Source organism: Bacteroides sp. 1_1_30 (assembly GCF_020982715.1).
In the GTDB taxonomy this organism is placed as follows: domain Bacteria; phylum Bacteroidota; class Bacteroidia; order Bacteroidales; family Bacteroidaceae; genus Bacteroides; species Bacteroides xylanisolvens.
On record NZ_JAJKHN010000023.1, the window covers coordinates 1 to 57671 of the forward strand.

48 protein-coding genes and 1 pseudogene (1 of these 49 running past the window's edge) are annotated in these 57671 nt (G+C 41.0%); 26 read left to right on the forward strand and 23 right to left on the reverse strand.

The window, feature by feature from the left end; genetic code table 11:
* The 3 genes and pseudogenes from LPH68_RS08625 to LPH68_RS08635 form a co-directional block, all read left to right on the forward strand.
* A pseudogene (locus LPH68_RS08625) lies at positions 1-207 on the forward strand (hypothetical protein); the annotation flags it as partial.
* The gene (locus LPH68_RS08630) at positions 204-602 is read left to right on the forward strand and encodes a ribonuclease H (protein ID WP_048698100.1); all 399 of its coding nucleotides are present in this window, start codon (positions 204-206) and stop codon (positions 600-602) included. The pseudogene LPH68_RS08625 and the gene LPH68_RS08630, both read left to right, overlap by 4 nt.
* Before the next feature lie 7 nt (positions 603-609).
* Positions 610-813, forward strand: a complete 204-nt coding sequence (locus LPH68_RS08635) for a hypothetical protein (protein WP_048698103.1) — start codon at positions 610-612, stop codon at positions 811-813.
* A 412-nt stretch (positions 814-1225) separates the two neighbouring features.
* Here LPH68_RS08635 and LPH68_RS08640 read toward each other — a convergent pair whose 3' ends face one another.
* The 5 genes from LPH68_RS08640 to LPH68_RS08660 form a co-directional block, all read right to left on the reverse strand.
* Positions 1226-3211, reverse strand: coding sequence for a hypothetical protein (locus LPH68_RS08640; RefSeq protein ID WP_117684640.1), 1986 nt, complete (start codon positions 3209-3211; stop codon positions 1226-1228).
* A gap of 22 nt (positions 3212-3233) precedes the next feature.
* A complete protein-coding gene (locus LPH68_RS08645) occupies positions 3234-4232 on the reverse strand; it encodes a FimB/Mfa2 family fimbrial subunit (protein WP_004315016.1) in 999 nt (332 codons plus the stop codon).
* 106 nt (positions 4233-4338) lie between these two features.
* Positions 4339-6096: an Mfa1 family fimbria major subunit gene (locus LPH68_RS08650; RefSeq protein WP_151922944.1), complete on the reverse strand. Its 1758-nt coding sequence runs from the start codon at positions 6094-6096 to the stop codon at positions 4339-4341.
* A gap of 42 nt (positions 6097-6138) precedes the next feature.
* On the reverse strand, positions 6139-7302 hold the full coding sequence (locus tag LPH68_RS08655) for a DUF3868 domain-containing protein (protein WP_121960133.1): 1164 nt from the start codon (positions 7300-7302) through the stop codon (positions 6139-6141).
* Between the two features lie 8 nt (positions 7303-7310).
* A complete protein-coding gene (locus LPH68_RS08660) occupies positions 7311-7904 on the reverse strand; it encodes a DUF3575 domain-containing protein (RefSeq protein ID WP_004315013.1) in 594 nt (197 codons plus the stop codon).
* 267 nt (positions 7905-8171) lie between these two features.
* Between LPH68_RS08660 and LPH68_RS08665 the strand changes: the two genes are divergently transcribed.
* A complete protein-coding gene (locus LPH68_RS08665; RefSeq protein ID WP_121960132.1) occupies positions 8172-9056 on the forward strand; it encodes a helix-turn-helix transcriptional regulator in 885 nt (294 codons plus the stop codon).
* Between the two features lie 215 nt (positions 9057-9271).
* Here LPH68_RS08665 and LPH68_RS08670 read toward each other — a convergent pair whose 3' ends face one another.
* Positions 9272-10492 (reverse strand): site-specific integrase, encoded by a 1221-nt coding sequence (locus LPH68_RS08670; RefSeq protein ID WP_121960147.1) that lies wholly within the window; start codon positions 10490-10492, stop codon positions 9272-9274.
* 563 nt (positions 10493-11055) lie between these two features.
* Here LPH68_RS08670 and LPH68_RS08675 point away from each other — a divergent pair.
* The 4 genes from LPH68_RS08675 (at position 11056) to LPH68_RS08690 (ending at position 13429) form a co-directional block, all read left to right on the forward strand.
* On the forward strand, positions 11056-11532 hold the full coding sequence (locus LPH68_RS08675) for a hypothetical protein (RefSeq protein WP_151922943.1): 477 nt from the start codon (positions 11056-11058) through the stop codon (positions 11530-11532).
* 150 nt (positions 11533-11682) lie between these two features.
* Complete coding sequence (locus tag LPH68_RS08680) at positions 11683-11940, forward strand: DUF1653 domain-containing protein (RefSeq protein ID WP_151922942.1); 258 nt, start codon at positions 11683-11685, stop codon at positions 11938-11940.
* Positions 11900-12733, forward strand: a complete 834-nt coding sequence (locus LPH68_RS08685; RefSeq protein ID WP_008645020.1) for a hypothetical protein — start codon at positions 11900-11902, stop codon at positions 12731-12733. The genes LPH68_RS08680 and LPH68_RS08685 overlap by 41 nt, the downstream gene beginning before the upstream one ends.
* A 6-nt stretch (positions 12734-12739) precedes the next feature.
* Positions 12740-13429 (forward strand): hypothetical protein, encoded by a 690-nt coding sequence (locus LPH68_RS08690; RefSeq protein ID WP_151922941.1) that lies wholly within the window; start codon positions 12740-12742, stop codon positions 13427-13429.
* A 12-nt stretch (positions 13430-13441) separates the two neighbouring features.
* Here the strand turns inward: LPH68_RS08690 and LPH68_RS08695 are convergent, their stop codons facing one another.
* Positions 13442-15748: a DUF2357 domain-containing protein gene (locus tag LPH68_RS08695; RefSeq protein ID WP_151922940.1), complete on the reverse strand. Its 2307-nt coding sequence runs from the start codon at positions 15746-15748 to the stop codon at positions 13442-13444.
* Between the two features lie 3 nt (positions 15749-15751).
* Complete coding sequence (locus LPH68_RS08700) at positions 15752-17638, reverse strand: McrB family protein (protein ID WP_151922939.1); 1887 nt, start codon at positions 17636-17638, stop codon at positions 15752-15754.
* 372 nt (positions 17639-18010) lie between these two features.
* On the opposite strand from LPH68_RS08700, the gene LPH68_RS08705 reads away from it, so the two are divergent.
* Positions 18011-18697: a hypothetical protein gene (locus LPH68_RS08705; RefSeq protein WP_151922938.1), complete on the forward strand. Its 687-nt coding sequence runs from the start codon at positions 18011-18013 to the stop codon at positions 18695-18697.
* Positions 18698-18802: 105 nt separating this feature from the next.
* Here LPH68_RS08705 and LPH68_RS08710 read toward each other — a convergent pair whose 3' ends face one another.
* Positions 18803-19510, reverse strand: a complete 708-nt coding sequence (locus LPH68_RS08710; protein ID WP_087323282.1) for a TIGR02757 family protein — start codon at positions 19508-19510, stop codon at positions 18803-18805.
* A gap of 42 nt (positions 19511-19552) precedes the next feature.
* Positions 19553-20845, reverse strand: a complete 1293-nt coding sequence (locus LPH68_RS08715; RefSeq protein ID WP_151922937.1) for an MATE family efflux transporter — start codon at positions 20843-20845, stop codon at positions 19553-19555.
* A 439-nt stretch (positions 20846-21284) separates the two neighbouring features.
* Between LPH68_RS08715 and LPH68_RS08720 the strand changes: the two genes are divergently transcribed.
* Positions 21285-22598 carry an aspartokinase gene (locus LPH68_RS08720; protein ID WP_151922936.1) on the forward strand — a complete coding sequence of 438 codons (1314 nt, stop codon included), beginning with the start codon at positions 21285-21287 and terminating at the stop codon, positions 22596-22598.
* A 52-nt stretch (positions 22599-22650) separates the two neighbouring features.
* Positions 22651-23466, forward strand: a complete 816-nt coding sequence (proC, locus tag LPH68_RS08725) for a pyrroline-5-carboxylate reductase (RefSeq protein ID WP_004307010.1) — start codon at positions 22651-22653, stop codon at positions 23464-23466.
* Between the two features lie 92 nt (positions 23467-23558).
* Here the strand turns inward: proC and LPH68_RS08730 are convergent, their stop codons facing one another.
* Positions 23559-24899 (reverse strand): sigma-54 dependent transcriptional regulator, encoded by a 1341-nt coding sequence (locus LPH68_RS08730; protein ID WP_151922935.1) that lies wholly within the window; start codon positions 24897-24899, stop codon positions 23559-23561.
* 129 nt (positions 24900-25028) lie between these two features.
* Here LPH68_RS08730 and LPH68_RS08735 point away from each other — a divergent pair, with 129 nt between their 5' ends.
* The 4 genes from LPH68_RS08735 to LPH68_RS08750 all read left to right on the forward strand — a co-directional run bounded on the left by LPH68_RS08735 (position 25029) and on the right by LPH68_RS08750 (position 29441).
* The gene (locus tag LPH68_RS08735) at positions 25029-27554 is read left to right on the forward strand and encodes an FAD-dependent oxidoreductase (RefSeq protein ID WP_151922934.1); all 2526 of its coding nucleotides are present in this window, start codon (positions 25029-25031) and stop codon (positions 27552-27554) included.
* A 31-nt stretch (positions 27555-27585) separates the two neighbouring features.
* Complete coding sequence (locus LPH68_RS08740) at positions 27586-27936, forward strand: winged helix DNA-binding protein (RefSeq protein ID WP_004314299.1); 351 nt, start codon at positions 27586-27588, stop codon at positions 27934-27936.
* A 227-nt stretch (positions 27937-28163) separates the two neighbouring features.
* Positions 28164-28799, forward strand: a complete 636-nt coding sequence (locus LPH68_RS08745; protein WP_004314298.1) for a DUF4136 domain-containing protein — start codon at positions 28164-28166, stop codon at positions 28797-28799.
* A gap of 15 nt (positions 28800-28814) precedes the next feature.
* On the forward strand, positions 28815-29441 hold the full coding sequence (locus tag LPH68_RS08750) for an outer membrane beta-barrel protein (protein WP_008019936.1): 627 nt from the start codon (positions 28815-28817) through the stop codon (positions 29439-29441).
* 88 nt (positions 29442-29529) lie between these two features.
* On the opposite strand, the gene LPH68_RS08755 is transcribed toward LPH68_RS08750, so the two are convergent.
* From LPH68_RS08755 to LPH68_RS08765, 3 genes are read right to left on the reverse strand one after another with little or no spacing between them, the layout of a single operon-like run.
* On the reverse strand, positions 29530-32541 hold the full coding sequence (locus tag LPH68_RS08755) for a glycoside hydrolase family 3 N-terminal domain-containing protein (RefSeq protein WP_004315011.1): 3012 nt from the start codon (positions 32539-32541) through the stop codon (positions 29530-29532).
* Positions 32538-33377 carry a bifunctional UDP-sugar hydrolase/5'-nucleotidase gene (locus tag LPH68_RS08760; protein WP_004315010.1) on the reverse strand — a complete coding sequence of 280 codons (840 nt, stop codon included), beginning with the start codon at positions 33375-33377 and terminating at the stop codon, positions 32538-32540. Before LPH68_RS08760 ends, LPH68_RS08755 begins: the two co-directional genes overlap by 4 nt.
* Positions 33378-33402: 25 nt before the next feature.
* Positions 33403-34188, reverse strand: coding sequence for a 5'-nucleotidase C-terminal domain-containing protein (locus LPH68_RS08765; RefSeq protein WP_004315009.1), 786 nt, complete (start codon positions 34186-34188; stop codon positions 33403-33405).
* A 155-nt stretch (positions 34189-34343) separates the two neighbouring features.
* On the opposite strand from LPH68_RS08765, the gene rplS reads away from it, so the two are divergent.
* Positions 34344-34697: a 50S ribosomal protein L19 gene (gene rplS, locus LPH68_RS08770; RefSeq protein WP_004315008.1), complete on the forward strand. Its 354-nt coding sequence runs from the start codon at positions 34344-34346 to the stop codon at positions 34695-34697.
* Between the two features lie 316 nt (positions 34698-35013).
* Here rplS and LPH68_RS08775 read toward each other — a convergent pair whose 3' ends face one another.
* Positions 35014-35994: an ROK family protein gene (locus LPH68_RS08775; RefSeq protein ID WP_004315007.1), complete on the reverse strand. Its 981-nt coding sequence runs from the start codon at positions 35992-35994 to the stop codon at positions 35014-35016.
* A gap of 179 nt (positions 35995-36173) precedes the next feature.
* On the opposite strand from LPH68_RS08775, the gene LPH68_RS08780 reads away from it, so the two are divergent.
* The 7 genes from LPH68_RS08780 to LPH68_RS08810 all read left to right on the forward strand — a co-directional run bounded on the left by LPH68_RS08780 (position 36174) and on the right by LPH68_RS08810 (position 44515).
* Positions 36174-36890: an ABC transporter ATP-binding protein gene (locus tag LPH68_RS08780; RefSeq protein WP_004315006.1), complete on the forward strand. Its 717-nt coding sequence runs from the start codon at positions 36174-36176 to the stop codon at positions 36888-36890.
* Between the two features lie 83 nt (positions 36891-36973).
* Positions 36974-38233 (forward strand): ABC transporter permease, encoded by a 1260-nt coding sequence (locus tag LPH68_RS08785; protein ID WP_004315005.1) that lies wholly within the window; start codon positions 36974-36976, stop codon positions 38231-38233.
* A 4-nt stretch (positions 38234-38237) separates the two neighbouring features.
* Positions 38238-39479, forward strand: a complete 1242-nt coding sequence (locus LPH68_RS08790; RefSeq protein WP_004315004.1) for an ABC transporter permease — start codon at positions 38238-38240, stop codon at positions 39477-39479.
* A gap of 56 nt (positions 39480-39535) precedes the next feature.
* Entirely contained in the window at positions 39536-40636 is a 1101-nt protein-coding gene (locus LPH68_RS08795) for an efflux RND transporter periplasmic adaptor subunit (RefSeq protein ID WP_008644983.1), read from the forward strand.
* A gap of 9 nt (positions 40637-40645) precedes the next feature.
* On the forward strand, positions 40646-41983 hold the full coding sequence (locus tag LPH68_RS08800) for a TolC family protein (RefSeq protein WP_008644982.1): 1338 nt from the start codon (positions 40646-40648) through the stop codon (positions 41981-41983).
* Positions 41984-42067: 84 nt separating this feature from the next.
* Positions 42068-43096 (forward strand): peptide-methionine (R)-S-oxide reductase MsrB, encoded by a 1029-nt coding sequence (msrB, locus tag LPH68_RS08805; RefSeq protein ID WP_008644981.1) that lies wholly within the window; start codon positions 42068-42070, stop codon positions 43094-43096.
* A 111-nt stretch (positions 43097-43207) separates the two neighbouring features.
* Positions 43208-44515 (forward strand): IS5 family transposase, encoded by a 1308-nt coding sequence (locus tag LPH68_RS08810; protein WP_008771523.1) that lies wholly within the window; start codon positions 43208-43210, stop codon positions 44513-44515.
* Between the two features lie 154 nt (positions 44516-44669).
* On the opposite strand, the gene LPH68_RS08815 is transcribed toward LPH68_RS08810, so the two are convergent.
* Positions 44670-45185, reverse strand: a complete 516-nt coding sequence (locus LPH68_RS08815; protein ID WP_009040190.1) for a DUF3836 domain-containing protein — start codon at positions 45183-45185, stop codon at positions 44670-44672.
* A gap of 314 nt (positions 45186-45499) precedes the next feature.
* Between LPH68_RS08815 and LPH68_RS08820 the strand changes: the two genes are divergently transcribed.
* On the forward strand, positions 45500-47458 hold the full coding sequence (locus LPH68_RS08820; RefSeq protein ID WP_151923767.1) for a biosynthetic peptidoglycan transglycosylase: 1959 nt from the start codon (positions 45500-45502) through the stop codon (positions 47456-47458).
* Positions 47459-47485: 27 nt separating this feature from the next.
* Here the strand turns inward: LPH68_RS08820 and LPH68_RS08825 are convergent, their stop codons facing one another.
* The 3 genes from LPH68_RS08825 to LPH68_RS08835 all read right to left on the reverse strand — a co-directional run bounded on the left by LPH68_RS08825 (position 47486) and on the right by LPH68_RS08835 (position 50455).
* Entirely contained in the window at positions 47486-48721 is a 1236-nt protein-coding gene (locus tag LPH68_RS08825) for a hypothetical protein (RefSeq protein ID WP_004314990.1), read from the reverse strand.
* A gap of 86 nt (positions 48722-48807) precedes the next feature.
* Positions 48808-49500: a DUF4476 domain-containing protein gene (locus tag LPH68_RS08830; RefSeq protein WP_004314989.1), complete on the reverse strand. Its 693-nt coding sequence runs from the start codon at positions 49498-49500 to the stop codon at positions 48808-48810.
* A gap of 115 nt (positions 49501-49615) precedes the next feature.
* Positions 49616-50455 carry a S1 RNA-binding domain-containing protein gene (locus tag LPH68_RS08835; protein WP_004314988.1) on the reverse strand — a complete coding sequence of 280 codons (840 nt, stop codon included), beginning with the start codon at positions 50453-50455 and terminating at the stop codon, positions 49616-49618.
* Positions 50456-50642: 187 nt separating this feature from the next.
* Between LPH68_RS08835 and LPH68_RS08840 the strand changes: the two genes are divergently transcribed.
* Complete coding sequence (locus LPH68_RS08840) at positions 50643-51644, forward strand: malate dehydrogenase (protein WP_008026201.1); 1002 nt, start codon at positions 50643-50645, stop codon at positions 51642-51644.
* A 71-nt stretch (positions 51645-51715) separates the two neighbouring features.
* Here LPH68_RS08840 and LPH68_RS08845 read toward each other — a convergent pair whose 3' ends face one another.
* The 3 genes from LPH68_RS08845 to LPH68_RS26615 form a co-directional block, all read right to left on the reverse strand.
* Positions 51716-52156 (reverse strand): Fur family transcriptional regulator, encoded by a 441-nt coding sequence (locus tag LPH68_RS08845; protein ID WP_004314986.1) that lies wholly within the window; start codon positions 52154-52156, stop codon positions 51716-51718.
* A gap of 7 nt (positions 52157-52163) precedes the next feature.
* Positions 52164-54110 (reverse strand): heavy metal translocating P-type ATPase, encoded by a 1947-nt coding sequence (locus tag LPH68_RS08850; protein ID WP_192923119.1) that lies wholly within the window; start codon positions 54108-54110, stop codon positions 52164-52166.
* Positions 54111-54234: 124 nt separating this feature from the next.
* Positions 54235-54366, reverse strand: a complete 132-nt coding sequence (locus tag LPH68_RS26615) for a hypothetical protein (RefSeq protein WP_008026195.1) — start codon at positions 54364-54366, stop codon at positions 54235-54237.
* A 1000-nt stretch (positions 54367-55366) separates the two neighbouring features.
* On the opposite strand from LPH68_RS26615, the gene LPH68_RS08855 reads away from it, so the two are divergent.
* Complete coding sequence (locus LPH68_RS08855) at positions 55367-56689, forward strand: ATP-binding protein (RefSeq protein ID WP_151923764.1); 1323 nt, start codon at positions 55367-55369, stop codon at positions 56687-56689.
* Positions 56690-56761: 72 nt separating this feature from the next.
* Here the strand turns inward: LPH68_RS08855 and LPH68_RS08860 are convergent, their stop codons facing one another.
* Positions 56762-57671 carry the final stretch of a 4-hydroxy-3-methylbut-2-en-1-yl diphosphate synthase gene (locus LPH68_RS08860; RefSeq protein ID WP_151923763.1) on the reverse strand. Its footprint extends 935 nt past the window's final position, so the window shows 910 of its 1845 coding nt (coding positions 936-1845); its start codon lies off the right edge, out of view; the stop codon is at positions 56762-56764.

Consider the following 57671-nt stretch of genomic DNA (forward strand, 5'->3'; position numbering starts at 1 on the left):
AAGATTTTCTTCGATCCCAAGGACGGAAAGAGTGCTATGAGCCGTACAATAGACGGTGTATTGGAAATTCTCAAAGGACGCAAGGATATCAGGCATCAGGAGAGTGTAATCAACGATTATCTGAACCAAGCACAGGCTTTAGTACGACGCATGGAATCTGACGGATTCATCTATACGAAAAACGGACATTCGGGAAGAAGCAAATGAAAGGAAAACCAAAGGTAGGCATAGCGACCGATGGAACCCATAAGGCAAAAGAGAGATTGACACGCTTCCGGGCTGTCGATCTCTCTTCCGGAATGGAACTCTTTTCGGAATCAATTGGCAACTGGACAAACAATATCGGGGAGTTTCTCGGTATTGTGACAGCTGTCAAGTATATTTTAGAGCATCCGGGAACTCCGCGAACAATCTACTCGGACAGCATTACGGCCATCATATGGTATCGTAACAAACAGACGGTCTCTTCACGCAGATGCCCGGCATTGCAGAAAGCGGAAATATTCCTCAAAGTGATGGAGGCAAGAATCAAGGACATCGAAGTGCTGTACTGGGACAATCGCCTGTGGGGTGAGATTCCGGCCGACTTCCAAAACAAATAAAATCAATATGGCAAAATTAAAATCACAGTCACAGAAATATGTCGAGTTGAAGGAGGAAGACTACCTACTGCTTATCGAGAATACTATCAAGATGGAAGCCCTGAAGATTGCCGGTATCGAAAAGATGCCCATATACAAGGCAATGGAACATATTCTTGAACACGAGTACATCGATCTGCTCGTCAAACCCGTTTCAAGGAGATATTCCTGACTCTTTAAGTGGACAATAATACACTCCACAAGCAAAATCAATGTTTATCAGTGTCAAATAATAGTATATAATAACTATTAATGTAAATCAATGCAAATCAGGAAATTAAGAAAGTGGAACATGTACGGAATTATCTATACCGTACATGCGCCACTTTGCTCTATACACTTTTTGATTTCCTTGATTGATAAAAAAAGCCCTTTTCCAATGCTTTACAATCCGACTTTTTTATATACTTTTGTCTTCAGTATCAGTTGGTTATTGAACCCCGCTATGTATGCTTATAAGTATAGATTAGCTTTTTTAAGCGAAACTAACCGTTGGTTATCAATCAATTATCAAACAAAAAAAGTTTGCCTCGTGAGGACTAATTGAATATATTTCTTTTTTACTATCATATCTATCATTTTTCTTATCCAACAGGGGGATAACGTAATTTCACACAACGCACCGTATGTCTCCCATTTCGCAATTCATCCGTCGTGGCACTTCCGTCCGGATCGCTCATTGTTGCTACAATGAAAGTACCATCCTCATTCTTTCCCCAATAACTGTCCGAAAAGAAATTATTGGGAAGCCCGTTGGTTCCGGCATTCAGGAAAACATAATTCATTTCTTTTCCTGTAGGCAATCTCCATCCACTGCCTAAATTTGCACATATAGAGGACGCATTTTCCTTCGTGACATTCGTTACATCTGAACTTGAGACTATAAAATCTGAAAGTTCAGGAGGACGAACATCAAGTGTACAGTTATAGCGATATTTTTTATTCTCTTTATAATCGTCTATGAGATTTCCCGATCCGTAACTTACATATGCCTTTCTGCCATTTGTATCATGTTCCTCTATGCACCATGCTTCAGCAGAATTAATCGCCCAATTTTCACGTATGGTAGCTAATCTCCAGCATCCTTTCCCTCTTGTTGCATCATTCTCATTTACTCCTTCAGGATAATATGCTCTACATCCAGTTTCCCGGGTGGCTCTTTTATAAAACTCATCATTATAAATACCCGTACGTATCCAGTTAGCCTCTTCCCAATATCCCATGGCTTCAGCCCAAGTAACAAGGTTATTTCCGACACGAATTGTTTCAGATCTATAAAGTTGCAGATTAAGTTCAACAGATGCGGTACCCGATTTTAATGTAGTTACATATATAATATCATTACCAGTATTCCAATTTCCACGTCTGAACCCGACGCGACCGCTTTTCTTTGTCGCGTCATCATATTCTATTGTCATCTGCAGTTGATTACCGATTGTCACCTCATCGGGAAGTTTCACTTCAACCGGAGCGTTACAAGCAAAACGCACATACGAGTAAAAGCGTAAAGACTTTACTTCGACCGTCTTTTTGTTGACTGCAAGAAAACTAGCTCCCGTTATTTCAATCGGAACATTGACTTCCGACCATCCGGAAACGTTGGATTTCACTTCAAGGGACTCCTCTCCATAACCGGTAATCGCTTTAATATTCAAACTATAATGCCTGTTGCGGGTTATATTCCATTCTGTAGAATGTGAATCAATTGAATTCATCGCATCACCAATCGGCAAAGTATATATACGGGTGATTCCTCTTGATGTCCCTTTAATGCGCAATACCATTCTGTAAATCTCATCCATCGGCAGATATTCCGGCAAATATATATCACCGGATGACCATGTGAAATGATTCTGTTCTGCACTGCTATTTTCTAGTGAAAAAACGCGGTTATCTAGAAACCCCTCTTCTATCCTGTATTTACAGGAAGCCAGATAACTATACTTTGGAATACGAAATAACTCCATAGACTCAAGATTAACGAATTCACCTGTAGGGTTTCCATTTTCACAAATCTCCGTACTAAGGTCAAACTTCACACTTAACTTGGCAATCACTCGTTGCAACTTTATCTCCAATTTTGAAACAGAAGCGGATGCCCCTTCCGGATATATCTCATTTTTACTCCGTACATTCACATTGAGCAACTGCCGGAAAAATACAAATTTTGAAGCACTCAGGCTGCTTTCCGTATTCATCTGAATATTTTTCAATTCTTCAGGGCTATTGATTCCCGAAAGATCTACCGGTTCATTTCCTATCACATAAATATCATTGTATCCTATATAGGTAATGGCAACATAATCTTCATTTACATCTATCAATTGATTGCTGACTAAAACTTTAGGGCCGTAAGGATTGGAAGTACGTGTCGAGAAAATAATAACACGCAATTGTGATACCTCATTTTCATCCCCTGCAACAAGTTTCGGCATGATACTGACAGGAATTTCCTTGCCTTCCCCCTGGCCATTACTATCGGAAGATGCTTCTATTCCGTCAGTACAAGCAGTAAGCAGATATAATAATGTCACAACGAAGCTATATATATAAACTAATTTCAGTCTCATTCTCTCGTTTAATTATAAAGTATCACATTTCCGTATCCTGCAATATGATTGTCCACCCTGATACGGTAACAGCCGTTTGCATATAAGTATCCGTGTCACCGTCCAGATCATCTATAAGCGATATTTCTACTTCATACACATCTTGCCGGTCAAGTTCCGACTGGATGCGGGTATATGGATGCATCCGGATAAGTTCGACTAAGTCAGAACGGTAGAGTTCTTTGGCTGTGCCGTCCTGCATCAAACGTTCTATCAGTAGCGTCAATTTTTCCCCTTCCACCAAACGCATCAAAGAAAAAACGCCTGCAAATTGATTCCATGCATCATTATTTACGCCCTGATATGGATAATATGTCAATTCGTTGCCCGAAGCAACTACAGAATTATCAAATTTATAGGTCGCCCCTTTGGGATCAAGTACACGGACACGCACGCCATCCGCACAGCGGTGAATACATGGTATTCCGCTTTTTTCAAACCACTTCACATTCAGATGCAAATGATTCTCATTCTTTATAAGTGAAAGAACTTCAGTGTGTTCCTTCACATCGTTTACTTCTACTTGTTTCATAGCATGAAAAACAGGAGTCAGTCTATGGTTCACGCTACGGTCTTCAGCTGCGTTGAGTGATAATAACGCCTGCTCAAGCGTAGTTTGTCCGGCAATAAAGGCCGGTTGTAAAGTCACTTCATCAGTCAAGTTTCCCCATGCCACCAACGTATAGCTACCGGCAGAAAGTTCCGGGTCAATCCGAAAATCTTTCGGGAAAGGCGTCCCTTTACGAGTTATACATTTCAAAAAACATCCGGCTGCATCAAATACATACAAGTCTATTTGCTGTACGTCAATGTTGAAGCGATCGGGACAAATATTGTCCGTGTGATGAACATATTCGAAAGCCACCTGGAAACTTCCCTGCGGACAATCGGAAAAATCTTCATTAACGCATCCTGTAATAAGCCATAATAGCATTGATATGTATGCCACCATCCTTCTTTTCCGGTAAAATGTACTATGCATGTTAAATTGTTATTGAGAGGGATTTTAGATTCTTTTACCGGGGACAATGCCCCGGCAAAAGAATCCGTTAAAATCTATTTTTAATGAACCGGCAGACTAATAGCAATTACATTCCCAGTTCTGCATCCTGTTCAACTTTCGTCCATGGTTCCACTGTGATATGTGCCTGCATGTACGTTTTCTGGTTGATGGGATCTGTCGGGTCCACGGTAACATCTTCATCATCGGGATAACCGATTGAAGTAATTTTTGAGATATTTACATTGTAAAAACGGTTGCGCATTACCGAATAGAACAGGTTGTTGGCTTCCGTCTTTCCGTCCATATTATCTTCAACATTCACACGATAATAACAAGTACCTCCGGTGTACTGAAAAATACGTATTGTTCCTTCAATACTTTCCTTATAGCCCGGTAGTGCATTCTTGGGATGCGAATATTTCTTGATGGTAACAACTGAATAAATACCTTCAGAAGTAGAGAATGAGCTTCCATAATATACACTTACAGAATTCTCTATATCACCTTCGTCTACAGCACTTCCCTCGTCTACTGCATTTAACCATTTCTGTTTTCCGGCTTTATTCAAATAAGTCTTTAAAATCATGCCCAAGCCATAGTTTGCCAAGTTTCCACTAAAGTCTGCAGGAGCCGTATAAATCTGATTTTCCCATTCCGGGACAATAAAATATGGCGGTACATCTTTTCCTCCTGTAGTATAATCAGTTCCGTCTAATTTATTTTCGATACTAAGATTGCCACCATCATTTTTCACTTCAACAGCATTAATCATCACATTAGCCGCCGGAGCAAATACACCTTTCACCAACACATAAGTAGTATTTCCCCTTACCGGTGTCTGATTGGAGTTCTCCGGCAAATATATAGACTCTATAGCTTCCCCGTCAGCACTTGCTTTCAAATCCAAATTAGGCTCATTCACCTCGTCATAATATTTAGCGAAATCTGCAAATGTAGAGCTAGTATTAGTCATTATATAGAACGGCGTAAGGAAACCATCAACATGATTATGCAGAAATATATAGCTCTGAACCGGAAGATTACGAACCGTAAAAGTCGGAGTAAGTAATTTGCCTAATGTATTACTTTCACTATCTTTCAATATCAAAGCATCCGCATTTACATAAGTAGCCTGCAACTTAGCAGCAGCACGGGATATGAACACCTCCAAATGATTGTTTTTCTTCATTTCCGCCGAACTATCATACGCCGGTTTCGAACAATCCTCAGCAGAAATCCCGGGATATAATGTGTATTCGGTTGCCTTTAATACATTTGCCATCAGGAAACCATTGGTCGCCGCATTCCCATTACCGGATATTTTATCAAAATTACCGACACGCGATACAGCAACTGCCGTTTCTACACCTTTGGTATGGGCAATACGTCCTGCTTTCGTACAATGTGTCAAAGTAACAGCTTCAAATTGAGCAGTTGTAGTGGTAGACGTAATCCAGTCGTCCTGCATATTAGCTACTACATACACTTTCTTTTTACCGGAAGTTAGTTTCAATACAGCAGTGTGCTCCGTGCCATGTTCATCTACAGTAGCATTATCCGTCTTTGCTTCAAAGCTACCGGACTCATTGAAGATATAAGCCCGCAGATTTTTGATGTTTTTTTCTGTAGTAGTACCTTCATGTGTGTCACCCGTTGCACGTGCTACAACACCATCTTTGCCCAGTTTAAATGTAAACTTCGCCCAAGTAGGCTCTCCCTCTATGACTTCGGTATTACCATTGTCATCGCTTCTTTCTTCACCTAGCTTGTCCTCACTGCTACAAGCAGCAAACGTTATTGTTGCCAGCGCAAATACTCCGATTAGAAAATAATTCTTTCTCATTTTTGTCTTATGATTAAAAAATAAATTATTATATATTGAGATTTATATGGTTCCATTTTTCATCCGGTAATACACCTTGATGTATCCGGCTCGACGCAGTTGCGGAAAGAAGTGTTCTTCCAAATAACGATAGGGCACTCCTCTTTTCAAACGTTGCAACTGTCCTTCACGCCCTTTCATTATCGGAACTGAATCAATAATATTCAATACTTCCTTACGGTATTCCATATCAGAGTGTTCCACTTTATAACGTAGTTCTTCCCAGCCCTCATCACCATTCACAAGCGCAAAGCAACTATCCGCCAAAGCAATCCGGTCGGCTATATATTGCTTCAGCGCTTCAGCTCGTTTTCCAGACAATCGTTTGTTGAATTCAAAAGCCCCCTCGGGTGAGGAAAGCCCTAATAGCACTACGCGAGCTATCTCTACTTCGGGATCTTCACTAATACGGCGAATTACATCAATGATATGTTCCAGCACTCTCTCATTATCCAGATAATTGCTATCTATCTCTGCCTTTGCAAGCTTGAAATAAACAATCTGTGCTCCTTCCTGCTCGCCCGCCAGAATCCTTTTACCCGCTGAATAGTTATCTATGGGTTCTACAAATTTCTCTGTTTCAGCCAGTACTTCCGTAGCACATTTATGCGGTAACATTTCCGGTATTTCCACCTTATTCTTTATTTCCGGCTTAACAATAGAATATCCATCCGTCCGGTTCCACGTAAACAATTCCACCATATCCAACTCCTTTTTCATACAGCAATTTCCAAGTTGCCGCCGTAACACTAACTTTGCCTGCCATATCCAAAGTTGATTGGCTAACATCGGAGTTGAACATGTTATTGTATTCCATTGCCGATTGGATACTGTATATATTAAGTCTTTCTCTGCTTTTGATGAGTGAAGCACTTTTTGTCTTCGAACTATTTTCTCCCGTATTTTGCCATTTACGCGTATGACAGGGAAAGCAAAAGAGTGATTTCCCTTTATATCTATCAATATAGGTGTAAGCAACAACTCATCATTTGCTTTTGTAATGCCGGGAGCAATCATCAAATGAAATCTCAAACTCACAGAATCACCTTGAGCATTCTTCTCTATAGAAAAATTATTGATCTTGATCGAATCATTATTTTGAGCGGAAACTGACATGACCGTTATACTCATAAAAAAGGAAAGTATTATAATCTGAAAACTATTCATTTGGGATATTATTTAAGTAAATATATGATAGATACAGCGGCACGTGTAGGCCCTAAATAATTACGGTTGTTTACGCTTAAACGCTTACCACATTCCTTACACGGGTATTTACTATAATGCAGGTGTGCATAGCCGATCCCTAATGTCCCTTCTATACTCCAATGTGGTGAAAGAATCCACTGATACCCATAACTGAATCCGAATCCGGCAAGATTTCCCTGTCTTCTAAAGTCACCTAGTCCCCAATATCGAATATTACTGACATTATATTGTCCATAAAACAAATGTCCGCCAAAGAAATGTCCATTGAACCGTTCACAAAGCCAATAGCGAAGCTCTGATTGTATCAACCAATGCTTCATTTTTCTATTGTTGGAACCATAACCATTCTTACCCAAAGGAAAAGGATTGTAGGCTCCCCACAAGTCAACAGTCAGTTTGGGAGATATCCCCCATTCCACCCCTATGTTTGGTGTTTGTAACAACCCGCCATAAAGTAAATTCGTTTTTACTGCTATATCTTGTGCTCTAACCGCAAAACATCCTAGCAAAGTAAATAGACCAATAAGTATGCCGGCTTTATTTCTTATACAATCATTCATTTTATACAGTCTTTTCAAACTATTTTTTATGCATCTCTATTCCGTAATAGAGATGCATAATTATACACAAATAATAAATATTTAATTATCAATGAATTATATTACAGAAACTAATAACAGAATGTTTCAATATCATAATATAATGAATCATAACAAACAAAATAAATAATATTATTCTGATATATAATTCATTAAAAAAATAGATACTGAAACAATTGTGAAACAAACAGATAAGTAACAGACTAAACAATCAAAACAGTTATTGCCATGGAAACAAAACATACAAAAAGCGAACTTTTGTACATTGAAGAACATCGGTCATGTCAAAACTACATGACAACAATTGAAACTGGATTTAAATATCTTGAATTCGCTAAGAATGCAGCATTTGAAGAAGATAATACAACAAAAAATTATCTCCTGTTCTTCCTGAAAGGCGATTTCACCATAAGTTGCAACCAGTTTCATAACAAGTTGTTTCATGCTGGAGAAATGATACTCATCCCTCGTTCTTCCCGACTAAAAGGATTTGCGGAAACCGATTCAAGTCTGCTCTCCATGTTTTTCGATATACCTGCAGAGAACTGTGACAAGCTCATATTACAGTCTTTATCAAATGTATGCAACAACATTAAATATGACTTTTCACCAATTAAAATACGCTATCCACTAACACTATTTCTCGAGGTATTAACTCACTGCATCAAAAACGGAATGAGTTGCGCACACTTACACGGGCTGATGCAACGAGAGTTTTTCTTTCTTTTACGAGGGTTTTATGAAAAACAGGAGATTGCAGCATTATTCCACCCCATTATCGGAAAAGAAGTGGATTTTAAAGATTTTGTCATGCACAATCATACCAAAGTAGATAATATAGAGCAGCTTATCTCACTATCGAATATGGGAAGAAGCTGTTTTTTTATCAAATTCAATGAAGTGTTTGGTATGACAGCTAAACAGTGGATGCTGAAACAAAAGAACCAAAGAATATTGGAAAAAATGACGGAACCGGGAGTATGTATAAAAGATATCATTGAAGAATTGGGATTTGATTCGCAAGGTAACTTCAACCGTTACTGCAAACAACATTTCGGATGTACCCCAAAACAACTGATAGAGCAATGTCAGGCAACCAATCAAACGAGTTAGCCATTATTATCCCTATCTGTACAAAATGAATAAATTATTGGACTTTATGATAAATTCAATAATGAAAAATTTCATTTACTTTGCAGCGTGAAATATATTAAGAAACAAAGATATTTTAATATGATCTCTATTACGGAATAGATTACAATATTGCAAAGATAAATAAAAATATTATATCTTCTAATTCTCAACAGATTATATTACAAATAATTATTTCATTTGGATAAGTTTGTAACGATGCTATTCACTTGATTGAGCATGGATACATCAAAATCCTTTAAATAGACGCGTGTCATTTCTTCCGAAGTGTGTCCAAGTCCGGCACTAATCACAGAAATCGGAGCTCCATAGTCACGTGCGAGGGTAGCCCAAGTATGCCGAGCAGTATATGTCGTTAACGGTACTTTAATATCAGCTACAACAGCGATTTTCTTCAAATGGCGGTTGATACGCCCTAACGCCAGACGGTATTTTTGGTATCCCGAAGCATATTCACCGCTAATGATCGGAAAGAGATACTCATTCTCCGTGTTATATTTATCTATCACGCCCTGCATCTGCGGAGTCACCACTATACGAATCAGCTGTTTCGACTTATGGCGGGAATAAGTCAGCACACCATTACAAATATCGGTTTTCTTCAAAAGGACAATATCGACAAAAGCCATTCCCTGCGCATAAAAGCTGAACAGATACAGATCGCGGGTAAATTCCAGTTCTGGTTCATTCTCCAAATTCAAGTCCGCCAAATTCTGCATATCCGTCCGTGACAAAGCACGTTTTACAGTCTTCGCCGGGCGGGTCTGTGCCTTCGCAAATGGATATTCGCCACGAGGATGATAACCGTCCGTTACCGCTTGGTTATACAAAGAGCGCAAATTGCGCAGATAATAACTTACCGTATTGCCAGAAGCACCATTACTATACAGAAAATCCTCGTATCTCCTGACGAACGCCAAATCAACCTCTGACATCCGCACATCAGGGCAACCTATAAATTTTGCCAACGACGAACGGGTGCTCTTGTAGGCCGCAGCCATTCCTACTTTCTTCAGTTCCTGCTTACGCTCAATTTGCGCATTAATATATCGCAATAAATAAAACTGTGATTTTCCTGTACCAAAAGCATTTTGAGTCAGAATATCCTCCACTGTAAATTCTTCTCTTGTCCGCTCAAGCTGCCTGATCCGAATATCAATCTGATTCCGCATCTTTCGTAACTCGCGGTTCATTTTCACGACCTCCGTAGCCGTAAAAGTAGAACCTACGCCATTCATAATCTTCCCTTCCGACTCGTCAAACACCTCTTCTTTCATCCGGTAGCCTGTATACAGTAATTTTTTTCTCCGATTGTGGATCACCTGAAATACTAAAGGGTAACTGCCATTATTCAATATCCTGCTCTTGTTCAGCATAAGTTTCACTGATGTTATCATATCTTGCTTTTTTTGTTTGAGACGTAAAAGTACGAAGTTCACCTTACTTATCAGAACTATTTTTCCGCCTGTTACGCAAGAAACAAGAAAAGGAATAAAAAGTTTTTCCACTTTAAGAATAGTTATCTGATAAATATAGTTAAAACACACGTCCTATTAATTAGTATATTTTTATTACATATTGCCAATATACATACGCATAAATTAGATATGTATACCATTTATGATATTTCATTACATAACATAAAGATTACCGCTATTCTTCCTTTTGAAAAATTAGAATATTAGGTATAGCTTTGCACTATGGATTTTAGGGAGCCGTCCGTTCCTTTAAAAGGAAGAGGTCATTCCTCGGTATGCAACGGGTCGTTCCTTTTAAAGGAACGGCCCGTTGGTTTTAAAGGAAAAACCGGCATTTGTAACCATTTGAATTTCAACTTCTTACCAAATCAGAATTCCGTCCCCGTAACCCATGGGATTTTTTCCAACAAACACGACGGAATCTGCCGCACGAAACGGCAATCAGTATACAACAAATTTCAACAATTCAAAATTCAAATCCCATGGTTACAGTCACGTTTGCCATTAAGCCATATCTGGCGAGGTATATGTATGTCCGGTACGGACAAAGTTTAGAACTTCAATCGCACAACATTCCACCTTCAAGGCTCCCCATCCACCTCTCCCACCTCACTCCCATTTATCATTTCTTGCATCAATTGTCCGTTCCTCATCCGCAAGGCGTCTCCTGGAAAGAGACTGGAAATATTACTTTTGTTCTTCCCAGCCCAAGACAGGGCAAGAACCCGGAAGTTTATAATTATTTCGGCCAGGATAGTATTTTTATTATCGAAAAGGAAATTGAGGTGGAAATGAAAGCGGAGCTTTATTCATTCCTGTTGGAAAATAAGTTCAAAAATGGAGTGATGTATATAAAGTCAATGCATGAGTTTGTGGTAAAGTATGATATGGCGGAGTCGGTGGAAGAGGAAAGTTTGATGAGAGGGTTTCAGAGGTGGAGAAAGAAAATGAAAAAATGACGCTACGAAGAAATCATACCTTATTTAATAGCGATATCATTTAACAACGACAGGTTATACAACGTTAAAAAAAAAAATATCAGAAACAACCGGCTCTTATTATCTAAGAATTTACTACTTTTATACCTGCATAAGAACAATGGTAGTATTATGGAAAAAGAACGATATTTCATTCATTTTAAAGGTGGAATGTATAAAATGCTGGGTATTGCCCAGCATAGTGAGACACTTGAGGAGATGGTTGTTTATCAGGCATTATATGGTAAACATGAAATATGGGTCCGCCCTAAAACTATGTTTTTTGATAAGGTAGTACGAAATGGTATTAAAATGGATCGTTTTAAAGAAATAACAGAAAAAGAAATATATGCCTATTACCCAAAAAGAAAAGAAATATCTGAAGAATAAACACAAAGGTGGGAAAAATAATAGCAAAGGAGCTATCTATGAAAGCTACTACGCAACTTACCAAATTGTTTCATTTATGAATCAATATATTACCCAATTAAGTAACGTCCACCTAACGACACAACTACATGACGCCTTTGTTGATGATCTTTTTATTGAAGAGCCTAATGCTCATAAAACCTATCATCAACTAAAAGATGTGAAAGATTTAACATGGGAAACTAGTAAGTTAAAATATGATTTTAAAAGACAAACAGAGATTTCGTCAGAAAGAAACGAGAAGTTCAAACTGAAACTAATTTATTCAAATCCTAATAGTTCAGTATCTACTGTTCCTTCTGAAATTAGTTCGTACACAACATCAGAATATTTTCCTTCTTGTTCTAGTATCAACCAATTAATTCTATCACATCCTATATTTAAGGAAGCAATCCAGCAAATAACAGTATCACAACATGCAGAAAATGATGAATTATTTGGAATTGCAGCTGCTATTTTAGGAGCATGGAATTCTGTTGAACAAGAAAGTGTATCTCTACAACAGATTTTGGATATTGTACATTCAATAGGTAAAGGGTATGTGAACATAAAAACATATCCAAACGTTGAAATATCAGAAAAATGCAAGATTCTCTTAAATCAGTTTGGAATCAGTTTTCTTGAAAAAGGGACTACTGTATACTGGAGCTATCACAACATGAATGGAGAGGTTGTCTGGACAAGCGAAATTGAACAAAACTTACAGAAAGCCAATCCTGCAAATATTTGGGATTTAATGGAATTATTAAGCTGAAATAGAATGAATATGAGAACTTATACCAATATAACATACGAAAAGAACAGAGATATTATTCAATTGATGCATATCTTATCCAATCCCAGTACCTCAATTGAAATTTATCGTAATACCTTCTACAAACTAGGCAAAGCACTAGGAGCTTTGCTGGATGAAAAGAAACATAGCAGGTATGGAAATACCATGCTGGCATGTGCATCTGAAGATGCTGACTGGTTGGCACAAGGTGTTTTAAGCTCTATTTCACAGAAAAATGTTGCATTAGCCGTTTTTTGGAATCAGAGAATCACTTTGGATGAAACAACAAAATTGGAATATAGTCCGATTGTAAAATCTTATATAGAGCCGATTGAAGAGTGTCAAACTCTAATTGTTGTAAAATCAATTATAAGCAGTTCCTGTGTGGTAAAAACACAACTAACCAGATTGGTGGAAAAAATGAACCCGCTTAATATTTATATATTATCTCCAGTAATGTATAAGGATGCTCAAAAGAACTTGCAAAAAGAGTTTCCTGAATCTATAAGCAATAAATTCGAATTTCTGACATTTGCTATCGATACATCCAAAGATGCGCAAGGAAGTGTATTACCCGGAGTTGGTGGAATGATATACCCCAAACTCGGATTAGGTGATATATATGAAAAAAATAAATATATACCCAATCTTGTCAAGGAACGAATGGCACTATAACAGAACAGGAAATTAAGTTTCATTAGTATACTCGTATTCATTAAAAACTTTAATTTTCATCAAATCAGCCAACGAAACAGCAAAAACACTTGCTGACAAATTACCCTTCTTATACCCCTCCAAAAGCCTTATATCCCATTTCATGCCTTCAAATTCAGGTTCAGGTATTCCTTCTATATTATAAACTAAATAGTAATCTCCCGAAGGTTCTTTATACCCTATTTTTTCCAACTTCTCTTTCGAAAAGATCCGAGGCCCTTTAGGAAGCAATTTATATAATCTTCCAGTCAATAATTCTCCTTCTCCATGTAACAATAAATAACGCACAGATATAACCTCTTTACTCAAATGTAGAGAACCATTAGTACTACCAGTACGAGTATTATATAATTTTCTTTTTAGAATCCAATCTAATTGTTGTTCATTTTTATAATACCCAATTAAGACGTATGTCTCATCAGGTAATAGATCGCGATTGGCCCCATAAGGTTCTGGCAGAGGCTCACGTAAACTACGATTATTATTTTTACTCAATACAGAATATGTATGATAAGCTAGCTTCTCACGTAAAGAGGTGCGATTTAGGAAATTATCAACTACATCATCAAGAAAAGTTAGAAAAGCCTGTATACTCTTATCATAATCCTTAGGCGAAATAGCAAAGGCTCCTAGCCCAGGAATGATTTCATGAAAGCCATGAATAACTTGATTTTCTGTTCCTGGGTAAAGGATATAAGCTCCTCCTGTTCTTCGAATAGCATCTTTATAGGCATGCATTTTTAATAAATCAGCGCGCTTATAAGTTCCTCGCTCTTCCTCTCGCTTCATCTCCGATAAGTCATCGGATACTTCATCATTATTCTTATTTGTATTGTCACGAAGAAATAATTGTTCTATTCTATATTTCGCATCAAAATGTATATGCGTAATCAACTCTTCTCGTTCAGCTTCTTCACTAGCTATGTCTCCTGGCCATATTGTCAATGTATAGTCAGGACGAAAATTCCGAGTCCAGCTTCCTGATAATTGATAGTTATCTGTATAACTAAAAGTTCGATTATAAGAAAAACATATATTTAATTTACGACTATCTGTCTCATATATGCCACTCAACATAATCATTTTACCTTGCTTTAAGGTTAGGTTTAACTCATTACTACAATCAATGAGCTCTTCTTTACTTTTTGAGGGAATGTGAAACTTCTGGCTCAAAACATCTAATAATTTGAAGAAAAGCCAATACTCGTACAATCTGGCAACATCCTTTTTTCCAGCTCCATACACATCTTCACCACCTTGCCAAGTAAGTCGAGCAGCCATATCAAACATTAACCATTTCTGAAAGATTTCCCGATACCCTTCTTTTCTTTGTAAAATTGGACTATTTAAAGGCAGTACATTTATTTCTGAAATATTACGGAACAAAGGATATGACAGATACTGTAACAACTTCTCACAAACTAAAGAAGCTTCCTGTTTTAATCGTTGTCCAGCCTTAGAATGATGTTGTATAGAAGAACAAAATGTTAAAAATGAACGCAATACATACTTTATAAAACGATTTTCCGGAATATCGGCAGTCTCTTTTCTAAAAGCAACAGGCACGCAGCGTGGCAATGTATCGAAACGATCTTTCAAAGGATGTTGATTAGACAAAGAAACTCTATTAGTTGCACGAGCAAGTTGCCTTAGCGTATGTTGCCCCCAACGTTTTACATTACAAAGTTGCCTTTCTTCTTCTGAATCAATCCATCTCTTAACTGGAGACAATTGAATCTGATACATCGCATCTGCAAAAGAGTCACTATCAACAAGCGAACGAACAAAAGCAAAACGCTGATAATCTGATCTAGGATCTTTAGTTATATCTACCTCATAACGTTGTATCACAGGAGAACTTTGCTGCATAAGTAGCTCTGTACAAAACTCTGTGATATCCTCTAACATTCTACGGTAGTCATCACGATAACCGACTTTGGCGGAACGAATCTCAAAAGCAACCTCACCTACCTTTTTATTATCCTCTTTTTGTAAAACATCAATACTATATGTACCCACATAAATTCCTGTAGATATACATCCACGACTAATTGCTTGGCGACTTTTGCTATTAGTTAAAATATCTCTATCTTCTTGTAAATAGTAGCTATTCTTATCAAGCTCAAAATCATACATACAACCTTCTTGTAATTGAAAAGGAGATTCTCCATATTCTTTGGCGTCCTCACTTTTAAACAAAGTATTCTTTCGCCTAGCAAAAACATATAAGGTTGTACAATCACCATTATTTAAAGCAATATGTATTGATAACTCATCCATACGTCATGCTTCAGCAAAACTAGTAAAACCATTATCCAACGCTACACAATACATACGCCATATTTTTTCTGCAGACAGCGGATATTTAAATTGGTCATTGTGAACAAACTCTATTGTATTTTCCAGGGTTAACTCGGAACCCTTAACAAGGCAAAGATTCCATAATGCTTTTAGTACAGGTTCCACTTTCTTACGAGAACCATGTAGTTTTGGCAACAATTTTTGTATAATTGCGGCATCAACAATAGCATCACCTTCCAACTTTGTATTAACTTTCTCTGCTAAAGCCATAAATCGAAAAATCTCACAGGCTGTGCGATACCCAAATTCTGCATGTATTTTTTTCAACTCATAAAAGAAACATTCTAAAGAAGTAATAATAGACGCTTTACGCTCTTCAGAGATTTGCAAGCCCCAAGAATCAACTGCCAATTTTACGAAGGAAGTTGCTTGCTCAACGCCTTTATTATTGATAATATCTTTATGAATAGGCTGAAGCTTCTGCAAGAAATCTTTCATGTCCTTCTCCATAATACGAAATTCTAAGACATTAGCACGGTCTAAAACCTTAGGGCTAAACATATAAGTCGTTTCATCTACATTAATCGTTCCTATTATAAATAAGTTACGAGGCAATTTTATAACAGGAGTAATTTCTTTATCTATACAATTCTTCATTAAAGGAATCCCTTCTTCTGACTCCATTACACTCAAAAAATCAGAAAAGTAACGTTCAACATAACTTAGATTCATTTCATCAAGAATTAAGAAGTATGGCTTTCTTGGATTCTTGTTTGCTTCTATTATAAGATCCAATGCTCCATTATCGGGTTTTACATAAGCTCCTTTTTCCAGTGCATTAGGATATCCAATCAAGAATTCTCGATTTGTCCAATCTGCTCCAACAGGAATCATACAAACCTGTTTATCTATATCCTCACAAATCCATTTTGCAAACATCATAGCTAATTGCGTCTTACCAGAACCAGCTAGACCACTTAAAATAACAAAAGGCTTTGTCAACAATGACAAGATAAAACGAGAAACAAACTCTGATGAGAAAACAAGCCCTGTAGAATTTAAATCGTTCATAAATGATTCAGGCTCAAAATCTTTCTCGCCGTACTTTTTACTTTGACCAGATAAAGCAATCAACGAGTTTTTATCTGAAGTTATTATGTTCTTATACTGGGCTATTATTCTTTTCAAGTCTTCTTCAATTAAAGTATAATTCAAAGGTTTGGTTGTATCGTACACCGCATAAACATAAGAATCTCCATATCTATCCGGTATTATATTTCTTTTTTTAAAATAGGAATTAATCGTTTCTACATTAGTATCTAAATTCCAGGTAACAACCGGTACAGTCCCTTCGCTGACGCCATAAGCCAATACCAAAATATTATACTTTTTGTAAAAGAGATATACAGGATATATTCCATTACTAGTTTTTTGTCCCTGTGCTAAAAAAGAAATCCATGGTACACGTGCTAAACTAGCCATTCCGAAGCTTACTTTCACTTGCAAATCATCAAAATACCTTATATAATCCTTAGTTTTCAAACTATTACCTTTAGCTTGTTCCAAAAACTTTACTAATGTTTCCGATATAGAATTGGATTCGTTCTTCAAAACAATTTTAAAACCATTATCTTTCAATATCTTAAAACAAGTAGTACCTTTTCCGCCTTCAAATTCATTACGATCTAATTCTTCTCCATTTGCAAAAATATTAGCATAAGCTAAAACCAATTTAGGTGGAAACCTTTTTCCATTGTATAACAGATCATAAGTGGACGAATGAGCTTGAGCTGGAATACCCTCTTCTTCTATTTTACGGATACCCTGAAGAATATCATCGCGTTTTATGTTTCTAGGTAATTCTTTCATAATAAAGTTATTTGTACTTTTAACTTCCTAACTAAATCACCGTAAAAGTACAAATTATTTAGAAAAATCAAACAACAAACGGGTATATCATAATTATTATTTTACAGGGTGTTATAATAACAACTATCATCGCACTATACCCAAAGGGGTATATTAAAAGCCCTAATTATCATTTTTACACCCGAAACAGACAAATTAAATCGACTTTCTCGGTTATAATCAAATAAGGCCAAATTACCTAGACAAGAATCATTTGGAAAAACTTCAAGCCAATGTGGTCGCTATCTGATGTACATTTTCTTAAAAGAACAGGGAAAAAGATTCCATTCTCAAAGACAATCACTATATTCGCAAATCAATAATACTTTATTTATGGACACTGACATTATTACATTCTTAAGATTAAACTATAGTTTATCATCAAGCACTGGAAATATTGAAGAAGAGCGTTATATCAATAAATACAACATCGAAGTATATGAAATCCAAATAGATAAAAACGACAAAGAAAGTGCTTCATTAATAGGAAAAGTAAACGTTAAACTTTTCTTATGGGAGCTATGTATAGAAGATAATTATTGGGTTGATGATTTATTTTCCCAACTCGATCATAATGAACTAGGAGGTCTATTATTTGATTATGATACTAACAGTTTTAAAAAAGAATGGCAAGAAAAAATCGACGAATCATTCAACTCAAATATTCTATATTTAGATCGAATTGAAATTCTACCTGAATATCGCGGAAAAGGATATGGTAAACTTATCACGAAAGATATCCTGCTTAGGTTAAATAGTTCATATGGAATTGCAATCCTAAAAGCTTTTCCATTACAATTAGAAGTTAGTCATCCTAACTCTTCTAAACAGGATAGTGAATGGAATACTAAAATGAATTTTAAACAAATGGAACAGGATAGTAATATCGCAAAAAAACAGTTATACAATTTTTATAAGAAAATGGGATTTAAACGTTATAAACGAAGTGAATACTTTTATTTAAACCCTGCCTTTCCAAATCCCAAATTAGACAAAATAAATATTAATGAATTATCCTAACAGTATTTTAACAGCTCTCTAATTTTTCGATTATGATCGAAAACTGTTCGCTTAACGTAGACTTTTCCGATTATAATCGAAAATTTCATTTTATCAGATTATACATTAAATCTCCCCATTCACCCCTAATCCGAACAGAGCAAAATCGCCCAAACAAGGATCATCCGGAAAGACTTTAGCCAATGCTGCCGTTATCTGACGGGCATTTTTCAGAGAAAAGTTTTCCGCATCCGTCAACTTGAAATAATGGGCTACCCGGCAGACATGTGTATCCAAGGGAACAATCAAATCCCTGCGATCAAAACTCTCCCAAATGCCCAAATCGACTTCCGAGTCCCGACGAATCATCCAACGCAAAAACATATTCAGTTTCTTTTGAGGGCTTTTGGCAGAGACTTCAAGAAATGCACATAGCTTTTCCATCGGTATTCCGGGGTATGTCTTCAAGGCTTCTTCCAAACTTTCAAACTGTGTATAAGCAATGTATAATCGCTGGAAATATCCATAGAAATCAGCATGTGACAGCATCCGATAAAAACTACCGGTTGCTCCCGATGGGAAATCTCTCTCCCACTGACGGGACAGTACATACTGATAAGGCGAATCTCCCATTAGCCCGTGCAATTCGTCCGCTTTCTTCAAGATCTGTTTGCGATTGCCAAAACTCATAATCGCCGTCAGCAAACCGCTGACTTCGATATCCTGTTTCAGCGTATAACGATGGGGAAACTGCACCGGATCACTTTGTATAAAGTCTGCGCGATGATACATCTCCGCACACATTAAAAGTTTATTCTTTATATCTTCAGTCATTTCGAGAAAGTATCAAGTATTGAAAGTACAAAAATACATATTCTAGTTGGATTTCCTCTTTAAGTAAATGATAGATTGTATCCCTAATAAAATAACAAACAAATATTCTACCGTCATATACACAGTCAGAGAAGCATGAAAACATTCACTTAACAGATACAGATAAATCAAATATACAAGAATGGTGATTAACTGGAAGATAAAGGCGAGCTTCGTCTTTCCTGTACCGGTAACAGCATTGATATAAACATATCCGGGCAGTGCAAAAGCATAATTCAACAGCATAACTATAAAAGGATAGAAAGCTAGTCTCACCAGATTATCGTTATTCGTATAAAATCCGATAACCCATTGGTTACCCCAAAGAGCCATAACTATCAATGGAACTCCCACGGCATAACCCAACCTAAGAACTTTATGGCAAACGGGAAAAAGTTCCTTCCCCTGCCCCGCCCCAATTAGATTGCTGACTAATGAACCAGTAGTGGATGCAAAAGAGTTGACAATCACAAAAAAGACGGTAGAAACACTACGAGTAATATTGGAAATAGCAAGCTCTGTCCTTCCCAGATGCTCGATAGCAACGAAGAACAGAAACCAGGGAGCAACGCTAACAAAAGAGTGAAGCATACTCCATACAGATATCCTCAACAACTTTATTAACACTTTCCCATCATAAACGACCTTCAGCCCATATTTCACTTTATCTACCCTCACCCACATATATAATAGGAGTACGATAAAAGCTCCGAACTCTGCCAAAGAAGAAGCCATCGCCGCCCCGGATATACCCAGATTCAGTTTGAATATCAGCAGATAGTTAAAAGGAATATTGATACAGATAGCCATGATAGCTGCCACGGACAATGCTTTGGTCGTTGTTATCCCTACCAGAAAAGACCGGAAAGCTAAAAAAGGAAATGAGAACAACAAACCGAAGCTACGCCAATCCAGATAATGAATCACTGCCTGGTAAATCTCATCCGAAGTTATCAACCGGCGTAAGATAAATGGAGAAACAAACAAAATCAGCAAACAAAGAATGACTGCCATCCCCGACAGGAAATATAATCCCTGAAAAAATATACGTCCCGTCTCTTTATAATGTTGTTCCCCATTTCTCCGGGCAATCATCACCTGCAGCCCGATGCTAAATCCGAAGCCCAGCATATAAACAGCCAAATAATAGATTCCGGCAAGCGCGGAAGCTCCCAGTTCTACCTCTCCCACATGCCCCAGGAAAATAGCGTCGGTAATATTGATTAATTGTTCCATCAGAATGCTCATCATCACAGGAAAGTTGATGAGCCATATTTGCTTATATGTATAATTCATTGCTCAACTTAAAAATAACACGATACGGTATACCACATCATAGCAGCACACAGTTCCGTAAATTTATAAAAATGGATATAAAACTCTTTGGCAGGCGAGTAGTTGCCTGTCGGATAGCTGAATAGCCCTGTTAGAAATGATGCTATTCGTTGAGCGTAGCTAGATACAGAGTTTCATAAATAGATGAATACTGTTGGTTTCTCAATCAATTACGCAACAAAGATAAGAAATCTTATTTTCATATCCCAATGTGGTATGGTATTAGCAGATTACTTATAGTAAAGAGATGTATTAAAAGCACTGATTGCGGCATTAACAGATTGATTTACAAAGATATACCATGTTTTAAAGCTAAGGAATGATTCTTAAATATCTTTCTCTTTTGAAAAAAGGCATATCATTTTGAAAAGAGTAGTAACCAATAAATAACCAGATAACAATGAAAGTTTGTAAATTCGAGAAAATTAAAGATGAGGATGAAATGAAGCAAGTAATCAATTGTATTCAGAAAGAACATCCTTATGTAGCTGTAGTCCCTATATTGGCACAATTACAGGAGTGGTTACAGGCTATTTCCAGCAGTTGGTTTCACGAAGAAGATGAAGCTTCTCATGCCACAGTCAATGCCATCGAAGCATATTGCTGTACCCTTGCCAATCATCTCATTACAGATTCGCACTTAAATCAGGAAATTAAGAACCGGATTCTGGAGTGCATAAAGAAAATACATATACTTGTAGAAGACAAAGCAGATTTGCTGATTGATAAAATGATAAAAGCGGAAATATACGGATTATCCAGCGATTTATTCACTTATTGCTTACGTCAACAGGGTCTTCGTGCCCAAACATTAGATACCGGCAAACTTATACAGATCAACCTGGAAAGAAAGCCGGACATCCCATATATTCAGGAATCTATCCAACAATACATTGACGAGAACCGGAATGTAGATATTTTTATCGCCCCACTTTCCATTTGCAGGAATGTGTATGGTGAAATAGACTTCATGAGCGAACAACGCAATGATTACTATGCAACAGTGCTTGCCACCCTATTCAAAGCGGACGAAATACTGTTATCCACCCCTATCAACCATATCTACGCAAACCGGAATTGTCTGCGAGAACAACATTCACTAACTTACATAGAAGCCGAACAACTGATTAACAGCGGAGTACACCTGCTCTACGCAGATTGTATCACCCTTGCGGCACGCTCTAATATAGTTATCCGCCTAACCGATACACACGATCTGTCAACAGAACGCCTCTATATATCTTCCCATGACACAGGCAACAGTGTCAAGGCCATTCTCTCACAGGATTCGGCTACCTTTGTACGTTTTACCTCATTGAATGTATTGCCCGGATATTTGTTTATGGGTAAGATATTGGAAGTTATCAACAAATATCAAATCAATGTCATCTCAATGGCCTCATCCAATGTATCCATCTCGATGATGCTGACAGCCAGCCGGGACACCCTGCGAATCATTCAAAGGGAACTACATAAATATGCCGAAATGGTTATGGACGAAAATATGTCTGTAATACATATCATCGGCTCCCTTCATTGGGAACGCACACAAGTAGAAAGTCATATTATGGATACTATCAAAGATATCCCCGTATCTCTCATTTCTTATGGAGGAAGCGATCATTGTTTCACACTATCTGTACATACCACAGATAAAAACAGACTGATTAGTTCGCTATCCAGACAATTTTTCGAGAGTCAGTGCGCAGCCTGATTCAAAGCCGGATAAAAAGAGACATCTGAAAGCCAAATAAAAAAATAAAGAGATGAAAATAGCTATTATAGGAGCCGGACACATAGGGAGTGCAATCGTCACTTGTCTGGCGCAAGGACATCTTTACAATGAGAAAGACATTATTGTCTCCAATCCAAACATTGATAAACTGGAGAGACTGCAAGAACATTTCCCTGCAATACACATAACGACCGATAACCAACAAGCCATATCGGAAGCCGAAGTAATCGTCCTCGCCATCAATCCCTGGAAAGTAGATGAAGTATTGTCCCCTCTACGTTTCTCGCGTACACAAATCCTCGTATCTCTTGTGTCCGGAGTATGTATCTCCCACCTGGCTCATTTGACAGAAGCCGAGATGCCTATCTTTCGGGCAGTTCCCAATATGGCCATTACAGAACGTTCCAGCCTCACTTTGATAGCTTCCCGCGGAACTGATAAAGAATATCAGCAATTAATAAAACAGATATTTGAAGAAGGAGGAAAATGCCTGTTCCTGCAAGAGAAACAACTAGATACCACTTCCGCATTAACCTCCAGCGGAATAGCTTTCGCCTTAAAATATATGCAAGCGGTTATGCAGGCAGGGATTGAGCTAGGAATTCCCGGCAAGGATGCCATGCAAATGGCAGCGTATAGCATGGAAGGAGCGACAGAACTGATTCTGAATCATAACACTCATCCATTGCTGGAAATAGAGAAAGTAACCACTCCGGGCGGAACCACTATAAAAGGATTGAACGAACTGGAGCACAAAGGCTTCACTTCTTCTATTATTCAAGCCATCAAAAGCAGTGCCACAACTTTGATTGACAAAGAGGAAGAAGATGCAAAAAATTTCCGATAGTCCTTATGGTATGGTTTCTCAAGTCCTTTTTGCCTATTTTGAAATGCTATATATCCCAAAGCCAGCATAAAAGGACTTAAGAAAATGTATGCTTAGATTTTATATTCCTCTATCTTCCGGTACAGGGTGGTAAGTCCGATTTTCAACAAGCGGGCAGCTTCCGTTTTATTCCCTTTCGTATATTCCAACACACGCGCAATATGCCTGCGCTCCATTGCAGCCAGTTCAAAACTACCTGTACTATCGTCCGAACATTCATAATGAGTGTTCTGGATTTCCAAAGGAAGGTCGCAGATATCCAGCCGTCCACCTTCGCAAACAATCAGGCTACGCTCAATCACATTTCTCAACTCACGGATATTCCCTTTCCACGGCTGTTGTTCCAGCGCTTCCAAAAAAGCAGGAGTCATCTCATTGATGGCATACGAAAGTTTTTCGGAGAAACTTTTGGCAAAAGCAGTTGCAAGAATTCTGATATCACCGGTACGTTCACGAAGCGAAGGAAGATGCACCTGAAAAACCGAAAGACGATAAAACAAGTCTTCACGGAAATGCCCGGCTTTGATCTCCTCCTGCAAATTCCGGTTGGTAGCAGCAATGATACGCACATTGACTCTTGTCGGCTTGGTATCACCGATCTTTATATATTCTCCTGTTTCAAGGATACGCAGTAACTTTGCCTGCAATTCGAAAGCCATCTCTCCGATTTCATCCAGAAAGATCGTTCCGTTATTGGCCTCTTCAAAAAGCCCTTTCTTATCTTTCAACGCACCGGTAAACGAACCTGCCTTATGTCCGAACATCTCGCTTTCGAGCAGTTCTTTGCTGAAAGACGAACAGTTGACCGCCACAAAATTCTGTTTGCTCCGCTTGCTGTTATAATGTATAGCCTGCGCAAAGACCTCCTTTCCTGTTCCGGTTTCTCCCGTCAGCAATACGGGAACATCTGTCACAGACACCTTCTGCGCCAAAGACACCGACTCTTTCAGCACTTTTGACTCCCCCAGGATAGAATCGAACGAGTACATTTGCCCGACCTTCTTTTCCAGTTTTTCGAGACGGACATTCATTTTTGCTTTCTCTACGGCACGACTAATGAGAGGGATAATCTTGTTATTATCGTCTCCTTTCGTTATATAATCAAACGCACCGTTTTTGATAGCCTGCACCCCGTCGGGAATATTGCCGTGAGCAGTAAGAAGAATCACTTCTACATTGGGAGCTATTTTTTTGATATTCAAAACTAGATCCACTCCGTTTCCATCAGGAAGAAAAACATCGCATAAAGCTACGTCGGGCGATTGAATTTCCAGTTGTTTGATGGCAGCTTTGCAATCACCTGCCTGACACACTTCATAGCCCTCAAGTTCCAGCATACGAGCTAAAAGGCTGCGAATCTGGACTTCATCGTCAATAATAAGAATTTTATTCATACAATTTGTCTACATTAAATAGAAGAATGAAAAACAGGGTGCGCAAATATAGTTTTTTTATCTGAATCCATGAACATTTCTTCGATCCTGTTTGTTATTTCCATAGGAAACTATTTACACTATAAACAGATGAAAATAATTATTATTGGGGGAGTTGCAGGAGGAGCCACCACTGCTGCCCGAATCAGACGAGTAGATGAAACAGCAGAAATTATCCTTTTGGAAAAAGGAAAGTATATATCATACGCCAATTGCGGGCTTCCTTATTATATAGGAGGAGTGATAGAGGAACGGGATAAATTGTTCGTGCAAACGCCCGAAGCCTTCTCTACACGCTTCCGTGTAGATGTACGTACAGAAAACGAAGCGATTTTCATTGACCGGAAAAGAAAGACAGTGACCATCCGGCAAAGCAGTGAAGACACTTATGAGGAGAGCTACGATAAATTAGTCATCTCCACCGGAGCTTCCCCGGTGCGTCCTCCTCTTCCAGGAATCGACCTTAGCGGAATCTTCACGTTAAGGAATGTCACCGACACGGATCGGATCAAAGAATATATCAAGAGCCACGCTCCGCGAAAAGCCGTTATCGTAGGAGCCGGATTTATCGGTCTGGAAATGGCGGAAAACTTACATACACAGGGAGCGAAAGTGTCGATTGTGGAAATGGGCAATCAAGTGATGGCTCCTATTGACTTCTCGATGGCATCGCTCGTCCACCAGCACTTGATGGATAAAGGAGTCAATCTTTATCTGGAACAAGCTGTCGCCTCTTTTAGCCGGGAGGGAAAAGGGTTGAAAGTAACGTTCAAAAATGGTCAGTCCATTTCTGCCGATATCGTTATCCTGTCAATCGGAGTACGCCCGGAAACCAGTCTGGCACGAGCTGCCGAACTGACTATCGGCCCTGCAGGAGGTATTGCCGTGAATGATTACTTGCAAACGTCTGATGAATCGATTTATGCCATCGGTGACGCAATCGAGTTCCGCCATCCGATCACCGGAAAACCCTGGCTCAACTATCTTGCCGGACCTGCCAACCGTCAGGGACGCATCGTTGCAGACAACGTTCTCGGGGCAAAAACACCTTACGAAGGTTCTATCGGCACTTCAATCGCAAAAGTTTTCGACATGACCGTTGCTTCAACCGGTTTACCCGGCAAGCGCCTGCGCCAGGAAGAGATAGATTATATGTCATCTACCATCCATCCCGCCTCTCATGCCGGCTACTATCCGGATGCCATGCCGATGAGTATCAAAATCACTTTCGACAAAAAGACGGGAAGATTGTACGGCGGGCAAATCGTCGGTTACGATGGAGTGGACAAACGGATTGACGAACTCGCGCTTGTCATCAAACACGAGGGAACGATCTACGACCTGATGAAAGTGGAACAAGCGTATGCTCCTCCGTTCTCTTCGGCCAAAGATCCGGTAGCACTGGCAGGATATGTAGCGGAAGACATCATTACCGGCAAAACCAATCCGGTATATTGGAGAGAGTTGCGGGACATTGAAATGGAAAATAAGTTCCTCCTGGATGTCCGCACCCCGGACGAATATTCTTTAGGCAGCTTACCAGGTGCCGTGAATATTCCGCTGGATGAGCTTCGTGACCGGCTGGCCGAACTGCCGAAAGATAAAATGATTTATACCTTCTGCGCTGTCGGACTACGGGGGTATCTTGCCTACCGGATATTAACTCAACATGGATTTGACAAGGTGCGTAATCTCTCGGGAGGACTGAAGACTTATCGAGCCGCCACTGCTCCGATTATCATACGCGAAGAAAATGGAAATGAAATAGACGAATCACCCGAACAACAAGGAGGTAGTCCCCAAGTTGGGCAACCTGCAGTTGCTAAGGTTTCGGATACCACGGTTACTGCCACGGCTGCCGTCACCGCCGATGCCCTTGCAACCCCCGCTAAAACAGTTCGGGTAGACGCTTGCGGGTTACAATGTCCCGGCCCGATTTTGAAAATGAAGAAAACAATGGATACACTGGCATCAGGTGAACGGGTGGAAATCACCTCAACCGATCCGGGATTTCCGCGTGACGCTGCCGCATGGTGCAGTTCAACGGGCAATCAACTGATTTCGAAAGACAGCTCCGGAGGAAAATCTGTTGTTGTCATAGAAAAAGGAGAACCAAAAGCGTGCAATATTGTTACTTCATGTGAGGGCAAAGGAAAAACCTTTATCATGTTTAGTGATGATTTGGATAAAGCTTTGGCTACTTTTGTACTAGCAAACGGCGCAGCAGCTACGGGACAAAAAGTCACCATCTTCTTTACATTCTGGGGACTGAACGTCATCAAGAAGTTGCACAAACCGGAAACCGAAAAGGATATTTTCGGAAAAATGTTTGGCATGATGCTGCCTTCCAGCTCCAAAAAACTGAAACTTTCTAAGATGAGTATGGGCGGAATAGGCGGAAAAATGATGCGGTATATCATGAACAAAAAAGGGATTGATTCACTGGAATCCCTGCGCCAGCAAGCGCTGGAAAACGGTGTGGAATTTATTGCTTGCCAGATGTCAATGGACGTGATGGGAGTCAAACAAGAAGAACTCCTGGACGAGGTGACCATTGGCGGCGTAGCAACGTATATGGAACGGGCGGATAACGCAAACGTTAATCTATTTATTTAAAAAATGAACAAATGAAATATTTAAATAAGGTATGAAAACAATATGTGCAATGCGTGATGTATTCAAAGCAATGGGAAACTTTGAAACAGCATTTGAAAAAATGTACCAGATAACGCTTAATGAAGCAATGATATTGTGTGCCCTTAAAGAGGCTTCGGACAAAGTGACGGCTACCAACCTGTCTAAACAAACCGAACTAAGCCCCTCACACACATCCAAAATGCTGCGGATACTGGAAGAAAAAGGACTAATCGTCCGATCACTCGGAAGTGAAGACCGGAGACAGATGTATTTCCATCTGACTCAATTGGGTAAACAACGGGTAACTGAACTGGAACTTGATAAGGTAGAAATACCGGATCTACTAAAACCTCTGTTTTAATAAACGGATTTTTCAAATAAATATCTGTAAATAATAAACGGTGAGCAAACTCCCTGATAATAGGGCAGAGCGCTCACCGTTTTTCTTTCCGCCGGGCCAAAGAAATATGTTAATTTTCCGGCAAAAGAAATTTCCACGCGAACCTTTTTCCACCTTTCTTGTTGTTTGTATCAAAAGCCCAAGGTACCTGGGCGTGATTTTTATATAACCTAAACATTATAAAAGATATGAAGAAATTAATTCCTATTTTATTGGCGGTCTTTGCACTCGCTTCATGTGAAAAAGACCCGGACATGGGTAAACTGGATGACAATTATCTGGTATACACTAACTACGACAAGAAAGCCGATTTCAAAGTTCCTACATTCTATCTGGCACCACAGATTCTGGTCATCAGTGATAGTAAAGAACCGGAATATCTCGAAGGTGAAGGCGCAGAACAAATTCTGGCAGCTTATACAGACAATATGGAAGCTAGAGGTTACGAAGCAGCAGCTGACCAGGAAAGCGCAGATCTTGGTATCCAAGTGAGCTACATCGCAAGTACTTATTATTTCACCAGCTACACACAACCTGAATGGTGGTGGGGTTATCCCGGATATTGGGGTCCTGGCTACTGGGGTGGCAACTGGGGTGGTGGATGGTACTACCCGTATGCAGTAACTTATAGTTATAGCACCAACTCCTTCCTGACAGAAATGGTGAACTTGAAAGCCGAACAGGGAGACAGTAAAAAACTGCCTGTTGTATGGACAAGTTATCTGACCGGATTTGAAACTGGTTCCAAAGCTATCAACCGTACTCTTGCAGTAGAAGCTGTCAACCAGTCATTTACACAGTCACCTTATCTTACTAACAAATAAACAACTACAACTGTTATGAAAACAAGAAAAAATATATACTTCAAGGTAGTAGCCTTGGCGGCTATTGCCATCGCCTTCGCCATGCCGGCTAAGGCACAGCTATCGGACAATGGATATGCAAATATCGACTGGCAGTTCAACGCTCCGCTAAGTAACAATTTTGCTGATAAAGCAAGCGGTTGGGGTATGAACTTCGAAGGTGGTTATTTCGTGACTCCTAACATCGGTTTGGGTCTTTTCCTCAACTATCACAGCAACCACGAATATGTAGGTCGCGAAACCTTCCAGATGGGCGCCGGTGAAGTGACTACCGATCAGCAACATACCATTTTCCAATTGCCTTTCGGTGCTGCTGCACGTTACCAGTGGAATCGTGGTGGAGCCTTTCAACCATACGTCAGTGCTAAATTAGGTGCTGAATATGCTAAAATCCGCTCTAATTTCAGCATGCTGGAAGCAAGAGAAAACAGTTGGGGATTCTATGCTTCTCCTGAAGTAGGTATCAATGTATTCCCATGGGTTTACGGACCGGGGTTGCACTTTGCTTTGTACTACAGCTATGGTACCAACAAGGCTGACGTACTGCATTACAGTGTAGATGGATTGAGCAACTTCGGCTTCCGCCTGGGTGTATCCTTCTAAGACTGGCTGACAACTATCAGAATATTACGTTAATAATAAAAAAGGTAAAAGGTAGCTTTTAATATAGGCACCTTTTACCTTTCTTTTTTTATTTTTTCTTCATCGCATCATAAATAGCTCCCTGTATTCGCTCACGAATGTGCAGTTGGTTCAGTTTGCGATTTGTCACATCCGGATAAATCCGGTTGCTAAGGAATACATAAACCAGTTCATTGACCGGATCTACCCATGCACATGTACCGGTAAAGCCGGTATGACCGTACACTCCGGCAGGTGCGGCAGGAGCACAATTTCCTTTCTTCGGATCATCAGCATCCGGTTTGTCAAAGCCCAAGCCACGCCGGCTGATCTTTGAAGTTTCCGTAGTAAACAACTGGCAGGTTTCTTTGCTTAGATAGCGTTGACCGTCTATTTCTCCTCCATTCAGCAACATCTGATAAACGCGGGCTACATCACGGGCAGTAGAGAAAAGTCCGGCATTCCCGGCCAATCCGCCAAAGAAAGCGGAAGCCTCATCATGCACAAATCCCTGCAAAGTCTCTTTACGCAAGAAACGGTCTTTGTTGGAAGGGACAATTTCCGATTTGGCAAAACGGCGTAAAGGCAAGTAGCCTGTATGCTCCAACCCCATCGGTTCGTAAAACTCACGTTGCAGATAGGCTTCCATAGGCATACCGGCCAGTTGTTCTACCAACATACCCAACAGAATAAATCCGACATCACTATATACATAGCGTTTCTGCTTTAACGGAGCTTCCATTATTTTCTCTTCCATCACCTTCCGGAAGGAACGGTTTAACCACAAGCTATCACAGATTTGAACAGTGTAATCACCAGTCTTGACGGGAGAGACGTATTCACTTTTGAATTTGAACTTCGGATTCGCCCATGAAGTCGTTCCCAACTGTAACGGATGATGCGCGTCTTTGCGTGCGCTGAACAATCTTCCGTCATAACTATCTTTATCAATGGCTTCTTGGTAGAAAGGAATCCAGGAAGGTAAACCGGACTGATGATACAGGATTTCCTGAATCGTTATATCTTTCTTATCAGTACGTTGCAAAAACGGTAAATGATCCGAAATCTTATCTGTCAGATTGAAACGTCCCTTATCGTAGAGTTTCATGATGGCAAGCAAAGTGCCCGTCGTCTTTGATAGGGAAGCCAAATCGTAGATACTGGTAGATTCGACACGCGGACTTCCTTTACCCGCATAAGTGCCGAAAGATTTGTCGAACATGCTATGGCCGTTTTTCAACACTACCACCTGGCAACCGGGATAAGCTCCTTGGCGAATACCGTCTAATGCGATAGAATCGATGCGTTTCAGATGAGTGGAAGAAAGCCCATATTCTTCCGGCACGAAATGCAATGGCGTCTTGGGGGTAATGGTCACTCCTGCTCCCGTTGGAAACAGTTCTCCCAAGCTTGCCGACAACTGTCCGTCTGCGGATGCCTTGGCAAATAACACATCTGCGACCTGACGCTGCACGTCTACATTGTAACTATGTCCCAACACGACTGCCGAAGCATGAGACACGGCCCGCTGAATCTGCAACATCATCTTCCCCGGAGTGAAAAACAGATAAATAGCCGGACTTTGAGGAGCAAACTTCGCAAAGAAAGGCTGATAAGACGCCAAGCGCTGTTCGCTAACGGCTACAATGATTCGTTTATAGGTAGACAGAGAATCACGCAACCGTTGATTTTCCTCTTCTGTCTGATTGGCACGAAGGCAAAAGCGAGCTAAAGAGGTATAACGGGAAAGTTGTTTGGCCAATACATCAGTTTTTCCAGGATTTCCCACTTCGAGCAGTGCAATCTTCTGTTCCTTGTCTGTATGTAGAGGAAGGATATGATTCTTGTTATTCAAAACGGTTATTGCCGCTAAATTCAACCGACGAACCAGGTCACGTGTCTGCGGACTGTTAATGCGTTGTTCCAGACCGGATAATTGTACATACGATTTCTTCTTAAGTCCCAACACATATTTATAAGTCAAGACTTTGCGGCATTTGCTTTCAATCTCTTCACGGCTTAGTTCCCCTTTTTCAACAGCTGCCAGTACGGCCGGTATCTCTTCCTTCAGGTTACGGGGAGACAGTACCATGTCATTACCTGCTTTCAAAGCCTGCAAACTGACATTTCCATTTCCTGCCACACCTTTCATGGCAAGCGCGTCGGTAAATATCAGCCCTTTGAACGCCAGTTCATCGGTCAGCAAATCATACACGACATTGCGGGACAAGGAAGACGGAAGTCCGCCAATAGGTTCAATCACCGGAACTTGCAGATGCCCCACCATCATACCGCCCAGTCCGGCACGGATGGCCTCTTTAAAAGGATAAAGCTCCACACTATCCAGACGCTCGCGAGTGAAAGGAAGTACCGGAAGCGCTTTATGCGAATCGACATCGGTATCCCCGTGTCCGGGAAAGTGTTTGCACACAGATAACACCCCTCCACTTTCCAAACCGGAAGCATAAGCGATAACCTTATCAGCCACCTGTATCGGATCTTCTCCAAAAGAACGGGTATTGATTACGGGATTTTCAGGATTTATATTCACGTCCGCCACCGGAGCAAAGTTGACCTGTACTCCAATCTGTCGGCATTGACGAGCAACTTCACGCCCGTATTCATAGAGCAGCTTGTTGTCACGGATACATCCCAATACCATATTCCGTGGAAAAACAGGCATACCACGCAAACGCATGGCCAGTCCCCATTCTCCATCAAAGGTAATCATCAAAGGGACTTTTGCCTGCCGTTGCGCCCGGTTTGTCAGTTCAACCTGATTTTGCATCTTCCCACCGGAAAAGAGAAGTCCGCCCACTTTATAGGTGTCGATTACTTCGCGCAACAGTTCCAGATTTCGTTTGGTATCTACCGGGGCAATGGTATAGATGAACAACTGCCCTACCTTTTCTTTAAAGGAAAGCTTATCCATAACCGAATCAACCCAGTGCCGGCAGTCTTTGTCCTGAAGGGCTTTATACACCAGCAGAGGTTCAACGGTTGTAGCATTCTGCGCCGGACTTGAAACCGTGCCGGCCGCAATAAGGAATAAAAGCGTTACTATTGAGGGGATTATCTTCATTTATGTTTCAAAGTCAAATCGAGACGGCCTACACGAACACCATTTTTTCCCGTGTGCATAACAGGCACCTCTTTTCCGTCCATATTCAAGTATGTTTTGGGGCCTTTCATAAATGTATGAGAGTGCCCGCCCAGAATCACGTCGATATTGCGTGTTCCGGCAACCAGATGTTCATCCATTTGAATGCCCAGATGAGACAGGCATACTACCAAATCACAACCTTCTTCGTCTTTCAACAAAGCAGCTATTTCGTTGGATACGCGGACAGGATCTTCATAAACGACTCCTTCGCATTTATTAGCCTGAATCATCCCTTCCGGTTGGGTTCCAAGACCAAACACACCAATTCTCAAACCATATTTCTCAAGAACGACGTAGGGTTTAACTATATCTTTCAATACCGTAGCATCCAGATTATAGTTGGCACAAACGACCGGGAAATTAGCCATCTTGAAAATACGTTCCATATTATCCACATCAAAATCAAACTCATGGTTACCGATAGTCATAGCGTCATAACCCATTTCATTCATTAGTTTAACTTCCACTTCTCCGCGGAACATATTATAATAAGGTGTCCCTTGAGAAATATCTCCGCAGTCGAAAAGCAGCACATTCTTATGCTCCTTGCGGAACTGTTCGAGAAAAGCAGCCCGGCGAAGAAAACCACCTTTATTATAGTATTCGTCCCCCTTCTGATTGACAGGTTCGATACGACTATGCACATCGCTTGTTTGTAAAATAATCACTTCTTTGGTATCCTTATCCTGCGCAAAGATTGAGAAAGTAAAGCTCAATGCAAGACATAACAGGAATAATATCTGAAATCTTTTCATATTCAATATTTTTAGATTCTCCTTTTTATTTTATGGTAATACGTCCATCCAGTTTAGAGGTAATCGCTTTGCCTTCGGCAGTCTGTTTGCGTACATAATCAAGAAATAGTCCGCGTAAGGTTGCGTCTTCGGGGCATACTCTCTTTTCCGCCTGCAGGAAAGCATCCATCCGTCCGTTTCCATCTGCCAGATAGTCGATAGTAGCCACCGTGTAGAGCTGGTCATCCTTTAGTGGTTTTTCACCGACAAAGGCGTTCAGCAACTTTCCATCTTTGGTGATTTCAAGACGGATACCGCTCACTCCTTCTCCGTGTAGAGATGCAATCGCTTCAAAAAGACGTCTCAAATCTGTTCCTTTCATAGTCAGTACGCAAAGAGAATTCTCAAAAGGAAGAATTTCAAACACATCGCCTACCGTAATATCTCCTTCGGGCAAGATATTACGCAAGCCGCCCATATTTACCAATCCCATATCAGCAGGTTTCCCCAACACCTGAACAGCCGCTTGCTGCAAAACACCTGCAACAAGGTTGGAAAGTAAACTTTCGGGACCTCCTTTGTCCATTTTCATCGCACTGGTGCCGATGACTTCATACATCATCGCATCCACCTTTTCCTTATAAGGCTTTAAGATTTCGGCAGCTTTCGCGTTGGGATGGGTATCCCAAACAGAATCAATCGTTATCATGCTGCCCTCTACTTTAGTTACTTCGTACTGAGCCGTAGTCTCGCGTGCGGTCCGGCAGGAAGTAAACAGGAAGCCTCCTGCCAACGCTGCCACCATCAGATACTTTGCATAAGTCTGTTTCATGTTCGCTATTTTTAGATATGCTACAAATATACAAAAACATTTGGCTATCTGGCAAATAATTCGTTACTTTGCACCGCTTTCGCGCAATCGCTGTCAAGAGAAGAGATACTTGGTATGTTGCGTTGTAACGATGAAACAATTTAATAATAACAACAATGGATTTAATTAAAATTGCAGAAGAAGCATTCGCTACCGGAAAACAGCACCCGAGCTTCAAAGCAGGAGACACTGTAACAGTAGCATATCGTATTATCGAGGGTAACAAAGAACGTGTACAGCTGTACCGTGGTGTTGTTATCAAAATCGCCGGTCACGGAGACAAAAAACGTTTTACTGTACGTAAAATGTCAGGAACTATAGGCGTAGAAAGAATTTTCCCAATCGAATCACCGGCTATCGATAGCATCGAAGTGAACAAGGTAGGTAAAGTTCGTCGCGCTAAATTGTACTACCTGCGCGCTCTTACTGGTAAGAAAGCTAGAATCAAAGAAAAAAGAGCTAACGGCTAAGCCGAACTTTTCGATTCGAAATAAAAAAGGGAACTTCATAATGAATGAAGTTCCCTTTTTTATTGCTACCATTCTCGCAAAGCTATTATCTGGGAAGTACATTTTCTCAACTATACTCACACCTGTGAGAAAAAATACTCATACCTATGAGAATATATTCCCATTAGTATGAGTATTATTTCTCATACTAGTGAGAATAAACCCTTTTCTGAATAGGCTGTAGATGCCTTGTAGATGGCGGAAAGGAATAATAAAACAAAGCCCCGAAAGTCATAGACTCCCGAGGCTTCATCACCTTTATTATAATAATGATATATTATTCTTTCAAATCTTTCAGTTCCCAAGCCAATGCACTGGCACCCAGTACAGCAGCATCAGAATCCTTCAATTCGGAAACGAGCAATTTCGTCTTACCTTTATAGATATTCAGGATATTATCATCAATGGCCTTCTGAATCGGTTTCATGATATAGTCACCGGACTTAGCCAAGCCACCGAACAATACAATGGCTTCAGGGCTGGAGAATGCAATAGCATCCGCCAAAGCTTCACCCAAGATATTACCTGTAAATTCGAAGATCTCCTGTGCCAATTTATCTCCTTGTACAGCTGCGTCATATACATCTTTTGAAGTAATGTTTTCTGCAGGAATGTTACGAAGCAAGCTGGCATCCGTACGAGCGGCAAGGAATTCGCGAGCTGTGCGAGCTACACCGGTAGCCGAACAGTAAGTTTCCAGACATCCCTTACGTCCACAACCGCAAAGACGACCATCGCGACGAGCGATCACGTGTCCTAATTCGCCTGCAAAACCGTCATGTCCATATACCATCTGGCCGTTGATAACAATACCACTACCCACACCGGTACCCAGTGTAATCATGATAAAGTCTTTCATACCACGGGCAGCGCCATAAGTCATTTCACCGATAGCAGCAGCATTTGCATCGTTTGTCAAAGCAGTGGGGATACCCAGTCTTTCTTCAAACATGGCAGCCAACGGAAGAATTCCTTTCCAAGGCAAGTTTGGAGCAAATTCAATCGTTCCCGTGTAATAGTTACCATTCGGAGCACCGATACCGATACCTCTGATTTTATCAACGCCACCATTAGCAATAATCAATGGAAGCAGGCTTTTACACACTTCATCAGCGTATTCTTCTACTGTAGGATAACCAGATGTTTTGATTGAACTGCTGGCAATAATAGTTCCGCGTGCGTCTACAATTCCAAAGACGGTATTCGTTCCGCCTATGTCAATACCTACTACGTAGGGCTTTTCCATGTTTGAATTCATGATACTTTTATTTAAAAGGGTTAGTTAATCATTAAGTTTACTGCACACAAATTACGTAAAGAAGATTGAGTCTACAAAATGTTTTTCAAAAAAAGTTCAACCTCTTTGCAACTTTTCGTATCTTGCAGCCGTCTAATAGTAGAAAATTATTAGAAAACAGAATCTAAATAAAGAAAATTGTGATACAACTAACAAACGTCAACAAGACCTACAACAACGGAGCGTCTCTCCATGTACTTAAAGGTATCAATCTCAATATCGAACAGGGAGAATTTGTTTCCATCATGGGAGCATCCGGGTCTGGGAAATCAACTTTACTCAATATATTGGGAATTCTCGACAACTACGACACCGGAGAGTATTATCTGAATAACGTACTCATCAAGAACTTAAGCGAAACCAAAGCTGCCGAATACCGGAATCGCATGATCGGATTTATCTTCCAGTCATTTAACCTGATTTCCTTTAAAGATGCCGTAGAGAATGTAGCACTTCCTTTATTTTATCAAGGGATAAGCCGCAAGAAGCGAAATGCACTTGCCTTGGAATATCTCGACCGTCTGGGTTTAAAAGACTGGGCACATCACATGCCCAACGAAATGAGTGGCGGTCAGAAACAACGTGTGGCAATCGCACGGGCTTTAATCACCCAACCGCAAATCATTCTGGCAGATGAGCCTACAGGAGCTTTGGACAGTAAAACTTCCGTGGAAGTGATGCAAATTCTGAAAGATCTTCATAAGCTGGGAATGACGATTGTAGTTGTCACCCACGAAAGCGGAGTTGCCAACCAAACAGACAAGATTATACACATCAAGGACGGGGTTATCGAACGCATTGAAGATAATATCGACCACGATGCCTCTCCGTTCGGCAAAGACGGTTTCATGAAATAAGTATTAATTCCATGCGGTCGCAGCGCAGCCTAATACTTAATACCTAATACTTAATACTTACTTATCACCTAATACTTAAAAAAATGATTGATATTTGGCAAGAAATATACAGTACCATCAAGCGTAACAAGCTAAGGACTTTTCTCACAGGATTTGCTGTGGCATGGGGTATCTTTATGCTGATCGTCCTGTTAGGCGCAGGAAACGGATTGATCCATGCATTCGAGCAATCGGCTTCCGAACGTGCCATGAACTCCATCAAGATTTTTCCGGGATGGACCAGCAAATCATACGATGGACTGAAAGAAGGAAGACGAGTGCAATTGGATAATAAAGACGTGGACGCTACCGACCATTATTTTCCGGACCATGTCATTAAAGCCGGGGCAACTGTGTGGCAAGGAGGTATTAACTTAAGTTTCGGACAAGAATACGTCAGTTTGAATCTTTCCGGCGTATATCCCAACCATACGGAAGTAGAAGTGGTGAAACTCTTCAAAGGACGTTTCATCAATGAAATTGATATTAAAGAGCGCCGGAAAGTAATTGTGCTCCATAAAAAGACAGCAGAGATTCTTTTCGATAAAACGCATACCGAGCCTATCGGGCAGTTTGTCAATGCCAGTAATGTGGTTTATCAGGTAGTAGGGCTGTATAATGATAAAGGAGACAGCGGAGACAGCGATGCTTACATCCCCTTCACCACCCTGCAAACGATTTACAACAAAGGAGACAAGTTGAATAACCTTGTCATGACTACCAAAAATCTGGAAACGATAGAAGCGAATGAAGCATTTGAAGCTCATTACCGCAAGGTGCTGGGGGCTAATCATCGCTTTGACCCGACAGATCATAGTGCTATCTGGATTTGGAACCGGTTTACCAACTACTTGCAACAGCAGCAAGGCTCGAACATGCTACGCATCGCTATCTGGGTGATCGGTATCTTCACACTGTTAAGCGGGATTGTAGGAGTATCCAACATTATGCTGATTACCGTAAAAGAACGTACCCGTGAATTCGGTATCCGCAAAGCTCTGGGTGCCAAGCCGCTTTCTATTCTCTGGCTGATTATCGTAGAGAGTGTCACCATTACCACGATATTCGGATATATAGGAATGGTGGCGGGCATCGGAGTGACCGAATGGATGAATAACGCCTTTGGCAATCAGACAATGGATACCGGAATGTGGACGGAAACTGTTTTCCTGAATCCGACAGTAGATATAAGAATCGCCATACAGGCTACACTCACATTAATAATAGCTGGTACGTTAGCCGGATTATTCCCTGCCCGAAAAGCAGTCAGCATCCGACCAATCGAAGCACTTAGAGCAGATTAAGACTATGAGAATAGACATGGATACCTGTGAGGAAATCCTCATTACCATTACAAGAAATAAAACGAGAAGCCTGCTGACTGCATTCGGTGTTTTCTGGGGAATCTTTATGCTCGTCGCCCTGATCGGCGGCGGACAAGGACTGGAAGGCATGATGAAAAAGAACTTTGAAGGATTCGCAACCAACTCCGGCTTCCTTGCCGCACAGAAAACGGGCGAAGCTTACAAAGGTTTCCGCAAAGGCAGGTGGTGGAATCTGGAAGCTATCGACATCGAACGTCTCCGCTCGAAGGTCAAAGATGTGGAGGTCATTACTCCTTCCATTGCCCGTTGGGGTTCCAAAGCTGTATACGAAGATAAGAAATACGATTGCAGCGTGAAAGGATTATATCCGGACTATCTCCACATCGAATCACAAGAAATGGCCTACGGCAGGTTTATCAACGAAGTGGATATACAGGAAGCACGTAAAGTGTGCGTTATCGGAAAACGTATCTATGAAAGCCTGTTCAAACCGGGAGAGGATCCTTGTGGAAAATACATACGTGTGGACGGAATTTATTATCAGGTGATCGGCATGTCTTCCTCCGAAGGGGATATGAACATACAGGGACGGGCTTCGGAAGCTGTCACCCTGCCTTTCACCACGATGCAGCAAACGTATAACTTAGGGGGACGGATCGACGTCATCTGCTTCACCGTGAAGCATGGAATCAAAGTGTCCGACGTACAACCGGAAATGGAGCAGATTATTAAAGCTGCGCATTATATCGCGCCTAACGACAAACAGGCACTTATGTACCTGAATGCGGAAGCGATGTTCTCGATGGTAGACAATCTGTTTACCGGTATCAATATACTGGTTTGGATGGTAGGATTGGGGACTCTGTTGGCAGGTGCCATCGGCGTATCTAATATTATGATGGTAACCGTGAAAGAACGTACCACCGAAATTGGTATCCGCCGGGCAATCGGCGCACGCCCCAAAGATATTCTGCAACAGATTCTATCGGAAAGTATGGTGCTTACTACTATTGCAGGAATGTGTGGAATCTCTTTTGCCGTCATGGTGTTGCAACTGGTAGAGATGGGAGCAAACGCCGACGGAGGAGACGTCCGTTTTCAGGTTACCTTCGGACTGGCAATCGGCACTTGTGCTCTTCTGATCGCACTGGGAATGTTGGCAGGTCTCGCACCTGCTTATCGGGCTATGGCTATCAAACCGATTGAAGCTATCCGCGACGAATAAAGAAGTGCGAGGGATTTCAATTATTAATCGTAAACAATAAAAATATAAATAAAGTCATGAAAAAGTATCTGAAAATCACATTATTGGTAGTCATTGCTATCATTCTTGTCGGAACATTCGTATTCCTTTATCAGAAGTCTAAACCCAAGGTAATCACTTACGAAATAGTAAAACCGGAAGTCACTGATCTCCAAAAGACTACAGTAGCTACCGGAAAGGTGGAACCGAGAGACGAAATTTTAATCAAACCGCAGATTTCGGGTATTATCGACGAAGTGTACAAAGAAGCCGGACAAGCTGTGAAGAAAGGGGAAGTTATCGCCAAAGTAAAAGTAATCCCTGAACTCGGTCAACTGAATTCTGCGGAAAGCCGTGTGCGCTTGGCAGAGATTAATGCAACACAGGCAGAAACGGATTTTGCCCGTGTAAAGAAGTTGTACGAAGATCAGCTGATTAGCCGGGAAGAATATGAGAAAAGTGAAGTAGCCTTGAAACAGGCTCGTGAAGAGAGACAGACGGCTAAAGATAATCTGGAAATCGTAAAAGAAGGGATTACTAAAAACAGTGCATCGTTCAGTAGTACGATGATTCGTTCTACCATTGACGGGTTGATTTTGGATGTACCTGTAAAAGCCGGTAACTCTGTGATTATGAGTAACACGTTCAATGATGGAACCACGATTGCTACGGTAGCCAATATGAACGACATGATTTTCCGTGGTAATATTGATGAAACGGAAGTGGGACGTATCCACGAACAGATGCCGATCAAACTGACAATCGGAGCTTTGCAGAATCTGACTTTCAACGCCATTCTGGAATATATCTCTCCGAAAGGGGTAGAAACCAATGGTGCCAACCAATTTGAAATCAAGGCTGCAATTACCATTCCAGATTCCGTTCAGATTCGTTCCGGATATTCGGCTAATGCGGAAATCGTGTTGCAAAGGGCAAATCAAGTATTGGCAGTGCCCGAAAGCACTATTGAGTTTAATGGCGACTCTACATTTGTGTACATCATGACAGATTCAGTGCCCGAACAAAAGTTCCAGCGTACGCAGGTGACTGCCGGCATGAGTGATGGAATCAAGATAGAAATCAAGAAAGGAATAACTGCACAGGACAAAATACGGGGTGCAGAGAAAAAAGATAAATAATTGAATTCAATGAAAATAATTCGTAAAACCATATCAGCCCTTCTGCTTGCCGGGATCGGAATCACTTCTATCCAAGCACAGAACAACTCCCCGCAAGCATGGACATTGCGGCAATGTATCGACTATGCCATCGAGCATAATATAGAGATTCGTCAATCGACCAACAGTGTTGAAGCCAATAAAGTGAGTGTAAACACTAGTAAATGGACACGTCTTCCGAATTTGAGCGGTAGCGCCAGCCAAAACTGGAGTTGGGGACGTACTGCTTCTCCGATAGACAACTCGTATAGTGACATTAACAGTGCCAATACCAGTTTCAGCTTGGGAACCAATGTACCGATATTTACCGGTTTGCAGTTATCCAACCAATATTCACTTGCCAAGTTGGATTTAAAAGCCGCTATAGAAGATTTGAATAAAGCCAAAGAAGACATTGCAATCAATGTCACTTCCGCTTATTTGCAGGTTTTATTCAACCAAGAATTAAGTAAGGTTGCTCATAATCAGGTAAATTTAAGCAAAGACCAGCTAAAGCGTATCCAAGGACTTCACGGAGTAGGTAAAGCATCCCCTTCTGAAGTGGCCGAAGCACAAGCCCGTGTCGCACAGGACGAAATGACTGCTGTACAATCAGACAATACGTACAAGTTGTCATTATTAGACCTCACCCAACTTTTGGAATTACCTACGCCTGAAGGATTCGTGCTCGAAAGTCCTAAGGAAGAACTAGAGTTCGAATCTCTCACCCCACCGGATGATATATATACACAGGCTCTTGCTTACAAACCAAGTATTAAGGCTGCAGAATACCGTTTACAAGGTAGTCTTAATAGCATTCGTATTGCTCAAAGTGCATTCTATCCACAACTCTCTTTCAGCGCCGGTTTGGGTAGCAATTATTATACGGTGAGCGGAAGATCAGAAAACAGCTTCGGCAGTCAGATAAAGAACAACCTAAATAAGTATATAGGATTCAATTTGAGCGTTCCGATCTTTAATCGTTTTTCTACACGAAACCGAGTACGCACCGCTCGTTTACAACAAATAGACTTATCTTTGAGATTGGATAACGCAAAGAAAGTACTCTACAAAGAGATTCAGCAGGCTTGGTATAATGCTCTAGCTGCTGAAAGCAAGTACAACTCCAGTGAAGTGGCAGTGAAAGCCAACGAGGAGTCTTTCCGCCTAATGAGTGAGAAATTCAATAACGGCAAAGCTACCTTTGTAGAATATAATGAAGCCAAACTTAATCTGACGAAAGCTCTTTCGGATAAGTTGCAAGCTAAATACGACTATCTGTTCCGGACTAAAATTCTGGATTTCTACAAAGGACAGATCATTGAATAAAAAGAAATATATTTGAGTTTAGTATAGTAGTTCCTTCAAACATATCCGTTGGTTCATTCGTTATTATAGAAAGAACTAACGGATATGAAGTATTTTATCATCATAGTGATCGTAGTGATTAGTAATACATTTTTAGGAGTTGCTAAACCAATGAAAAATCAAGCAGAAATCTATTTTGCAGGAGGATGCTTCTGGGGAACAGAACATTTCCTGAAACAAATTCGAGGAGTAGAAAGTACTCAAGTAGGATATGCCAACAGTAATGTTGCCAACCCGAGTTATGAACAGGTCTGTTCAGGAAAAACCAATGCTGCGGAAACAGTAAAGGTGGTTTATGATCCTAAAACGGTAGATTTAAATTTGCTGCTCGATCTGTATTTCAAGACAATTGATCCTACCAGCCTCAACCGTCAGGGTAATGACCGGGGAACACAGTATAGAACCGGAATTTATTATATAAATAAAGAAGATCTTCCTGTCATTAACCAGGCTATTAAACTATTGTCTACACAATATAAGACTCCTATCGCTATAGAAGTAAAGCCATTGACTAATTTCTATCCGGCAGAGACTTACCATCAGGACTATCTGGATAAAAATCCGGGAGGATACTGCCATATCAATCCTGCTTTATTTGAAATGGCACGCAAAGCCAATGCACCGAAAACAAAAGTGTATCAAAAACCGGATGACTCAACCCTCCGCAAGGAACTGTCGGCGGAACAATATGCAGTAACCCAGAAGAATGCCACCGAACCGGCCTTCCACAATGAATACTGGAATGAGCATCGCCCAGGCATTTATGTTGATATTACCACCGGAGAGCCTTTGTTTGTTTCTACCGACAAGTTCGATTCGGGTTGCGGGTGGCCTAGCTTTTCCCAGCCGATTCAAAAAGATATCATCGCAGAGAAGAAAGATACTTCGCATGGCATGATACGTACGGAAGTGCGCAGTAAAACCGGGGATGCGCATCTGGGACATGTATTCACAGATGGTCCGAAAGAGAAAGGCGGATTACGTTATTGCATCAATAGCGCCTCCCTTCGTTTTATCCCGAAAGAGAAAATGAAAGAGGAAGGTTATGGAGAATATTTGCCACTCATTAAATAGTCGCCCCTTAGAATGTGCTTTTACGCCTAATAATCAACATATTAATATATAAATTGCTTTGATATATCTGCAAGTTTTTGTATCTTTATGGTTGAAAACTTGCAGATTATTATGATAAACAAGACCACCCCTCAGCCCTCCTTGTTCAGCTCTTTGACAGACCAGCTGAATCCCAGGCATCCCTTATACCTGCTTGCCAATAAGATAGACTGGCGCCGTTTTGAAGAAGCTTTCTCCCCGCTATACTGTGCCGTCAACGGTCGTCCGGCCAAACCCATCCGCCTGATGTGCGGACTTCTGATTCTTAAGCACGTGCGTAACCTGTCCGATGAATCGGTTGTTGAACAATGGAGCGAGAATGCTTATTACCAGTACTTTTGCGGTATGTTGGAATTCACGCCTTCCTATCCCTGCAATGCAAGCGAACTGGTACACTTCCGTAAGCGTGTCGGAGAAAATGGCATGGAACTGATTCTGTCAGAAAGTATCCGCGTCAATCAGGAGGACGACGGCCCGGACCATCACTGCACGGCCTTCATCGATTCCACGGTACAGGAAAAGAACGTGACTTATCCCACGGATGCGAAGTTGCATAAAAAGATAGTCCGCAAAGTGTTGTCTGTCGTAAAATCCTTAGGGCTTCCTTTGCGCCAGAGCTATACCTTTGTCCTCAAGAAGATCTACCGTGACCAGCGTTTCCGTAACCACCCCAAGAACCGTGGCAAGGCCCTGAAAGCGGACAAGCGGCTGCGCACCATTGCGGGAAGGCTTGTCAGGGAACTGAGGCGCAACCTGAAAGAAAACCACGGCTACGACTCCCTGCTCGACCTCTTTGAGCGGGTGCTTTCACAGAAGCGCAATTCTCCCGGGAAAATCTATTCCCTGCATGAACCGGAGGTGCAGTGTATCAGCAAGGGGAAAGAACATAAGAAATACGAGTTCGGCAACAAGGTTTCAATCGTCCGCTCAATTACCGGTGTCATACTGGGTGCCAAGTCTTTCCGGAATGAATATGACGGGCATACCATTGAAGAATCCCTCAGGCAGGTGGAACGCATTACCGGAAAGAAGATCAGGAAGTTGGCCGGGGACAGGGGGTACAGAGGAAAGAAAGAGGTGGGCGGCACCGGGATACTGATACCCGATGTTCCAAACAGGAAAGACAGTTATTACACACGCAAGAAGAAACATAAGCTATTCTGCAAGCGTGCAGGAATAGAGCCGACTATCGGGCATTTGAAATCAGACTTTCGTTTAGGACGCAACTTTTATAAAGGTGTGTTCGGGGATGTTGTCAATCTGCTCTTAGCCGCAGCAGCGTACAACTTCAAAAGAGCCATGAGGGTTCTTTGGCTACTTGTTGAAAAAATCTGCGGGACACTGTTTTCTTGCAATATCCCGCAGATGAGTACTTTTTAAGGGACGACTAAATAAGCACACCGGAAAGTAATACAAATCAATATAAGCTGTTTATCAGATAAACAGAACGGTGGACTTCCTCATAGGGCAATCCACCGTTTTTAATGCAGTTAAATTAAGAGAGAGAAGGAGTTTCACAACTCCTAATTTATTTTTATCTGCTGGCAGTCAACAGAGTTGCTTCATTCGTTGCCGGAGTAGCCACGTTCATAGCCCAGTTCACACTAGATTCTTCAATCCATTTATCATTCCATTTATAGTTCATATAAGCTACCGGCATATTAGCGTCGTTCAATTCGTACACGCTCTTTTCAACAGCCGCATCGTAAGCTCTGTGAGAATCATTCCAACGTGCGTATACCAAAGTGATTTCATTAGAAGAATAAGTATAATCAATCTTGAAGTACGGCAGCCATTTGTCAGTGGAAGCATCCCATTTGAAAGCCTCTTTGGTAGCCATTCTCTTTTGATCGTCATAGGTAAAATCATATTTCATGTGGCGATAAAGAGAGCCATCTAATCTGTAAATCACCTTCGATACTACAAGATCACCTACTGTTTCTTCATTAGTAATGAAGTTATTGTTTTGTGCCTTCACTGTTGCATTAGAGATACCTGCAAATACCATAGCAACTAAAACGATCATTCTGAATAATACTGTAGTTTTCATAATTGTATATTTTTTATTTGTTCAACATTCTGTTTATTTGTTCTTCTGTTTATTAGACGGATCAAGTGTTTCAAACGGTTGCAACATTCTGAACTTTTTTCATGTTTCTTCGTTGTCCGCTTGCGACTATAGATATGCAACGAGCGTGCCAAAAAGATAACAAGCTAATAATCAGTAAGATTGCAAAACAGAGTGGTGTACGAAAATGAACAGTTGTACGCTTAGAATCGAACAACCAATTAAAAAAACAGTTTATATACTACGAAACAGAATATTGTCTACCTTTGCATCCGATAAATTATCAAAATCAAACGATGAAAAAGAACAGTAAGAAACATATTCTTCTGCTGTCAGCCAGTGGAGTTCTACTCATCTGTCTCATCAGTATTTATTTAAGTCGCAACGCTCTCTTAAGAAGCATAGTCGACAAACGTACCTCCCATATTGAGCAAACTCACGGGCTACGTATTCATTACGATAATCTGGAAATGAATGGATTGAATGAAATTATCCTCGAAGGTCTCTCTGTTGTACCCGAACAACGAGACACATTACTGACACTCACATCCACTCGTGTCAAACTGAACTTCTGGAAATTACTAAGCAGAAAAATAAAAATACGTTATGTAGCCGCAGACGGAATTACACTTGCATTCACAAAGCGGGATTCCGTCGCCAACTACGATTTTCTTTTTAGAAAGAAACTAGAATATCTCACTCGAACGTCGCCACAAACGGCCCCCCAAACAAATTACGCAGAAAGAATCAACAAAATATTAAATTTATGTTATGGTTTTATGCCCGAAAACGGACAACTAAACAATGTCTGTATCACGGAAAGAAAAAACAATAATTTTGTATCTCTCACTCTTCCTTCTTTTATCATTAAAGAAAATCATTTTCAATCCGTCATCACCATACAAGAAGACAGTTTAGCACAGCATTGGATAGCCAATGGTGAACTGCACCAACATTACAACTCATTAAAAGCAACGCTTTATTCATCTGATTCTCTAAAAGTTTCCATACCTTATCTAACACGTAGATATGGTGCTAAGATAACCTTTGACACTTTATCGTATAGCCTGACGAAAGAAATAGGGTCTTCCAAACAAGTCTATCTCAAAGGAAAAGCAAGAGTGAACGGACTGGACGTATTTCATAAAGCCCTCTCTCCTGAAATCATTCATCTCGATCGCGGACAACTCTGTTACGAGATGAACATAAACGGACACTCATTTGAATTGGACAGTACCACCATTGTTGACTTCAACAAACTCCAGTTTCATCCTTATTTACGGGTCGAGAAGGAGAAGGGAAACTGGCATTTCACTGCAGCAGTCAACAAATCCTGGTTTCCGGCAGACGATCTGTTCAGTTCTCTGCCGAAAGGATTATTCAGTAACCTGGAAGGTATAAAGACAAGTGGTGAGCTGGCTTATCATTTTCTGTTAGACATTGATTTTGCGCAACTGGATAGTCTCAAACTGGAATCTGAATTGAAAGAAAAAGATTTCCATATCATAAGCTATGGAGCTACTTCACTCTCCAAAATGTCCGACGAGTTCATTTACACAGCTTATGAGAATGGAGTGCCGGTACGAACCTTCCCTATCGGTCCTTCATGCAAACACTTTACCCCCCTGGACAGCATTTCCCCCATTCTAAGAATGTCCGTCATGCAAAGCGAAGATGGAGCATTCTTTTATCATCGCGGTTTTCTGCCCGATGCCTTACGGGAAGCACTGATTTACGACCTGCAAGTGAAACGCTTTGCACGCGGAGGAAGTACGATCACCATGCAACTGGTAAAGAATGTATTCCTGAACCGTAACAAGAACTTTGCGCGTAAACTGGAAGAAGCATTGATTGTGTGGCTGATAGAGAATGAAAGACTAACTTCCAAAGAACGTATGTACGAAGTATATCTGAATATTGTAGAATGGGGACCGCTCGTTTATGGTATTCAGGAAGCATCTGCTTATTATTTCAAGAAACGCCCTTCGCAACTGACCACGGAAGAAAGTATTTTTCTGGCTTCCATTATCCCGAAACCCAAGCATTTCCGCAGTTCTTTTGCAGAAGGCGGACAATTAAAGGAGAATATGGAAGGTTACTACAAGCTGATTGCAAAACGTCTTGCACAGCAAGGAGTAATAAGTGAAATCGAGGCGGATAGTATCCGCCCCGACATCCAAGTTACGGGCGACGCCCGGAATAGTCTAGCCGGTGAAAAACCGGAGTCTAGTTCTCCTACCGCTGAGGAGCAATGAGATTGATATAAATAATAAAGGAATAGGTTATCTTCTTGAACTGCTGTTTCTTTCAGAAGAACGGGAAGAGCTTTGAGTGCTATTACTTCTCGTACTTCCGGAAGAAGAGCGTCTTTCTGTTTGTCCGCTGGAAACATTGCTCCGGGTAGAGCTACCGCTGCTTCGAGTAGAACTCGAACTACCGCTACTACGGCTAGAGGTAGTACTACTGCTACGGCTGGTAGTATTTTCACTACTGCGACTGGAAGAACTGCGACTGGAGCTAGAACTGCCACGATTGGAACTAGAACTGCCACGACCGGAGCTACCACGACTGGAAGAACTATTGTTTCTATCAGAACTGTTATTTCTATTATAGGAACCACTACTATCGTTTCGCCTACTTGAACTTTCCCTTGAGCTGCGACTTGTCTTTCCACTTTCACGGTTGGAACCGCTACTTGTCGAACTTCCGCTTGTCGGTCTGCGATTAGAGCTTGAAGAACCGGAACTTGTTTCCGGACGGGGACGAGTCGACGTACCAGGTCGCGTTGTCGTTCCGGGACGAGACGTATCAGGACGAGTAGATGTGCTTGGACGAGACGTTCCGGGACGTGTTGTTGATGAACCCGGACGGGAAGAATTACCCGGACGTGTCGGTGCATTATGCGGACGAGTGGAAGTATTCGGACGGAACCGGACAGAACCGAAGTCCGAACGACGATAAGAGTGATATACTCTCTGATCTCTCACCCGGTGCGGTGCAGAGTAATGGTTGAAATTAGTATATCTTCCCCGATAGTAGCTTGTATGGTGAAAGTGCGGACGATAATGCGCTCCACAATAAGTACGGTAATGATAAGGCACACCAAAATAGAACAAGCTACGGTTCGGGTAATTGATGTACACCCTGAAACTCCATTTCCCTCCGGTTACATAAATCGGCCGATAGAAATACTCGGCACCGAGAAACCGACGATACTGTGCATCGCTCAATACCCAGCGAAGATCGTCGTTACGGATATCCAAAGCTTCATAATAATCATCCAATGCCCATTCGTAACCACGTGCTACGTAATCCATTATATTACGGACAGAATAAATAAAGTCGTAATTAATCTCATACGCATCATTATATTGCTGTGTACTCAAACTCAATTCATACGCCATCTTATCGGTAAGAAAACGTGTCTCCTTACGTACCTTGCTGGTGCTCATTCCAGCCATTACGGTCATATTGGCAGTCAGGCCGACCGCAAAGAGTAAAAACAGTATTCGTTTCATAATTCAATCTCCTATCATTTATTATTCCGATAATATTCCTCAATAAACATGCGTAACATATCTCTATAACCGTACAGTTAATAGTATCAACGCCGACCATACCCTATCACAAAATCATTCATCTTGTCCTTGCTGGAAGTAAATGTCAGGGTATTAATCACTGTAAAGAAAGCTTCTTTATCTACAATGCGGGGATACATTATCTTCATAATTTCCATCCGGTCATCGTCAAATGTATAAAGTTTGGTCAGTTGGAGACATTGGGCAGATGTAAAATCAGAACCGGCCAATGCAGCATTAAGCAACTTTATACGATCATCTTTAAAAGGCTCCTTCTTCATCTCATTATAAAACGTTTGAAAGAGCTGATCGTTCATGACCCTGTTGTAACCATATCCCGGGCGGTGTTCTCCTTGTCCCGGACGATGTCCCCCCTGTCCGGGGCGGTCGGGTCTTTCCGGATGCATGTTATCACGTCCGTCTACCCATATCTCTTTCACTCCCCTACCATCGAAATAAACATAGTCTTTATACAATTTTTCTCCTTTCCATACTCGCTCTCCCGGACGGGTAAAGCGGGTGGCATATACTTCAACAGTATAATGTCCGGGATTCAAATTGGCTATAAAGCAGGTAGTAGTAGGCAAACTGATTTGGTTTCCTCCCAAGTAAACAAGTATCGGAGTGTTCCCACCGTCGATACGGATTCCGTTAACAGACTGCGCTTGTAAGGAAAGGGCAGCGAACAGGATGCAGAAACTTATTATAATCTTACGCATAACTTATCTCGTTTTTATTATTTATATCTTTAATCTGATACCACAAAAATAGGGTGAGGAAACTCCCCACCCCAATGATTCTCTCTATTCGTATGTAGGGAAATCCCTATTCTGTTTAGGAATCCGCCAAAACAATGCCATCCTCGTGCAAGGTTATCAGACGTTTCTTATACAAGTCGCCCACTCCTTTCTTAAAGGTTTTCTTGCTGACACCAAACGTGTCGTAGATATCTTCCGCTGGACTTTTATCATTTAAGTTGATTCGTCCCCCGTGCTCTTTGATATAGTCTAACAGCGTTTTCGAAAAATCGTCAATCTTTTCAAAACCGGGTTTCTGAAGAATCAAATCTACCTTACCATCTTCACGCACCTGTTTCACAAAAGCTTTCATTTCCATCCCTGTCTCCAACGGACAGAATATTTCATTTTCATACAACAAACCGCTATACATATCATCTATAATTGCCTTAAAGCCTAAGTCCGTCTTCTGCCAGATAAGAATATTCACCTCTGCTCCCGGAGCATATTCCGGCTTTTCTTTCGACAGATAACGTTCCACTTTTGCTGAAGCCACAATACGGTAACTCTCTTCATCCACATGTGCATGAACCACATACTTCCGTCCAACCTGCATTTTCATCTTCTGCTCACGGAACGGCACAAACAGGTCTTTCATCAATCCCCAGTTCAGGAAAGCTCCGTATTGATTTACCCAGGAGACTTCCAGACAAGCAAACTGTCCGACCTGCACTAACGGGGTCAGTGTCGTAGCAATCAGCCTCTCATCCATATCCAGGTAAAGAAACACATTCAAAAAATCTCCTATCTTACAATCCTCGGGCACATAGCGGGTAGGCAACAAAATCTCACCTTCTTCCCCACCATCGAGATATACGCCGAAATCGACTTCCTTCACGACTTCAAGCTGGTTGAACTTTCCTAATTCGATGCTCATATTCTTATCTATTATATTATATAAGATACAAAGATAATCTATTTTGAATAGATCCCTCAATCAGTCAGCTATAACTTTTCGTTATCGGGCAAAACTATTTGCAATGAACAATTTGCGTTCTAATATGTTAACTTTGTAGCGACAAAAAGAAAGAGTAAATTATTCACCTTTTTAAACATATAAAATTATGGAATTTCTAACCAACGAGAAACTTACGATTGTGGGAGCTGCCGGAATGATCGGCTCCAACATGGCACAAACAGCCATGATGATGAAACTCACTCCGAATATTTGTCTCTATGATCCATTCGCACCAGCTTTGGAAGGAGTAGCTGAAGAACTGTATCATTGCGGTTTTGAAGGTGTCAACCTTACCTATACTTCCGACATCAAAGAAGCGCTGACCGGAGCTTCTTATATTGTTTCTTCCGGTGGAGCAGCCCGTAAGGCAGGTATGACCCGCGAAGATCTGTTGAAAGGAAATGCAGAGATTGCCGCTCAATTCGGAAAAGACGTTCGCCAATATTGCCCGAACGTAAAACATATCGTTGTCATCTTTAATCCTGCAGACATCACCGGTCTGATTACTTTATTGTATGCAGGTTTGAAACCTTCACAAGTTTCTACATTGGCTGCGTTGGATAGCACCCGCCTGCAAAACGAACTGGTGAAATACTTCCATATCCCCGCTTCCGACATTCAGAATTGCCGTACGTATGGCGGTCATGGAGAACAAATGGCTGTATTTGCATCTACCACTAAAATAAAAGGAGAACCCCTGACCGATTTCATCGGTACTACCCGCCTTCCGTTGACGGAATGGGAAGCACTGAAAGTACGTGTCATCCAGGGTGGAAAACATATCATCGACCTGCGCGGCCGTTCTTCTTTCCAAAGCCCGGCTTATCTGTCTATCGAAATGATTGCTGCTGCTATGGGCGGACAGCCATTCCGCTGGCCTGCCGGAACGTATGTTTCCAATGGCAAATTCGACCATATCATGATGGCGATGGAAACTTCAATTACTAAAGACGGCGTTACTTATAAAGAAATAGCCGGAACTCCTGCCGAACAAGAAGAATTAGAAAAGAGCTACGAACACTTATGTAAACTTCGTGACGAAGTGATTGAAATGGGAATCATCCCAGCCATCAAGGACTGGCATGCATTGAATCCCAATATTGACTAATCAAACAATATTAGCGAAAGCAGAAAGCCGAAACCTGACGATCTTTTTATCGTTCCGGGTTTCGGCCTTTTTTATTTCATTGCCAATGTCATTCCCACGGAAGAACATTCCTGACAAATCCCTTTAAGGACATAATTAATGCTATGCAAAGTAAATCCTTCAGGCAAATCAATCACCGGGATATGGGTACCTTCCAGGCAGAATGTACGATGACATTTCTCACAATAAAAATGCGAATGTAAATCCTGTACCACACAATTGCAAGAGTTGTCGCAAACGGCATACTTCAACGAACCGCTTCCATCGTCTATGCTATGTATGAGGTGATGAGACAAGAAGAGAGCGATGGTACGGGATATGGTCGATTTATCAACTGTGTCGAGCAATGTTTCGAGGTCAAGCAATGACACTGCACGCTCTGCCTGCATCATCTCTTTTATCACCAAGAGCCTTATTGCAGTTGGCTTAATGTCTCTTCTGACCAGCTTATCCAAATAAATATCTTCTTCCATCTTTCTCCTACTTTATCATTTTCTGTATTCTGACGGCGTTCATTATGGCAAGCAACGCAACGCCTACATCTGCGAAAACAGCTTCCCAAAGAGTAGCGATTCCACCGGCTCCCAAAATCAATACAAGCAATTTCACTCCAAATGCCAGTGATACATTCTGCCAAATGATTCTTCGTGTCAACCTTCCAACTTTGATAGCTTCGGCTACTTTCGACGGCTGATCTGTCTGTATCACGACATCGGCTGTTTCAATGGCTGCATCACTGCCCAATCCGCCCATAGCAATACCGACGTGACTCAAAGCAAGCACCGGTGCGTCATTCATTCCATCGCCGACAAATGCAATCCGGTTTGCCTCATCCTGACGCAATTTTTCCAGGTGTTTCACTTTCCCTTCCGGCAGCAAGTCGCCATAGGCTTTCGATATGCCGAGCTTCTCCGCAAAGTTAGTAACAATACTCTGTTTATCACCGGATAATATCTGTATGTTTTCAATATTTAAAGCTTTTAAGCGATCAATAGCTACCTTTGCGTCTTCTTTCAAGGCATCAGCCAACAACAGATAACCGGCATAACGGTTTCCAACAGCACAGACTACAATGGTATCTGTTATCTTCAACAATTCTTGCGGAAAGGATATATCAAACTTGGACAGTAACCGGCAATTACCAACCAGAACCGGTATTCCGTCTACCGTTGCTTCCAATCCGAAGCCGGCATATTCTTTCGTATCGGCAACGGTTACACGTTCAATATTTCGTTCTTTCGCATAATTCACAACAGCTTTGGCAATCGGATGTGTGCTATCACTTTCTACCGAAGCAATCAGTTTCACTAATTCTTCTTCCGAAATATCGCCTGCACTTTTACAAGCCTGCACGTCAAAGGTTCCTTTTGTCAGGGTTCCTGTTTTATCGAATACCACCGTATTGATTTTGGTGATAGCGTCCAGATAATTACCGCCCTTGAATAAAATACCCAATCGGGATGCCGCTCCGATACCACCAAAATAGCCTAATGGAATACTAACCACCAATGCGCATGGACATGAAATCACCAAAAAGACCAAAGCTCTGTATAACCAATCATTAAATGTGAATACAAATGCAGGATTGATAAGTGAATAGACCAATGGAGACAATACAATTAATACGGCCAGTATGATAACAATCGGTGTGTAAACACGGGCAAACTTGCGAATAAACAATTCTGCCGGAGCTTTACGTTCGGCGGCATTCTGAACAAGTTCCAATATTCGGGCGAGTGCGCTCTTGTCAAAAGGTCTCGTCACTTCAAGTCGGATTACCTTGTCGGTTACAATCATTCCGGCAAGCACTTCCTCCCCTTTCCGAATATTACGAGGCGCGCTTTCGCCCGTTAATGCAGCTGTATTAAAAGCGGCAACCTCATTCTGCATGGTTCCATCGAGTGGCACTCGCTCACCTGCCTTTATTTCTATGATTTCGCCGACTTTTATCTTTTTAGGACTTTCAGTAACAAGATTACCCTCTCTAAGTACCAGTGCTTTTTCGGGTCTTACGTCCAATAAGGCTCCGATATTACGTTTGGCTTTATCTACCGCTTTACCCTGAAACAGTTCTCCTACTGTATAAAATAGCATCACGGCTACGCCTTCCGGATATTCGCCAATATAGAAAGCCCCCAGAGTAGCAATAATCATTAGAGTAAACTCACTGAAATAGTCTTTTTCCCTGATGCTTTCCCAGGCTTCTTTCATCACCGGAATTCCTACCGGAAGATAGGCTACGATATACCATATCAAAGAAACATATCCTTCACGGAAGAATGCTAAATCGAGAGCATTCATTATTATTCCACCTACCAGCAGCAGGAGAGAGAATATCACCTTCCCATATTCATGGAATACCGAAACCTTTGCATCAACCCTTTTTTCTGTTGCGCATGAGTGAGCGCCACAACTACAATGTCCCATAACATTCATCATTTAGTTGATGCAAAGGTAACAAATGATTTATGCAACAAAGTTGCATAAATCGGTTTTAGCACCTTTCAATGTCAGCAATATCGCAACAGCCATTTCCAAACCGGCACGACTTCTATATCCAACTCATTCCCTGAAATTGTCCTTTCTTCATCCCAAGTAATGATATCGGTCTTTCAACCAGCTGAATCTTACTAATTTCTTGCTGACGCTCGGCTATAATTGCCTTTATTATTCGTTTTTCCATAAAATATGCTCTTTATATTGCACAAATATAGCAAAAACATGCTTAATATATTAAGCAAGACTTCTTTTTCTTTCCAACTGTAGCTACTATTTTTTTTTAGTTGTCAACTGCTACTTATCCTTTACGGGACGAACTTTGACAGGACAGAAGAAGATTGCATATAAATTTGATGATTCTTATTGTCAACCAAAATTTTTTCCCGATAGTATAATGATTATCACCGGTTTACATGCTGACAATAAGCCATGACAATAGGCTGACAATAAAAAATCAGAACTTTTATTGTCAGCCTGTTCCATTTTATAAGCACCTGAAGGACATCATCGCCTGCAGTAACCATACCATCCACATAGAAAGCAGCTTTTTAAAATGAATCCCCCTATTAAATGAATGTCATATAGCCGGTATCTTTCACTTAACAAGTAGGTATTGTTCCATTAAAGCATCAGTATTGTTAACTCTCCACGGCCGTGACGAGATCTTTCCACGGCCGTGGTAGGAACTCGCCACGGCTGTGGGAAGAAGTCACCACGGCCGTGACAAAGTAAAGATAGCGGTACTTCAGTAGAACTATACTGGCACTCTAGGGCAACTACATAGGCACGTTAATGGAACTATATAGGTAGATATCACTTTGGGAGGCTGTTATTAAAATGCGACGTTACTTCAGAACATGCTTCTAAAGCTATTATTTATCAAGTCATAAAAGGATCATAAGAGATAAAAATAAGGCTGACAATAAAAGTAGATATATTTTATTGTCAGCCTATTATCAGCATCTATTGTCAGGTGATATAGCATTGATATTCATATATTTGAATATCACCCTGACAGTTTGACAATAAAATTGGTATAAATCAATAGAAACGATCATAAAATTTTTAATTGGGAAGGGTAAAGAATTTATAAAAAGAAAGAAAAAGTTTGCCGTTCCCTTAAGAATAAATATCTTTGTAACCGTGGTTACAGTAACCACAGTTACTAATATAATTCACTGACTATGAGGTTTTATAATAGAGAAGAAGAACTAAAAGAGCTAAAACGAATTCAGCAATTGGCATTTGAGGAAAGTTCAAGAATGACAGTCGTTACCGGTCGCCGTAGAATTGGGAAGACAAGCCTCATCATGAAAGCCGTTGAAAAGACTCCCACTGTCTACTTATTTATAGGGCGCAAAAATGAAGCAACCTTGTGCGAAGAATTCATCCCACTTATCGCACAAGCCCTACAAATCTTTGTTCCGACAGAAATCCGAAGTTTCCGAAACTTATTCCAATACCTAATGCAGCTTTCGACACAACGGACTTTCAACCTGGTTATTGATGAATTTCAGGAATTCTATACTATTAATGAATCCATATTCAGCGATATGCAAAATATTTGGGACCAATATCGGAAGTCCTCACACATGAATTTGATTGTCAGTGGTTCCATCTATTCTCCCATGCAAAAAATTTTCCAAGACAACAAAGAACCACTCTTCGGAAGAGCTGATAACATAATCAAGTTGTCAGCCTTTAGTCTCTCTGTTCTAAAAGAAATCATGCATGAATATGCCCCGACACATTCGAATGATGATCTTTTAGCACTTTATACTTTTACTGGCGGGGTGCCTAAATACGTGGAACTTTTTTGCGACAACCATACGCTTCACGTGGAAAGCATGATCCATTTTATGGCTCGCGATAATTCTCCCTTTACCGAAGAAGGAAAAAATTTGTTGATAGAAGAATTTGGAAAAAATTACGGAACCTACTTTTCTATTTTAAGTGCAATTGCCGGAGGCAGAAATACACAAGCAGAAATTGAGGCAGCACTAGGAGAAAAAAGCGCAGGTGGCTACCTGAAACGTCTGATAGACGATTATAATATTATCATACGCCAACGTCCCATTTTAGCTAAAGAGAGCTCAACAACTGTCCGATATGAAATATGTGATAATTTTATTAGGTTTTGGTTCAATTACTTCGATCGTAACCGTTCATTGATAGAAATTAAAAACTTTGTAGGGCTGCGTAATATCATAAAAGCTGATTATCCAACCTACAGCGGAAAGATATTAGAACTTTACTTCAAACAGAAATTCGCAGAAAGTTATCAATTCCGTGCCATCGGGTCATGGTGGGAAAACAAAGGGAACCAAAACGAAATAGATATTGTTGCACTCGGTCTTGAAAAAAACAAAGCAGTAGTTGCTGAAGTAAAACGCCAACGTAAAAACTTTAAGCCAGAGTTGCTGGAACAGAAAGTTGAACATTTGAAGAAAAAGCTATTGCCTCGTTATACTATTGAAACAATGTGTTTGTCATTGGAAGATATGTAGTACATAGTTAGGCACGGATGACAGGTTTTCTATGAGATCAGTCTCCCATCACCTGTATTCCGTGCCCAATTATCATTGTTGGTTTTCTTCCCGATCTGTTCGGATAAACTCCAGGAGTCGTTCTACCGCCTCTTCTTCAGGAATATTCTTTTCTACACACACCTTGCCTTTATAAAGACTGATTTTGCCTCGTCCTGCTCCTACATAACCGTAGTCAGCATCCGCCATCTCACCGGGACCATTCACGATACAGCCCATAATGCCGATCTTCAAGCCTTTCAAATGTGAAGTGGCTGCCTTGATACGGGCAATTGTTTTTTCCAAGTCGTAAAGCGTACGGCCGCAACCGGGACAGGATATGTATTCTGTCTTAGAGGTACGGGTACGTCCGGCCTGCAAGATTCCGAAAGCAGTGGCGTCGACAACGGCATGGCTCAAACTGCCCTGATTGAACAGGAAGATACCATCGCAAAGACCGTCAAAGATCAAGGCTCCCATATCGGCTGCGGATTTTATCTGCAAATTCTCCGCATCATCTTCCGCATAATGCTGGAAGAAGACAACCGGATTCTGCAAACCTTCCGTCATTAGCTGATGCACCAATGCACGGTGCTCACCCAAACGGTTCGGATGGTTGCTTTGAGAGATGATTACCACTTCCGGATGGTACTTCAAACAGGCTATCACTTCATCTGTTTGGGCCATATAGGGTATAAACAGGAATTTAAGCGCTGCATCACATTCACCCATCAATGGTAGTTGCGCATGATTGAAAGCAGGCCAGGTTCCGGCCTCTCCTTGCCATACGTCCGCATCAAGAATATATTCCACGCCTTCTTCCCGTTGTTCGGGCAAGGCTCTTCCGGCATAAATATAGTCCGGAGTGAATTGCGGATTTACTTCTGTCTTTCCGTCCATGCGGTCGGCAATGACTACGGGCACATGTTCGCCTCCGATATTACGGACCGCTTTTGTCTTCCGG

Coding starts and splice junctions, on each gene's coding strand:
- LPH68_RS08855 (WP_151923764.1), top strand. CDS start 55,367: ATGAGGTTTTATAATAGAGAAGAAGAACTAAAAGAGCTAAAACGAATT.
- LPH68_RS08675 (WP_151922943.1), top strand. CDS start 11,056: ATGGTTACAGTCACGTTTGCCATTAAGCCATATCTGGCGAGGTATATG.
- LPH68_RS08735 (WP_151922934.1), top strand. CDS start 25,029: ATGAAAATAATTATTATTGGGGGAGTTGCAGGAGGAGCCACCACTGCT.
- rplS (WP_004315008.1), top strand. CDS start 34,344: ATGGATTTAATTAAAATTGCAGAAGAAGCATTCGCTACCGGAAAACAG.
- LPH68_RS08640 (WP_117684640.1), bottom strand. CDS start 3,211: ATGAGACTGAAATTAGTTTATATATATAGCTTCGTTGTGACATTATTA.
- LPH68_RS08710 (WP_087323282.1), bottom strand. CDS start 19,510: ATGACTGAAGATATAAAGAATAAACTTTTAATGTGTGCGGAGATGTAT.
- LPH68_RS08630 (WP_048698100.1), top strand. CDS start 204: ATGAAAGGAAAACCAAAGGTAGGCATAGCGACCGATGGAACCCATAAG.
- LPH68_RS08705 (WP_151922938.1), top strand. CDS start 18,011: ATGGACACTGACATTATTACATTCTTAAGATTAAACTATAGTTTATCA.
- LPH68_RS08800 (WP_008644982.1), top strand. CDS start 40,646: ATGAAAATAATTCGTAAAACCATATCAGCCCTTCTGCTTGCCGGGATC.
- LPH68_RS08670 (WP_121960147.1), bottom strand. CDS start 10,492: ATGATAACATCAGTGAAACTTATGCTGAACAAGAGCAGGATATTGAAT.
- msrB (WP_008644981.1), top strand. CDS start 42,068: ATGAAGTATTTTATCATCATAGTGATCGTAGTGATTAGTAATACATTT.
- LPH68_RS08815 (WP_009040190.1), bottom strand. CDS start 45,185: ATGAAAACTACAGTATTATTCAGAATGATCGTTTTAGTTGCTATGGTA.
- LPH68_RS08765 (WP_004315009.1), bottom strand. CDS start 34,188: ATGAAACAGACTTATGCAAAGTATCTGATGGTGGCAGCGTTGGCAGGA.
- LPH68_RS08680 (WP_151922942.1), top strand. CDS start 11,683: ATGGAAAAAGAACGATATTTCATTCATTTTAAAGGTGGAATGTATAAA.
- LPH68_RS08835 (WP_004314988.1), bottom strand. CDS start 50,455: ATGAGCATCGAATTAGGAAAGTTCAACCAGCTTGAAGTCGTGAAGGAA.
- LPH68_RS08720 (WP_151922936.1), top strand. CDS start 21,285: ATGAAAGTTTGTAAATTCGAGAAAATTAAAGATGAGGATGAAATGAAG.
- LPH68_RS08690 (WP_151922941.1), top strand. CDS start 12,740: ATGAATATGAGAACTTATACCAATATAACATACGAAAAGAACAGAGAT.
- LPH68_RS08795 (WP_008644983.1), top strand. CDS start 39,536: ATGAAAAAGTATCTGAAAATCACATTATTGGTAGTCATTGCTATCATT.
- LPH68_RS08830 (WP_004314989.1), bottom strand. CDS start 49,500: ATGCGTAAGATTATAATAAGTTTCTGCATCCTGTTCGCTGCCCTTTCC.
- LPH68_RS08750 (WP_008019936.1), top strand. CDS start 28,815: ATGAAAACAAGAAAAAATATATACTTCAAGGTAGTAGCCTTGGCGGCT.
- LPH68_RS08745 (WP_004314298.1), top strand. CDS start 28,164: ATGAAGAAATTAATTCCTATTTTATTGGCGGTCTTTGCACTCGCTTCA.
- LPH68_RS08715 (WP_151922937.1), bottom strand. CDS start 20,845: ATGAATTATACATATAAGCAAATATGGCTCATCAACTTTCCTGTGATG.
- LPH68_RS08685 (WP_008645020.1), top strand. CDS start 11,900: ATGCCTATTACCCAAAAAGAAAAGAAATATCTGAAGAATAAACACAAA.
- LPH68_RS08695 (WP_151922940.1), bottom strand. CDS start 15,748: ATGGATGAGTTATCAATACATATTGCTTTAAATAATGGTGATTGTACA.
- LPH68_RS08810 (WP_008771523.1), top strand. CDS start 43,208: ATGATAAACAAGACCACCCCTCAGCCCTCCTTGTTCAGCTCTTTGACA.
- LPH68_RS08840 (WP_008026201.1), top strand. CDS start 50,643: ATGGAATTTCTAACCAACGAGAAACTTACGATTGTGGGAGCTGCCGGA.
- LPH68_RS08635 (WP_048698103.1), top strand. CDS start 610: ATGGCAAAATTAAAATCACAGTCACAGAAATATGTCGAGTTGAAGGAG.
- LPH68_RS08845 (WP_004314986.1), bottom strand. CDS start 52,156: ATGGAAGAAGATATTTATTTGGATAAGCTGGTCAGAAGAGACATTAAG.
- LPH68_RS08665 (WP_121960132.1), top strand. CDS start 8,172: ATGGAAACAAAACATACAAAAAGCGAACTTTTGTACATTGAAGAACAT.
- LPH68_RS08740 (WP_004314299.1), top strand. CDS start 27,586: ATGAAAACAATATGTGCAATGCGTGATGTATTCAAAGCAATGGGAAAC.
- LPH68_RS08790 (WP_004315004.1), top strand. CDS start 38,238: ATGAGAATAGACATGGATACCTGTGAGGAAATCCTCATTACCATTACA.
- LPH68_RS08645 (WP_004315016.1), bottom strand. CDS start 4,232: ATGCATAGTACATTTTACCGGAAAAGAAGGATGGTGGCATACATATCA.
- LPH68_RS08825 (WP_004314990.1), bottom strand. CDS start 48,721: ATGAAACGAATACTGTTTTTACTCTTTGCGGTCGGCCTGACTGCCAAT.
- LPH68_RS08755 (WP_004315011.1), bottom strand. CDS start 32,541: ATGAAGATAATCCCCTCAATAGTAACGCTTTTATTCCTTATTGCGGCC.
- LPH68_RS08730 (WP_151922935.1), bottom strand. CDS start 24,899: ATGAATAAAATTCTTATTATTGACGATGAAGTCCAGATTCGCAGCCTT.
- LPH68_RS08820 (WP_151923767.1), top strand. CDS start 45,500: ATGAAAAAGAACAGTAAGAAACATATTCTTCTGCTGTCAGCCAGTGGA.
- LPH68_RS08660 (WP_004315013.1), bottom strand. CDS start 7,904: ATGAATGATTGTATAAGAAATAAAGCCGGCATACTTATTGGTCTATTT.
- LPH68_RS08850 (WP_192923119.1), bottom strand. CDS start 54,110: ATGGGACATTGTAGTTGTGGCGCTCACTCATGCGCAACAGAAAAAAGG.
- LPH68_RS08785 (WP_004315005.1), top strand. CDS start 36,974: ATGATTGATATTTGGCAAGAAATATACAGTACCATCAAGCGTAACAAG.
- LPH68_RS26615 (WP_008026195.1), bottom strand. CDS start 54,366: ATGGAAAAACGAATAATAAAGGCAATTATAGCCGAGCGTCAGCAAGAA.
- LPH68_RS08650 (WP_151922944.1), bottom strand. CDS start 6,096: ATGAGAAAGAATTATTTTCTAATCGGAGTATTTGCGCTGGCAACAATA.
- proC (WP_004307010.1), top strand. CDS start 22,651: ATGAAAATAGCTATTATAGGAGCCGGACACATAGGGAGTGCAATCGTC.
- LPH68_RS08775 (WP_004315007.1), bottom strand. CDS start 35,994: ATGAATTCAAACATGGAAAAGCCCTACGTAGTAGGTATTGACATAGGC.
- LPH68_RS08760 (WP_004315010.1), bottom strand. CDS start 33,377: ATGAAAAGATTTCAGATATTATTCCTGTTATGTCTTGCATTGAGCTTT.
- LPH68_RS08700 (WP_151922939.1), bottom strand. CDS start 17,638: ATGAAAGAATTACCTAGAAACATAAAACGCGATGATATTCTTCAGGGT.
- LPH68_RS08655 (WP_121960133.1), bottom strand. CDS start 7,302: ATGAATAGTTTTCAGATTATAATACTTTCCTTTTTTATGAGTATAACG.